Below are 54,469 nucleotides of genomic sequence, written 5' to 3' on the forward strand. Positions count from 1 at the left end.
GACGCCGCCGCCCCCGAGTCCGGAGGGGACGTTGGCGAACAGGCCGTCGACCAGTTCCTCCTCGCGACCCCGCAGGTCGTCGTAGGTGAGGTTCGTCCGCATCATTCGGACGCCACAGTTGATGTCGTACCCCACCGCTCCCGGCGAGATGCAGCCGTCCTCGGCGTCGATACCGGCCACGCCGCCGACCGGGAAGCCGTACCCCTGGTGGCCGTCCGGCATGCAGACGCCGTACTTCTGGACGCCCGGCAGGTGCGTCGCGTTCTTCAACTGCTGGAGCGTCTTGTCTTCCGATATCTCGTCGAGGAGGGCCTCGCTGGCGAACACCCGCGCGGGGGCGTTCATCCCGCCCTCCTGCGGGATCTCCCAGACGTACTCCGCGACCTTCTCCAGCGTGATGTCTCCGGCGGTGTACGTGTCCATGTGCCTGAGTTCGACGCCGAACCCGAAGGCGTTTCGGGTCGACGTCAGGAGTGAGGGGGGAGACTAGCAATTTCGGGGTCGGTGGCTCTGTGGAGACCTTCAACAGCTGACAACACCGGCGTGCAAGATACAGCCGTTCCATGCAGCACGGCGGCTTCGTTTCTTTCGTGCCGGAGCCGTTGAACCAGCTGCTCACTGAGCCTGTGAATCGAGTGTTTCGGGTCACCGAGGAGTCCGAACACTGCCCCGCCGTCGGTTCCGTTTCTGGAGAGAGAGTGTTCCAACGATTACCGCACCGACGATCGGGAGAGTGAACATCCCAACAACGGCTCTTCTGACAGAGGTTGTTGAGAGCCTCGAGAACGTTGTGGGAGTTGGTTTGAGTCGACGTGTGGCTCCACTTGAGACCGAGTACCCCCGGGAGATGAGAGTCTGATGTGGCGGTCGGTGCGTAGTTAAGCGGCGGGGGTCGTGAGCTGCGCCGTCAGGACTCGCGCCACTTGTGGCCGCACTCGACGCAGGTGAACAGCCGAACCTCGTAGGAGCCGCCCGGCTTCGGCATCATCTCGTATTCGGCCCGGTCGCTGTCGCAGTCGTCCGCCGGACAGGGCTCCTGCATCGTCTCGGTGGAGCCCTGGGTCGCGTCGGCCACGGCGGGTGCCCCGTCGTCCCGCTGTCCATCCTGGGTCGTCATCGCCGCTTCTGCTTGCGAGTCCCGCGGCTCCTCGTTCTCACAGGAGCGACACACCCACGTGTCGCCCTCCGTGTGCATCAACGAACCACACTCGTCACAGAACTGCATTTATAGTAGGAATTCACGGTCGTCGGATATATGTGTTAACTTCCGGTCCGTCATGGATTTCAGGCAACTGCTCATGCTAACTGTACTGAGTTGTCGAAGAGGCAACAGGCAACGTTTGATCTTGCCCGTTGTTTAGCACGCCCTCGTCAAACTGTCACCGAGTGAGAGTTTCAACAGGCCGCGGCGGTGACGGAGACCTCGAAAGCCCCGAGTGCTCGACTTCCTGCGCTCGCTGCGCCCCTCACCGCCCCGGCGGTTGCGGTGCTTGCGTCGTCCGCCGTCGGCGTGCGATTAGGGGCTTCCGGGACAGTCACAGCGAGCTATATTGCCTCGAATCTGTAGGGGACCGTTCTCGCGACCATGGTCACGACTTGCGAAGGAGTACGGACTCCATCACGCACCGGGCACGGCGTTGGTCACGTCGAACGTCTCCAGGAACATCCAGGCGATGAAGAGGAAGTAGACGACGAGCAGGCTCCAGGATTCGGCCTTCGACAGTTCGAGTTCGGTGCGCAGGAACCCGAAGACGATGACGGTCGCGAGCGTCAGGAATCCCATCATCGGAACGGCGACGGCGAAGTCGATCTCCGCCTGCCCGGCGACGAGCACGCCCGCCGGCACCGCGACCAGCAGGTCGAAGACGTTGCTCCCGAGGACGTTCGCGAGGCTGGTGACGCCCTCGTCGGCGCGCGCGGCGCGCACGCTCACGATGGTGTCCGGGAGGCTGGTGCCCGCGGCGAGGACGGTCAGCCCCCACAGGAAGTCGGACGTGCCGAAGAAGTCGCCGAACCCGAGTGCGGCCCTGATCAGCCCCTCGACGGCGACGGCGATGAGGGCGAGACTGGCCGCCAGCCGCGCCCAGTCGCGGAGCGGGTCGGCGTCGCTCGCGGCCTCGGTGGCGTCGTAGTCCATCGTGTCCTGGTACTGGGTGAAGACGTAGACGCCGTAGAACGCCACCGGGATGATGGCCAGCGGTCGCGTGACGATGCCGGTCAGTTGGCGGGTGCCGTCCGCGACCGACCCGGCCGGATTGTAGATGACCGCCAGCGCGAACGTGATGACGATGACGGAGACGGCGATCATGTAGAACTGCGCCTCCTTGTAGACGAGCGTCCGGTCGGCGTCGACGCCCTCCGCGAAGATACCCGACAGCGCCGGGATGACCAGCAGGTTGAAGATGGCCGACCCGACGATGGCGCTCACGCCGAGGTTGAACTCGCCGTGGACGACCGTCGAGATGACCGTGCTCGACAGCTCCGGGAAGCTCGACCCGACCGCGACGACGACGGCTCCCTGCACGACCGCGGGTAGACCGTAGTACGCCGAGAGACGCTCGCTGGCCCCCTCCAGCATGGTGCTCCCCTTCCAGACGACGGCCGTGGCGGCGACCATCAGTGCGACGTACCACGCGAGTTGCGCCAGCATCTCCCGGCGCATTGTCGCGCGGTCATCTTAAAATAGGCTGACACGGCCGCGCGACCGGCGTGGTGAGCGGTCGGTTCCCCTCTGCCGACCGCGCTACTCCAGTCGCTCCGCGGCGTCCCGCTCGAGGAGCGGTTCCGCGTTCGCGGCCGGGAGGGTGACGACGTCCTCCTCGGCGAGGTCGTACGACCGCTGGTCGACGCCGAGTATCTCGCCCACGTCGCTGGTTATCCGGACCGTCGTCCGGTCGGACAGGCCCGCGAGCGGGTCGTCGTCGACGTCGTCCGCGTCGTCCGCCTCGTCAGTCCCGTTCGCGTCGTCGGCCCCGTCTGCCTCGCTCCCCTCGTCTCCCGCCTCGGCAGGCGACGCGTCCGAGTCACTGGCGATGGCCGCCGCCTCGGCGTTCGGGCGCGCCGAACCGTCGGCAGCGTCGCTCGCCGGAGCGTCGTCGACGGACGAAGTGTCGGTCGCCGACTCGGCGGCGGCGTCCCCCGACGAGGCGTCGCTTGCGTCGGTCTCGCCGGCAAGGACGTCGAGCACCGTCGACTTGTTCGACTCGATGCGGTCGACGAGGTCGGCGAACAGTTCCTGCTCCTCGGCCGTCAGGCCCTCCTCGTCGGCCGGCATGTCTGCGGCCGCGAGGCTGGCGCGCTTGACGACCTTGCCGACCCGGCGTTCGTAGATGGCCTCGACGACCTCCTCGGCGGTCTTGATCTCGTCGGTGAGTCGGTTGACCTCCTCCGAGTCGAACGGGTCGGATGCCCGTTCGGCGGCCCGCTCGCGCTCCTCGCGCAGGTCGCAGATGTACTCGCCGACGTCCGCGTAGAAGGACTCCCGAAGGTGCTGTAAGCTGTCCTTCGAGCGCTCCTTGCTCTGGACGCTGCGGAGTTCGTCGAGGTTCATTCTTTCCCCTTCTCGGCCCGGCCACGAGCCATGAGGAAGTTGGCTACGTATTCGGGGACCGATACGTTATCGGCTGGGAGCGTAAAAGTTTCGCCGCGCAGTTCGACCGTCACCGGCTCGTCCAGTTCGACCGTCACGTCGTGGCCGACGAACGTCTCGGGGACGGCGTCGACCAGCGGGTCGAACTGGTCGAGTTCGTCCCGCGAAATCCGGGTGACGGCCAGCGCGCTGCCGCCGTGGAGGCTCCCCGGCAGGCGGATGAGCCGGTGGGTGTCGGTCGTCACCGGTTCGTCCACGGCGGCGGTCTGCTCGGCGAACACCTCCTCGGCGAGTATCTTCGCCAGCTGGTAGAACGCCGGGTGGACGTCGACGTTGCCCGCCGCGATCTCGCGGCGGTTGTTCTCCGCCGCGGTGAGCGCCCCCGTCGCCTTCCCGCTGCCGATGCCGTCGAACTCCTGCAGGCGCTCCAGGGCGTCGTCCTCGCCCATCGCCAGCAGGTCGTCGACGAACGCTTCGAGGTGAGCGTGGACCCGCCGCCCCCACCCGCCGTCGGTCGGAAGCGTGCGCTTCTCGGTCGGGTTCTTCAGGCCGATGCCGGCGACCGTCTCCGTCTCGACGAGCGCGTCGAAGTCGAGGTCGGCCGCGCGGACGTAGTCGACCACCTCGCGGCGCTGGTCGCGGTCGAGGTGCTGGACGCCCGCGTCGCGGACGTGGACGTGGTACCCGCGCCCGCCGGAGAACACGACCGTCATGTCCTCGAACCCGAAGTCGCGTTCGAGCAGGTCCAGCAGGTCCAGCAGTTCGTCCTTGCACGCCGCGAGCATCTCGGCGTAGGAGTCCGCCTCGGGTTCGACCCCGGGCAGGTGGTCGGCGTCGAGGTCGAAGACGAGGTCCGAGCGCTGCCACTCCTTGTCGTCCATCGACCCCGCGCCGGGGTCCGCGTAGCGACCGGCCGAGAAGTAGACGTGGCGCGGTCGCTCGCGGTGGAGGAAGTCCCCCAGGTCACCGAGGTCGAGCAGCGAGTTGTGCCGGACCATCGTCGTCCCCGGGCCGGCCGTCCAGGGGATGTACCCCCACTCGCGCTCGTCCGCGCCCGGCGGCAGCGACGGCTCCACCCGCCGATAGTGGTCGCTGAACCGACCGCGGAGATACGCTCGCGTTCGCTCCTCCATCGTGATTGTCTGTGCAGTCACCCCTCTAAAAACCCGCTATCTTCTTCGGTGCTGTTTTCGACCGCCACCGTCTCACTGCGCGCATGGCCGACAAATTCGTCCGCGTCGTCGCCCGCGGCGTCGTCCGGCGGAACGGGACCGACCGCGACCCGGCGCTGAGCGAGAACGGGACGGAACTCCTCGTCGCGCGCGAGCGGGACGCCGGTGGCGAGCCGTTCTACTGTCCGCTCGGCGGCGGCGTCGAGTTCGGCGAGCACAGCGCGGACGCCCTCCGCCGGGAGTTCGAGGAGGAACTCGGCGTGTCGCTGGCCGACGCGACCTACCGAGAGACGTACGAGTCGGTGTTCACCCACGACGGCGGACGGCATCACGAGCTCTGGCGGACGTACGACGTCGTCGTCGCGGCGTCCTGGCCGTACGAACGCGACGCGTTCCCGGCCTACGAGCCCGAACTGGACGAACAGATGCGCTGCGAGTGGAAGCCCGTCGACGCGTTCGTCGACGGAAACGAGACGCTGTACCCGGCGGCCCTGCTCGACGGGCTGTGACTACTCCGCCCAGTACGCCTCGCCGGGCGTCGTGCGGAAGACGGCGCGCTGGAGCACCTCGACGGCCTTCTCCAGGCCCTCGCGAGAGCTCGTCAGCGAGTCCTCGTGCTCGATGGAGAGCGCGCCGTCGTAATCGACCATGCGGAGCGCGCTGACGACGTCCTTCCAGTGCTGCTCGCCGTGGCCGTACCCGACCGAGCGGAACAGCCACGACCGGTCCGCCTCGTCGGTGTACGGCGTCGTGTCGAGCACGCCCTTGTAGCGGGCGTTGGCCTCGTACACCTTCGTGTCCTTGGCGTGGAAGTGGTGGATGGCGTCGTGTTCGCCGAGCAGGCGGATGGCCTCGGGCACGTCGATGCCCTGCCAGTAGAGGTGGCTGGGGTCGAAGTTCGCACCGATGCGCTCGTTCGCCGCTTCGCGGAGTTCGAGCATGCCCGCGGGCTCGTGGACGAGCATGTTCGGGTGCATCTCGATGGCGACGTCGACGCCGTGGTCGTCGGCGTGCTCGGCCACCTCGCGCCAGTAGGGTTTCGCGACCTCCTCCCACTGGTACTCCAGCGCGTCGGCGTGTTCGCCCGGCCACGGCGCGGTGATCCAGTTCGGCACCTCGTCGTCGGGACCGCCGGCGGGCAGGCCCGAGAAGCAGGTCACGGCGTCGACGTCGAGCTGGTCGGCCAGCCGGACGGCCTCGCGGAGTTCCGCGTCGGCTTCGTCGGCGGTGTCGTCGTCGGGATGCAGCGGGTTGTTGTGCGTCGCCAGCGCGGAGATGCGCATGTCGTGCTCGTCCAGCAGGTCGTGGAGGTCGCTCTGGGCCTCGTCGTCGTCCAGGTACTGCGACCGCGGCAGGTGGTCGTCGCCGGGGTGGCCGCCGCAGCCGAGTTCGACGGCGTCGACGCCGATGCCGTCGAGGTACGCGAGCGCGTCGTCCAGCGATTCGCCGCCCAGCGGAACGGTGAGAACGCCGATGTCCATGGGCGACCCACCACCCGATTCGGGAAAAGCGTTTTCGCGCCGCGTTCGTGCAGGGTGGTTCCCCGTCTGGCGGTTAGTCCAGTCTGACCGCGCTGCCCTGTTCGGACGAGCGGTAGATGGCGTCGATGACGCGCTGGACGGACAGCGACTGCTCGACGGTGTTCCGACCGGGGGCGACGTCCTCCTGGACCGCCTCGAAGAAGACGCGCTGTTCGGCCTTGTGGGGGTCCTCCTGCCGGGTCGCGACCTCGCTGTCGGAGAAGTGGTCCGCGCCGACCATGCTGGTCTCGTAGAGCGTCAGCGAGTCGTCGCGCTTGTCGAAGCGCGCGCCGGCCTCCGTCCCCCGGACGTGGTACTGCTTGTTCGGTTCGCGGTTGGCGGCCCACGCGACCTCCAGGGAGATGGTCTTGTCGTCGGCGCAGCGCACGAACGCCGTCACGGAGTCGTCGACGGTGAACCGCCCGGATTCGGTGTCCTCGCCCCACATCTCGAGGTACGTGTAGTCCTCGCGGCCGCCGAACTGCGAACGGACGGTACCGCTGACCTCGACGACCTCCGGGAAGTCGTGGAAGTACAGCGAGAGGTCGATGGCGTGGACGCCGATGTCGATGAGCGCGCCGCCGCCGGCGACGTCGCGGTTGGTGAACCACGACCCCCGTCCCGGAATGCCGCGCCGACGGATGAAGTTCGCCTCGACGTGGCGGGTCTTGCCGAACCGGCCCTCCTCCTGGTACCCCTTGATGACCTCGACGGGGTTGCGGAACCGGTTGTGGAACCCGACCATACAGAACCCGTCGGCGTTCCGGCTGGCCTCCGCGATGCGCTCGGCGCTCTCGAGGGTGTGCGCGAGGGGCTTCTCCAGCAGCACGTCGAGTCCGGCGTCGAGCGCCGCGACGGCGTACTCCTCGTGGAACTTGTTCGGCGTCGTGACGATGACGGCGTCCACGTCGGAGTCGTACAGCTCCTGGTAGCTCTCGAACGAGCGGGTGTCGTACTTCTCCGCGAACCGTGCGCGAGCGTCGGGGTTGATGTCGACGCCCCCGACGATCTCGTGCGGGAGGTCGGTGATCCGGTCGGCGTGGTAGTGGCCGATGTTGCCCAGACCGACGATGCCGACCCGGACCGGCTCACTGGAACTCATTATCTCCGCTCAACAGTGCGGCAGGGTTATTCTTTCCCGTTCCGGGGTCTCTGTCCGTGAGACTGGTATGTATCGCGACGTTACCTGACAGTACGTCCATATGACGGCTGGCGGTCCGGCGACGCGTCCGTTCGCGGACGCGATCGAGAGGGAGACGGAGAGTCACGTCACTACATCTGACGGTCCGCGTCAGTAAAGCTGCTGTTTCTGTTCTTCCTTCTCGCGCTCGGCCTCCTCCTGCTGGCGCTGCTCGCGTCTGGCCGCCAGCAACCCTCTCACCCCAGGGATTATCTTGTTCTTCAGGTCGAGGACGAACGAGACGACGCCGTAGGCCCAGAAGAAAAAGAGGAGGGTCCCCGCGCCGAGGTAGAGCCAGCCGAGCTCGGTGACCATCTCAGTCGTCCCCCTCCGCTTCCGTCCCGGTCGCCTCGGGCCCCGACACCGGGAACTCGAGGGTGTGCGCGATGGCGTCGCCCGTCGCCGTGTCGAACAGGTGGACGCGGTCCCGGTCGAGGACGACCTGGACGTCTTCGTCGATGTCGACGTCGGAGTCCGGGTCGACGCTCATCAGCAACTGGTGGGCGTCCTCCGCTTCGGTCTCCATCCCGCCGCCGCCCGCCCGCTCCCGCTCGCCCGTGAGGAGGTAGACGAATATCTCGTCGCCCATCGGTTCCAGCACGTCCGTCCGGGCGTCGATCGGCTCGGTCGGGTTGGCGATCGAGTCGGCGTCCTCGCGGAGGTGGACGTCCTCGGGTCTTACCCCCAGCGTCAGGGTGTCGCCCGGCGCGACGTCGGGAAGATTCCCTGGTTCGAACTTGACGTGGTAGTCCGGCGTCGCCAGCCCGGTCTCGTCGACGTTGCCCTCGGCGAAGTTCATGCTCGGCGACCCGATGAACCCCGCGACGAACAGGTTGGCGGGCTCGTTGTAGCACGTGAGCGGCGGCGCGAACTGCTGAAGTTCGCCCTTGTTGATGACCGCGATGCGACTCGACATCGTCATCGCCTCCGCCTGGTCGTGGGTGACGTAGACGATGGTCGCGTCGAGTTCCTTGTGGAGTCGCTGGAGCTCCGTCCGCATGTGGACGCGCAGCTTCGCGTCGAGGTTCGCCAGCGGCTCGTCCATCAGGAACACCTCCGGTTCCCGGACGATGGCGCGCGCGATGGCGACGCGCTGGCGCTGGCCGCCGGACATCTCGTCTGGCATCCGGTCGAGCATCCCCTCCAGCTGGACGATCTCGGCCGCGCGCTCGACCCGTCGGTCGACCTCCTCCGTCTCGTAGTCGCGCAGGCGAAGGCCGAAGCTGATGTTGTCGTACACGTCCATGTGCGGGAACAGCGCGATGTTCTGGAACACCATCGCTATCCCGCGGTCCTTCGGCGGCAGGTCGGTCACCTCCCGTTCGGCGATGGTTATCGTCCCCTCTGTGGGTTTCGTGAGACCGGCGATGGTCTCCAGCGTGGTCGACTTCCCGCAGCCCGAGGGGCCGACGAGCGTGACGAACTCGCCGTCCTCGATGTGCAGGTTCATGTCTTCGACTGCCGTTACGTCCTGGTATCGTTTCGAGACGTCTTCGAGTATGACTTCACCCATTGTGTATCACTCCTTGAGCGCTCCCGCGGTGAGTCCGCTGACGATCTTCTCCTGGGCGATGACGACGAGGATGGCGATGGGCAACACCCCCACGATGCTCGCCGCCGCCATGAGGTTGTACGACGACGCGTACTGACCCTGGTAGCCCAGGATGCCCCAGACGAGCGGGGCCCAGTTCTGTGCCTCGCCGTTGGTCATCAGGAACGAGAAGAAGAACTCGTTGTACACGTTGATAAATGTGAGCACGCCTGCCGTCGCCACGCCCGGCGCCGACAGCGGGATGATGACCCGGAACAGCGCGCCGAGCCGCGTCGTCCCCTCGATCCGGGCGGCGTCCTCCAGGCCGTCCGGGATCTGGCTGTAGAACGTCGTCAGGATGAAGATGGAGAGGGGCAGGAACAGCGCGCTGAACGGCAGGACCATCGCCCCGGGCGTGTTGTACAGCATCGGGCTGTTGAGGCCGAATATCTCGATGTTCCCGGTGAACAGCCGGAACAGCGGCAGCAGGAACGCCGCCGGCGGGAAGTACGAGATGATGAGGACGAGCAGCATCAGCGTCCCTCGGCCCGGGAAGTCGAGGCGGCCGAACACGTAGCCTGCCAGGCTTGCCAGCACGAGCACGATGGCCGTCGTCAACAGCGCGAGCACGAAGCTGTTGAACATGTAGACGTGGAACGGCAGGCGCTCGAAGACCGTGACGAAGGCCCCGGGATTGAACCCCTTCGGCAGCAGGCCCATGTCGACGATGGCGTTGCTCGGCGTGAGCGCCAGCACCAGCAGCCAGTAGAACGGGAACAGCGTGGTGAGGAGGAAGAACACCGTCACCAGGTAGAACATCCCCCGGTAGGTGCTCTCGGGGTCCTCCATGGAGTCTTTCGCCCACTGCTGGATGCGCCCGCGCTTCTCGTCTGCCTGCGCCATGTCAGAACTCCCCCTGTGAGGAGCCGCGGAACTTCACGATGTACACCGACACCACGATTCCGATGATGGCCGCCGTCACGAAGGCGACGGCCGCGGCCGTCCCGTACCGGCGCACGCTGAACGTCGTGACGACGAGACAGGACAGCGACGGCACCGTCGTACAGCCGGACATCGTCTCGATGAGGCCGTAGATGCGCATCGCGGCGACGGTGCGGAACAGCATCGCGACCATCACGGTCGGGAGGATGATCGGCATCGTGATCATCTTGAACTGCTGCCACTTCGACGCGCCGGCGACCTTCGCCACGTCGTAGAGGCTCCGGTCGACGCTCTGGAGGCCCGCGAGGATGAGCAGGGCCATGAACGCCGTCGCCTTCCAGACGTCGGCGACGATGATGAGCGTCAGGGCTTCCGGGCTGTTGACCAGCGGCGTCTGCGAGAAGCCCAGCCAGTTGTTGACGAAGTCGGCGCCGAAGCCGATGCCGGGCTGGAACAGCAGGTAGAAGATCATCCCCTGGATGACGATGGGCACCGCCCACGGGAGGATGATAGCCACCCGGACCCAGCGCCGGCCCCGGAAGTCCTGGTCCAGCACCAGCGCCTGTCCGAAGCCGATGAGCGTCTCGAGCGCCACGCTCACGATCGTGAAGATGAACGTGACGAACAATGCGCTCTTGAACGGCGTGCTCACGTCGATAAACGGCTGTGGGAGGGCGACCACGTCGAGTTTCCCGGTCAACAGGTCGACGTAGTTGCTGAAGCCGACGAACTCGCCGATCTGCGCCGCACCCCGGATGCTGTCCGCGTGCAGCGACATCTGGAACGTTCGCAGGAGCGGCCAGAACGCGATGACGCCCAGCAGCAACAGGGCAGGGAACAGGAGGAGGTACGCGAACTGCGTCTCGCTCAGGTTCTCCATCCACCGGACCGTCCCGGCGTACACGCCCGACTTCTCCCGCGTAAGTCCTGACTCGCTTTCAGTTGCCATTGTTACTCGTTAGCATTGTAGTTTTCGATCTGGCGGATCTGGTCTTTCAACGTGTTCATCGCCCTCTCCGGCGGCGTGTCCCCGGAGTAGGCTGCGTGAACGCTCTGTGCGATCTTGTTCGACTGCTGCGGCCAGACCGCCGTCACGGGCCTGGGAACCGCGTTCTTGCCGGCTACTCGTAGCTGGTCGACGTACCGACCGATGATATCGACCTGTCGCGCTTGTTCGGACTCCAACAGGCTGGGACGTGGTGGCGTCCATCCGATGACGCCCATCATCTCGAGCTGGAAGGACGGCTGCATCATCGCGCGCAGCACCTCGATGCACTGCTCGCGCTTGGGCGAGTTCGGATTGATGGTGTTGTGCCAGCCGCCGAGCGCGGCGGCGGGACCGCCAGTCCCCTCGTACTCCGCCTCCTTCTGGGAGACGCCGTACGGGATTGGCATCACGCCGAGGTCCCGCCCGAACACGTCCTCGGCACCGTTGATGATGATGGAGTACGGCCAGTTGCGGTGCATGACGACGTTCCCGTTCGTGAACGGCGCTCGCGACGGCTCCTCCGTCCACGACAGCACTGCTCGCGGCGATATGCCGCCGGCGTACCCGTCCAGCGTGTTCGACGCGTTCGACCCGTGGATGAACGTCCGGATCATCCGGACGGAGTCGATGACTGGCTTCTCGGCGACGGTAACCGGACGCTCGCCGATGGGGCCGAACAGGTTGTCGTGGGAGCCGAAGTACGCGCCGCCCCACGAGGTCATGAACTCGTTGAAGTCACAGCAGGACAGCCCCGCGTAGAGGTCCCCCTGGAAGCTGAACCCGTAGGCGACGTCGTCGTTCTGCTCTTTGACCTCCTTGGTCACCTTCGAGAACTTCTTCCAGTGCATCGACTCCGTCGCCCAGTCGTTCTTCTCGGGCTGGAAACCGGCCTCCTTCACGAGGTCCTTTCGGTACTGCATCGTCGGGAAGTCCACGAACACGGGGATGCCGTACAGGTCTCCCGTCCCCGACTTTGCGGTGGCGACGCTGGCGTCGAAGAAGTTCTGTCGCACCGACTTCACCATGTCCTGTGGCAGGGCGTCGCTGAGGTTCAGCACCTGGCGGCGGGCGATGAAGGTGAGCGCCCAGCCGCTGTCCATCAACATCAGGTCGGGCTCCTCGAGGTTCGCCGAGAGCCACCGCTGGTACTGGGACTGACGAACTCCGGTCTGTCGGGACCCTGCAAGCACCTCGACGGAGATGTCCTTCGATAGTCCGGCCCTGTGCAACGCGTCGTTGATAGCCTGCGCGTTGTCTGCAGCGTCGGAGTCCGCGGCCCACTTGACCGTATTGGGGTCGGCGCTCTGCCCGCGAGACGTACATCCCGCTAGCCCCGCAGCCGCTCCCGAAGCTCCGACGGCCTTCACGAAGCTTCTGCGTGACACACCTTCACGCGACCTGGCCCCTACCATGACACCATTGAACGGAATCGAATCATTTATAACTTTGGCACGATTGAGTACGGAAATTGTAAGTTTCCCGACCAACTGGGGGTTCTTGCCGCAGACGAGAAGTCATCCGATGGCGAAAGGACCGGCGGTAGAATCACGTCACCCGGCGACGAGTACGAGCCCGTTTCGTTCACGGACAGCCTCATGAAATATGTCGGGTTGGATTATGTGATACGTTCCATCTCCACGCAACCAGGGGCGTTCACGGGGGCACTGACGGAGTCCAGCGTTCGACGGCGCTCGCCCGGTCAGTCTATCCGTCCCGACGCCGTCGGTGAGATCGATCGCGCACTCTCGTCCGGCAGAATGCCCTCTCCCCGGACAGTCCACCCACCACAGGCACTCTGGCAGTTCCCGTGCGCACGCGTAGAATTTCTACAGCAGTGCAGTAGTCTACGGCAGTGCAGTTTCAGCAGGTCGGCAGTCGTCATCTGCTACCCCACCGCTCCGCTCGTACGTGCTGCGCTCGGGAACGAGAGCAGCGGAACGGGAACAGATCGTCGGGACCGCCGTCGTCCGGCGGGTCACTCCTCGCTCGGTGCGAACTCGACGAGCGTCAGGTCGCGGTCGAGCATGCAGTAGTCGTGTGGCGGGTCGCCGAGCACCTCGGTGATGCGGTACTCCTCGTCGAAGTCGACGCCGGCGGGCTCGCAGAACTCGTGGCTCGGACACCCGGTGTGGGGGCAGGACCCGACGAGTTTCGACTTGCTGCCGGCGTAGGCGTTCCGGGCGGCGACGTTCGCCCTGAGGGGCGCGGGCTCGACCTCCACGGCGGTGACGCCGTCGTCGTGGACGCCGCAGGGGAGGGTCTGGGCACCCTCGCGGACGTCCGTGACCTGGTACTTCACCCCCTCCGTGAGGTTGAGACACTGGTTCCGGTAGGGACACCCCTCGCAAGCGCTGGCCTCGCCCTGGTAGACGAACTCCTGCCCGACCTCGGCGAGGCGACTCCCGACGAGCGTGATGGTCGACATGAGCGCGGATACGGCGTCGTGGCGGTTAAGGCTCTCGTTCAGGCGAGGACCGTGCGGGCGCTCAGTCGTCCGCGCCGCGCCCGGTCAGCTCGTCGAGGCGGTCGAGGTACTCCTCGCGCGGAACCTGGTAGGCGTCGCGGTAGTCTACCGTCCCCCCGGCGAACTCGCTGGCGAGGTCGACCGCGCCCGCGACGGCCGCGTCGCGCGTCTCGAACCGCCGCTGGCCGGGCAGCGTGACCTCCGGTTCGAGGTAGAACGTGACGTACCACGCGGCCTCGGGCGACCGCTCCCCCGGCGGGCGCCGCGGCGACCCGCGCGTCAGCGAGATGGTCGGCAGACACGGCGCGGGGAACGCCTTCGTGTCGAACACGTCCGGCCGGTAGGCGAGGACCAGACGCCCCTCGGGTTCGTCGTTCCAGACGGTCCACGACTCCGGCAGGTCGGACAGCGACATGCGCCAGCGTTCGCGTCGGAGGCGGGTAAGGGGTGCGGTTTCCCGACCCCAGAACTTTGCCGAACGAAGCCGAACCCGCGCGCATGGAGTTCCGAGTGGTCCAGGGCGACATCGCGGCACAGAGCGCGGACGTACTCGTGAACGCGGCGGGCACGAGCCTGCAGATGGGCAGCGGCGTCGCGGGCGCGCTCCGGCGGGGCGCGAACGGCCCGATCAACGAGGAGGCGACCGAGAAAGGGCCGGTCGACCTCGGCGGGGTAGCGGTGACGGACGCCTACGACCTCGACGCCGACCACGTCGTCCACGCGGCGGCGATGCCCCACTACGGCGACGGGCAGGCGACCGCCGACAGCATCCGCGGCGCGACCCGGAACGCCCTCGAACGCGCCGACGACCTCGGCGCGGCGTCGGCGGTGCTCCCGGCGCTCGGCTGCGGCGTCGCGGGGTTCGACCTCGAGGCGGGCGCGCGCATCATCTGCGAGACCGTCGCGGGGTACGAGCCGGAAACGCTGTCCGACGTGCGCCTCATCGCCTACAGCGACGAGGAGTACGAGACGATTGCGCGGGTGGCCTCAGCGGTACAGGCGTAGCGAGCCGTAGCGGTCGACGCGACGATAAAAGGGTCGAGTCGAAACGAGACCTTACAGCAGGTCCTCGATGTTGTCGGCGACCTCCTCGGGGGTGTCGCCGACGGGGACGCCCGCGTCGTTGAGCGCGTCGATCTTGCTCTCGGCGGTGCCGGTGCCGCTGCCGGAGACGATGGCGCCGGCGTGGCCCATGCGCTTGCCCGGCGGGGCGGTGCGACCCGCGATGAAGCCGGCGACGGGCGTGTCCATGTGTTCGTCGATGTACGCCGCGGCTTCCTCCTCGTCCTCGCCGCCGATCTCGCCGCACATGACGACCGCCTCGGTGTCGGGGTCGTCCTCGAACAGCGAGAGGGCGTCGATGAAGTCGGTGCCGATGATGGGGTCGCCGCCGATGCCGATGGCGGTCGTCTGGCCGAGCCCGCGGTCGGTCAGGTTGTCGACGACCTGGTAGGTGAGCGTTCCGGAGCGGGAGACGAGGCCGACGTTCCCCGACGTGAAGATGTTGCCGGGCAGGATGCCGAGCTTCGCCTCGCCGGGGGTGATGATGCCGGGACAGTTCGGCCCGATGAGCCGGGTGTCGACCTCCGAGAGGCGCTTGTACACCTTGCTCATGTCCTGGGTCGGGATGCCCTCGGTGATGGCGACGACGAGGTCGAGCGGCGCGTCGAGCGCCTCGAACAGCGCGTCGCCGGCGAAGGCGGGCGGGACGAACACGACGGACGCGTCGGCGTCCTCCTCGCGAGCGGCGCGCTCGACGGTGTCGTAGACGGGCACGCCGGCGACCTCCTGGCCGCCCTTGCCCGGCACCGCGCCGGCCACGATGTTCGTGCCGTACTCCATCATCTGTTCGGTGTGGAACTTGCCCTCCCCACCGGTGATTCCCTGCACGATAACCCGGGTGTCGTCGTCGACGAGTACACTCATGCTTCCACCTCCTTCGCGTTCTCCACGGTGCGCTGGACGGCGTCCTCCAGCGTCTCCTCGACCTGCACGAGGTCGGTGTTCAGGATCTCACGGCCCTCGGCGGCGTTGGTGCCGGCGAGGCGGACGACGACGGGCTTGGGAATCTCGTCGAGGGACTCCAGCGCCTCGTTGATGCCGCGCGCCACCTCGTCGCCGCGCGTGATGCCGCCGAAGATGTTGAAGACGACGGCGTCGACGTTCTCGTCGGAGAAGACCATGTCCAGCGCGTTCGTCACGCGCTCGGCCTTCGCGCCGCCGCCGATGTCGAGGAAGTTGGCGGGCGCGCCACCGTAGTAGTCGACGAGGTCGAGCGTCGTCATCACGAGACCGGCACCGTTGCCGATGATGCCGACGTTGCCGTCGAGGCGGACGTAGTCGAAGCCGTAGTCGTTGGCCTTGGCCTCGAGGTCGTCCTCGGCGGCCTCCTCCTCCATCTCTTCGAGGTCGGGGTGGCGGAACAGCGCGTCGTCGTCGACGTTGAGGACGGCGTCCGCGGCGACGACCTCGTCGTCGCTGGTGACCATCAGCGGGTTGATCTCGGCGTCGCTGGCGTCCTTGTCCTCCCAGAGGTCGTAGAGGGTGGTAAGGACCTTGGCGACGTCGCCGGCGACGGCGGGGTCGATGCCGGCGTCGTAGACGGCCTTCCGGGCCTGGTAGGGGTGCATCCCGAAGGCGGGGTCGACGTGCTCGCGCGCGATGGCGTCGGGGTCCTCCTCGGCGACCTCCTCGATGTTGACGCCGCCCCTGGAGGAGACCATCGCGACGGGCTTGCCCTCGCCGCGGTCCATCGTCACGCCGACGTACAGTTCGTCCGTGAAGTCGACGGCCGCCTCGACCAGCACGCGGTCGACGTGGTAGCCCTTGAGGTCCATCCCGAGGATGGACTCGGCGGCTTCCTCGGCTTCCTCACGGCTCTCGACGAGCTCGATACCGCCGGCCTTGCCGCGGCCACCGACGTGTACCTGCGCCTTCACGGCGACGGGATAACCGATGTCCTCCGCCGCGTCGACGACCTCCTCTACGCTCTCCGCGAGCGTGGAGTCGGGCGTCGGGATCCCCGCGTCGGAGAACACCTCCTTCGCCTGGTACTCGTGCAGTCTCATGCAGTCGGAAGGGGGTTCGCACGCCGCTTAAATCCCGCCGGTTCCGGTCTCTTTTTCGACCGCGTCTACGGACCGAGCCACGCGAGCAGGGCGTCGCGTTTCAGGTAGCCGACCCCCGACAGCGCGAACAGGACGGCGACGATGACGCCCGCCTCGACGTACGCCGCGGCCGCGACCTGGGCCCCCGCCACGGTGACGACGATGAACCCCGGCAGTCGTCCGGTGACTGACGCGACGACCATCTTGCGGACGTCCAGTTTCGTGAGCCCGCCGGCGAAGCAGATGGCGTCGTCCGGTAGCCCCGGGAACAGGAAGACGACGAACAGCGCGAACAGGCCGCGTTCCTCGACCACCGCGTCGAACTCGTCGAGAACCTCGGGGGCGATGACCCGTTCGACGTACGGCCGGCCGAACCGCCGCGACAGCGAGAACGCGACGTAGCTCCCCAGCGCCGCGCCCATCACGCTGTAGAGAGTCCCGTACACCGGGCCGAAGAGGTAGCCGCCCGCGAACGCCAGCACCTGCCCCGGAATCGGGGCGATGACTATCTGGCTCGCGTGGAGGACGACGAACGCCGCCGGCGCGAACGCGCCGAACCCACGGACGTACCGCTGGAGGACGACCGGGTTCGACAGCCCCGGCAGGTGACGGTGGACGAGCACGGACCCGCCGAGCAGTGCGACGGCCCCGAGCAGGAGGTAAACGAGCGTGGTCCGACGGCTCCGCGCCGAGGTGAACACGTGCAGCGACCGCAGCGCGTCGAGCGGGTTCCGCGACGGTCGCACGGCTCACGCGCTCCCGTCGGTCCGTCCGAAGGGACCGGGCGGACGGGTAACTGCCTTCACTGTGACACTCATGGAGGCAGGATTTCACCGAACCCAGTTTAATCTACGCACTCGCTACCGGAGAACGAACACGGGCGGCCACTGGATGGAATCCACCCGAACCCTGAAGCGCGACGGCGTCGAAGCTGGCTCTCATGCTCCCCCGCGACCCCGAACACACGGGCGAGAACCGCTGTCGGCCGTGCACGGTCGTCAACGCCGCGCTGCTCGCGCTCGGGTGCGTCGCCGTCGCGCTGTGGCTCCCCGCGAAACGCCGCGTCCGCGCGCTGGCCGCCGTCGGGCTCGCGGTCGCCGGCGGCGTGACCATCGCGCTCCGGGGCTACCTGGTCCCCGCCACGCCGCGGTTCGCGCCGCGACTCGTCCGGGCGGTTCTCGTCGTCCGGGACCGGTTCGACCACGGCGGGCCCGCAGCGGGAGACAGTGCGAGGACGGCGGGTGGCGGTACGGGAGCGGCGGGTGGCGGGCCGGACGACCCCGGCAACACGGGGACGCTCGCGGACGAGGCCGACGCCGAGACGGGCGAGCGAGTCGCGGACGCGCTGCTCGACGCGGGCGTCCTCCACGCAGTCGGCGACGCGCTCCACCTCGACGAGGGATTCCGCGCGCGGTGGCGCGAGGAGATGGCGGTCGTGCACGAGGGCGACCTCGGCGGCGCGATCCGGGACGTCGCGCCCCGCGCCGGGCCGGTCGAGATCGTCGACGACGGCCGGTGGGTCGTCCTCGCCAGTGGCGACCCGGCCGCCGAGCGGTGGGTGCCGCGTCCGGTCGCGACCGCGGAGGTCGCGACGGTGCGCGTGCTCGCCGAGGCGGGTATCTCCCTCGACCTCCGGGTGCCGGCGGCGTCGGCGCTACGGACGTTCCTGCGGCGGTGCCCGGTCTGCGACGTCCCGCTGACGGAGACGACGACCGACGACTGCTGCGGGACGGGCGCGAACCCCGTGGCACCGCCGGAGCGGGTGCTCGCGTGTCCCGAGTGCGAGCAGAAGAGCACCAGTCTGGACCGGCCGTTCTAGTCGAACGCCGGGGGTTCGTCCGTTCCGACGCGGATCTCGTGCGCCTCGACGTCCTCGAGGGCCGCGACCTGGCCGCCGACGGTGACGACGCCCGAGTCGGTCTCGACGTTCATGCCGGCGACGCGCTCGCCCGCCTCGAACGAGAAGCCGACGACCTCGCCTTTCACGATGCGCGACTCGCCGGTCTCGATGTCGCGGCCCTCGACGCTCGCGTAGAAGTCGCCCTCCATCCCCTGTATCTCCTTGACGCACCGGCGGATGGAGGCGTACCGTCGGGGGAACGACCGCCGCTCGCCGTCGGCGAAGAGGGTCCGTTCGGTCGTCGTCCAGAGGACGGTGCCGAAGAAGCCGGAGACGAGGAAGCCCAGCGCGGAGCGGTTGAAGATGACGCCGTAGCGGTCGCGGTCGTCGCGGAGGGCGTCCTGGGTCGCGTACGTCGAGTAGCGGCCGTCGGCGACCGCGATGACGGGTGTCGTGATGCCGCGACGGGTGCGAGCGGTCGTGGCGACGGCCTCGTAGTCGAACGACTCGGGGTCGGGTGCCTCGGACGCCGGCGTCACGATGAGTTCGACGCTGACCCCCGCGTCGATGACGTCGCTCAGGGTGTCCTCGAACCGGGTCAGCAGGTCCGGCGTCAGCGAGAGGGCGAGTTCGTACTCGGCGGACTCGATGACGTCCTCCAGGTAGCGGAGGATGGTCGATCGTGACTTCACCAGCGAGACGGCCTCCGTGTCGCGCGCCGGCGTCGTGTACCGCGATTCGAGGCCGGTTATCATCTCCTCGAGCGACGACTGGACGTTCTCGAAGGCCTCCTCGGGGTCGATGGCGATGACCTTCATCGGCCGCGACTCGCGGAGTTCGACGAGGCCGCGGTCGCTGAGACTCCGGACGGTGTCGTACACCCGCGGCTGCGGGATGTCGGTCCGGTCGGCGATCTCGCTCGCGGTCAGTTCGCCGTGCTCGAGAACGGTGAGATAGGCGTCGATCTCGTACTCGCCGAGATTGAACCGCTCCCCGACGCGTTCGAGTGTCAGGTAGAGGTCGTCGGACGTCATTAGTAATGGCAAATAAATCGAGAACCTTATCTCCCACCGTTTCACTCCGCCGGGCGTGATTCTTTCGGCGCGCACTCGGCCACCGGGAACGACAGCACAGCGAAGAGGGTCGAAGAACGGAGCGGGGTTACTCGTAGAGCGGGTTGGCGTCGCAGAGCTGCTGGACGCGCTCGGCCGCTTCGGCCTTGACGTCTTCGTCGTCGACGTTGTCGACGACCTCTGCGATGAGGTCGGCGACCTCGCGCAGGTCGTCTTCGTCGAACCCGCGCGTGGTGAGCGCCGGCGTCCCGGCGCGGATACCGCTGCCGACGAACGGCGAACGCGTCTCGTTCGGGACGGTGTTGGCGTTCAGGACGATACCGACCTCTTCGAGCGCCTGCTCGGCCTCCTTGCCCGTCACGTCCGGGTGGGACCCGCGCAGGTCGACGAGCACGAGGTGGGTGTCGGTTCCGCCGGAGACGAGTTCGAACCCGTGCTCCTGGAGTCGCTCGCCGAGGACCGCCGCGTTCTCGACGGTCTGGGCGGCGTACTCCTCGAACTCCGGCTGGAGCGCCTCCTCGAACCCGACGGCCTTGCCGGCGACGTTGTGCAGCAGCGGGCCGCCCTGCATTCCCGGGATGACCGCGGTGTCGACGTCGTCGGCGTACTCCTCGTCGCACATGATGATGCCGCCGCGGCCGGCGCGGATGGTCTTGTGCGTCGACCCCGTGACGAAGTCCGCGATGCCGACCGGCGAGGGGTGCTCGCCCGCCGCGACGAGACCGGTGATGTGGGCGATGTCGGCGAGGTGGTAGGCGTCGGCGGCGTCGGCCGCCGCCTGGACGCGCTCCCACTCGACCTGCCGCGGGTAGGCAGAGTAGCCCGACACGACGATGTCGGGGTCGAACGCCTCCGCCTGCTCGCGGAGGGCGTCGTAGTCGATGCGGCCGGAGTCGGCGTCGACCTCGTAGTGTTCGACGTCGTAGAGCTGTCCGGCGAAGTTGACCTCGTGGCCGTGACTGAGGTGACCCCCGTGGGTCAGGTCGAGCGAGAGGATCTTGTCGCCGGGGTCGAGGACCGCGAGGTAGACCCCCATGTTCGCCTGCGACCCGCTGTGGGGCTGGACGTTGACGTGGTCGGCACCCCAGAGCTCCTTGGCGCGCTCGATGGCGAGCGATTCGATGGTGTCGACGTTCTCGCAGCCGCCGTAGTAGCGCTCGCCGGGGTAGCCCTCGGCGTACTTGTTCGTCAGCACACTCCCCTGCGCCTCGAGAACGGCCTCGCTGGCGAAGTTCTCGCTCGCGATCATCGCGAGCGTGTCGCGCTGGCGGTCGACCTCGGCCTCCAGCGCCGCCGCGACGTCGGGGTCTGCTTCCTGCACGCGGTCGTACTTCATGAGTCAACGGGGAACACGGCAGCGTATAAATTTACCTTTCGGGGAGGGTTTGACCCCGACAGAAATATAAGTTATCGGTGAGATAACGGTTTTACTGGCGGTATGATACAGTGGGAGAAAACGGAGGGCGGGATTAGAGCGTTCGACAGGACGAAAACCGGTATCTCCATCGGCGCGGCCGACTGGCAGACCGGCGGCGACGCGCTCGACCTCGACCGACCCATCGACGAGACCGTGACCGGTCGCGCCTCCGAACTCCGGTTTCCCCCCTGCTACGCGACGGTGACCGACCTGGCGACCGGGGAGCGGTACGAGCACGGTAGCGACACCGGGACCCTCTCGCTGCCCGGCGGCGACTACCTGGTCAACGTCCACGGCAACGTCAAGACGTACGTCCGCTTCTCCGGTCGAGCGACCGTCGGCAAGACCGAGGACTTCGGCGAGCTGATCCTCTCCTTTCCGGAACGGACCCGGGTGACGCTCGGCTTCCGCAGCCACCACGAGGAGCCGGTCGACACCATCGAGATTCCACCTTCTCCGCGCGGCCTGGCGACGGCGCTCACCTACGTCTCGTCCTCGCACAAGACGACCGGCCCGGACCGGTCGTTCCCGACGCTCCGCGGCCACCCGCCGCGGATATCCGTCGGGGACGGCCTCGAAGTGCCGGCCGCGGTGCGCGAGGAGAAGGAGAGCGTCGGCATCGAACTGCTCGTCCCGGACGACTTCGACTCCCTGTTCGTGGCCGCGCCGCTGGCCTACTACCTGCAGGCGGACGTGAAGGCCGAGCGCCGCGACGCTCCGGAGTTGCGTGCGCCGGCGGTCAACTACACCTACTCGTTCAGCCCCCAGCCGTCGTTCCAGCACGAGGTCGCCGACGTGCTCAGGCGGGTGTTCTTCCTCGACTGCCTGGTCCGGAACGCCGGCCCCCACCGGTGGGACCTCGCAGAGCAGCCGCTGCTCGACGAGGTCGAGATCGACGCCGACGAGACCTACGCGGCGTCGCCGGCCGAACAGCTCGTCACGTACATGCTGGCGCCGTTCGACCGCATCGACGCCGACCTCCCCGACTGGCACCTCTCCACGTACGTCGAGCCGGTCGTGGAGAACGTCTCGCCGCTCCCCTACCTCCTCTCGAACCTCTCGCTGGTCTACATGCCCGAGACGTCGGACCTGGACCGGAGCGAGCTCCTCGACGAGTCGCTGAACGACTTCTACCGCGGCGGTCGGCGTCCGTCGCCGCCGGCAGCCCCGACCTATCGCGGCACGGAGGTCGGCTCGGTGACCTCGGTTGACCGCGTGAAACCCGAGCTCCACCGCGGCCGGGTGCACGGCTGGCTCGCCGACGACGTCCCCATCGACGTGTTCAAGATCGAGCCGAGCGCGTACGAGAACCGGTTCGACTACCTCGACAGGGACGGCGACGACATCGAGGTGACGCTGGTGCTGAACGACGACGAGATGGGGACGGAGCACGAGACGGTGGCCGACATCTACCGCGACAGGGCCGAGGACCTGCCGATGGACGTGACGGTGCGCGAGCGGCTCCGGCGACACGAGCTCGCGACCGTGTTCGAGACGCCCCGGGACTTCGTCCACTACATCGGCCACTGCGAGCAGGACGGCCTCCGGTGCACCGACGGCAACCTGAAGATGGCGGACATCCGGGAGAGCAACGTCCAGACGTTCTTCCTGAACGCCTGCGGGTCGTACTACGAGGGGATGGACCTCGTCGAGAAGGGGAGCGTGGCGGGCGCGGTCACGTTCAACAAGGTGCTGAACAAGCAGGCTGCGAAGGTCGGCGTCTCCTTCGCGCGACTGCTGGTGAACGGCTTCAGCATCCAGGACGCCATGCAGTTCGCCCGGCGGCGGATCAGGACCGGGAAGGACTACGCCGTGGTCGGCGACGGAACTCACCAGCTCGCCCAGTCGGACATCACGCTCCCCATCGTCACCGAACTCGCCGACGAGGACGGGAAGTACACCATCACGTACAACCCGACCGTCGTCCGGATGGTCGGGAGCGGGTACCAGCCGTTCCTGGAGGAGAACGACGAGCTGTACATCTACGGCGACAGCGCCGACTTCACGCTCGACGAGACCGAACTGATGGCACTACTGGATCATGCCGAGATGCCGATAATATACGATGGGGAACTGTACTGGTCCGACGAGTTCAGGCTGACTGCCTGACTCAGGGGCCGATTGCGGGACCGGCGAGCGCGTTCGTTCCGATGCTGGCTGCGAAGGTGCATCCGAGCGCCAGCGCGAACGCCAGGTTCGTTGCTTTCGGGCTACGCGATAGCCATTCGCCGAGTTTGTCTCGCATGGCAGGTTTCTATACACCACACCTACACTTCATTGTTGTGGACCGTTCACTCGAATATAATTGGTAAGAAGACGTTACTTCCGCATCGTTGCCACGTTCGGTCCGGTAATGGACGATGGTGGCGGCCCGTCCTGGCCTGGTCTCCGTCGTCAACGGTCCTCTGGGGTTCGCTCGCAACTTTCTGTAAAAGCACGAACCACGACCCTCGGTCAAGGCGCGATTATACGAAGGAGCCGATTGTAATTAGGCCATTGACTAATTGTTCATCCAACATAACCTATGATTTCCGTTGGTTTCGAGCGTTAAAATTAAATAGATGAATCTCGTCCGCGTTCACATGGAAACAAAATCGAACCTTCTGAATCAAAGCGTCAACGAGATTCTACGGACGGTGATAGACGAGGCACCGGAAGTCCTGCACGTCGTCAACCCGTCCCGGGACGTCATCGAGCAGCTCATCGATGCCGCGACCGCGTACGAGGGCGACCTGCCGGAGATCAGGATGCTGGCCAACGAGTCCATCCTCAAGGACGTCATGGAGGACTTCATCATCGCCAGCAACGCGGCCGACCTCATCGACGCGGACGCGCTCCGGATGCGGACGACGGAGGAGCCGGCGGGCAACGAACTGCTCATCACTGACGACGTCGTCATGGCGCTCGTGACCGCGGGCGACAGCGTCGGCGGCCTGACGAGCGACGACGGCGAGTTCGTCGACGCGGCCAACGACGCCTACACGACGAACTGGGAGGAAGCGGACGAGTTCTCCCTGCGGACGCCGCCGCTCTCCCGCGTCCGGGACACGCTCCGCGAGGAGATCAGCGCGGACGCAGAGGACGACTTCAACAGCGTGCTCTCCTCGCTGGAGACCGCCCGCGGTGACGGCGACGGTCTCGACGAGGTGACCATCAGCCTGCTCGTCGCCGCGAAGAACGAGGCGCTGCTGTACGACATCAGCAAGTGGGGCGAGGACGTCGGCATCGCCAGCAAGGCGACGTTCTCCCGCACGAAGACGAAGCTCGAGGACATGGGCCTCATCGGTACCGAGAAGGTCCCCATCGACGTCGGCCGCCCGCGCCTGCGCCTGAAGTTGGCCCACGACGAGCTGGAGAGCGCCGACGCCGACCAGCTCGCCGGCGTCGCCCAGAGCATCCTGCACTGAATCTCGTTGCCGCTGTCGATTCTCGCCGTTTCTTCTCTCCGTAGCTATCCGCGTCGCTTTTGCCCCTGCCACGTCTCGGTCACCCCATGAGCGAACGGCAGTTCGGCGTCGTCGGCGACGGACCCGCCGCAGCGGCCGTCCGGGCCGGGCTCTCGGACGTCGACGGTGCGGTCGAGCAGTGTAGCGCGACGGAACTGGACGCGACGGCGTTCGGCGTCGTCGTCGGCCACGTCGGCGACGACGCGTTCGCACGGGCGAACCGGTCGGTCGACGGGACGCCGTGGCTGGCGGTCGAACTGGGCGGCGTCGGCGGCCACGCGCTCCCGGAGGTCGACGCCGCCGTCTCCGGGTTCGGTCCAGGGACGGCGTGTTACGACTGCCTGGCCGTTCGGGTCGCGTCGACCCTCGACGACGGGAACGCGAACGGCGACGGGGGGAGCGAAGCGGTCGACGACGCGACGGCGCGGTTCGCCGGGGCGCTCGCCGGGCGCGAGGCAGCCACGCTGCTGTCCGGCGGCGAGTCGCCGGTTCTCGGCGGCGTCGTCGAGGTCCCCCACGCGGAGCGGACGCTGCTCCCGGTGCCGGCCTGTGACGCCTGCGGCGGCCAGCGCGACCGCACACTGTCCGTCGAGCACGCGTCCGCGACGCTCGACGAGTCGGTCGCGCGCGCCGAGCGCGCCCTGGACGACCGCGTCGGCGTCGTCCGGAACCTGGGCGAGGTGGCGTCGTTCCCGGTGCCGTACTACCTCGCGGAGAACGCCGACACGACGGGGTTCAGCGACGCGCGCGCGGCGGGCAAGGCCGCGGGTGTGGCCGCCGACTGGAACCGCGCGATGATGAAGGCGCTCGGCGAGGCGCTGGAGCGCTACTGCGCCGGCGTCTACGACGCCGCCGAGTTCGGGCGCGCACCCGCCGACGCGCTGGACGACGCCGTCGACCCGCGCGCGTTCGTCCGCCCGGACGACTGGGGCGACGCCGACGGCGCGGACGTCCCCTGGGTGTCGGGGCGTGACCTCGCCACCGGCGCGCTCGTCAACCTCCCCGCGGAGTTCGTCCACTTCCCGCCGCCGGAGTCGCGGTTCAAACCGCCCATCACGACGGGGCTGGGACTGGGGAACTCGACGGTCGAGGCGCTGCTGTCCGGCCTGTACGAGGTGGTCGAACGCGACGCGACGATGCTGTCGTGGTACTCGACGTTCGACCCGCTCGGCCTCGCTGTCGACGACGACGGGTTCCGGACGCTGGAGAAGCGTGCGCGCGCGGAAGACCTCTCGGTGACCCCCTTGCTCGTGACCCAGGACGTCGACGTTCCGGTGGTCGCGGTGGCGGTGCACCGCGAGGGCGACTGGCCCCGGTTCGCGGTGGGGTCCGGCGCGGACCTCGCCCCCGACGCCGCGGCGCGGTCGGCGCTCGCGGAGGCGCTGCAGAACTGGCTCGAACTGGAGATGATGGGGCGCGAGGAGGCGGCCGACGCGGAGGGTGCCATCGCGCGGTACGCCGACTTCCCCGCGGCGGCCCGCGAGTTCGTCTCGCCGGCGACGACGGTGCCGAGCGACAGCGTGGGTCCCGACGTGGTCCCCGACGGCGAGGCGGAACTCGACGCGGTCGTCGCCCGGGCGAGCGACGCGTTCGACGTCTACGCCGCCCGCCTCACCACGCGCGACGTCGCCCAGCTCGGCTTTGAGGCCGTCCGCGTGCTCGCGCCCGCCGCCCAGCCGCTGTTCACCGGCGACCCCTTCTTCGGCGACCGCGCGCGGTCCGTCCCGGCGGAGCTCGGGTTCGAACCCCGACCGGACCGCGAACTCCACCCCTACCCCTGACGCGGAGGAGTCGCGATGGCTCGGCACGGCCCGCCGACCGCGCGAATTATTTCCATGTCAAAGACACCCAGAGACTTATGTCACGACGGCACGTACCTCGTACGTGACCGTGCACAGAACGACAACCACGAATCGCTTCCGTCACCGGTCCGGTGGAACCTCATGACGACCGAGTTCGAACTGGACTGTACGAACTGTGGGACGCGACTCGCCCGACGGACCGTCCAGGGGGAACAGGTCGGACTTCCCGAGACCGCGGACCTCGAAATCGCGGAGTGTCCGAACTGCGGCGGTCGCTACTTCCCGGAGTCGACGCTCGAGCGCCTCGACTAGACGCCGAACGTCGCCCTGAGCATGTCCCGGCTTCCCGGACCGAGGCCGACCGCGAGTATCGCGATGAGTAGCAGTATCGCGTAGCGGGGGCTCTCGTCGAATATCTGCTCGTCGAACACCCAGACGACGGCGACGGCCGCGAGTATCTTGACGAACAGGAACGGCCACGCCGTGCCGACGACGGCGGTCACCGACTCGGGGAGGACGGTCGATGTGGCCGAGACGATGGCGCGGTTGACCGGGTGCTTCGCGCCGTACTGGCCCGCGAGACCGAGCGCCCCTGCCCAGTCCAGCACCGCAACGTTGGCGACCCCGTCGACGGCGTGGCCCCAGATGACGACCGCGCCGATGGTGCCCGTCCCCCGGTTGATATCCGGGGCGAACTCGCCGATGGCCCACCACGTCGCCGCCGTCACCAGCGTCGCGCCGACGAGCACGACGACCAGGACGAGCGGGTGGAAGCCGACGGCCTCGGTGCCGACCGCCAGCGACGCGAGGTACCCGAGCGTGGCGACCAGCGCGACGGTCCCGGCTCCGAAGAGTGGGGACTCGTAGCGCTCGACGACGCCGCGGCGAGCGAGGGCGACGCTGCCGACGAGCGCAGCGAGCGTCACGAAGAAGACGGTGAAGTAGATGATCGGGCTGATGATGAGCGTGTTCCACGGGTACCTGATGGCGATGTCGACGCCGGTCAGTCCCGTGTCGAGTGCGTCCTCCACGACGCGGAGGGCGCCGCCGAACAGCATGAACGGGAACAGCGCGAAGAAGAGACTCCGCTCGCGACCGACGTCCAGTCGGCGCAGCAGGAAGACCAGTCCGACCAGCGCGACGATGAGCGTGACCGCGTAGCCGACCTCCGAGACCAGCGTGTACCCCGGGACCGCGACCGGTTCGGGTGCGGTGGCGCAGGCGCCGGCGTCGTAGACGAACTCCGTGCCGCCGTCGGCGCGGACCGCACACTCGGCTCCCTTGGCGTCGGCGACGACCGGCCCCCAGAAGTAGTGCCAGATGAAGCCGTCGTACACCTGTTTCGGGAACGCGAGGACGCCGCCGACGAGGGCGACGAGGGCGGCGGCGACGACGCCGATCCACGCGCGCTCGGTGTCGATGCGCTCGCTTGCCGTATCCATGTCCGTGTCACCGAAGCGAGCGGGTTTCAGCGTTCCGGTCTCTCAATCCCCGGCCGGTTCCGGTGGTTCAGTTCTCGGCCGCCGCGTCGAGCGGGAGCTCCTCGCTCTCGAACGGCGTCCCGAGCACGACCATCGTCTGCGAGCGAGAGAACCCGTCCATCTGGGCGATGTTCTCGAACATCAGCTCACGGAGTTCGTCGGCGTCCTCGGCGTAGAGCCGCATCAGCACGTCCCACGACCCGGTCGTGAGGTGGACCTCCTGGACGCCGTCGATGCTCTCCAGGCGTTCGAGCGTGTCCTTCTCGCGGCCCTGCTCGACGCGGAGGCCGACGAACGCCGAGATGCCGAGCCCGACCTCCTTGGGGTCGACCTTCGCGTGGTAGCCGGTGATGACGCCCGCCTCCTCCATCCGGTTGACGCGGTCGTGGACCGTCGCACTGGACATGTCTATCTGGCGAGCGATCTCGCTGAACGGCGTCCGTGCGTCCGACTGGAGCGCCTCGAGGATGGCGCGGTCCGTGTCATCCAGCTTCATAGGCTACCGTGTCGACCCAGCGATAAATACTCTTACACATACGGCGGCGCTCGACGCACGTCCACGCCGCGCAAACGACCGCTACGACTCGGCCTCGCGCGCAGCGGCGAGGACCGCCTCGTGCGCGCGACCGTTCGAGGCCACGAGCCCCCGGCTGCCGACCGTCCACCGGTCGCCGTGGACGTCCGTCACCGTCCCACCCGCCTGCCGGACCAGGTGGACGCCGGCGACGCTGTCCCAGGGGTGCGGGGCGACGTTGGTCACCGCGCCCTCCAGCGCGCCGCTGGCGACCATCGAGAGGGTGAGCTGCGCGCAGCCGAGGCGGCGCATGTCGTCGAAGCGCTCGACGATGCCCCGTGCCGTGGCGGCGTACTCCTCGCGCCGGTCGAACCCCCACCACATGGTCGGGGCGACCGAGAACGTCTCCGGGTCCGCCCGCTCGCTGACCGACAGCGGCTCGCCGTTCAGGAACGCGCCGTCCTGGCGAGCGACGTACGCGTCGCCGAGCGCGGGCGCGACGTTCGCCGCCGCCACCGGTTCGCCGTCCCGGACGGCGGCGACGCTCGTCAACCACAGCGGCGTCCCGCGGACGAAGTTGGCCGTCCCGTCGATGGGGTCGACGACCCACGCGTCCCCCGTCTCGGGCACCGTCTTCAGTTCGTCCTCCTCCTCGCCGACGACGGCGTCGTCGGGGTACTCCTCGCGGAGGAGTTCGACGACCCGTCGCTGGGTCGCGCGGTCGGCCTCCGTCACGACGTCGGTCTTCCCGTCCTTCGTCTCCACGTCGATTCCCGAACGGAACTCCGCGACGGCGACCTCGCTCCCCGCCGTCGCCGCCCGCTTCGCGAGGGCCACGCGCGCGTCGATGTCGTTCACGTGCGTTGTCGTCGCGGAGCGACAGAAAAGGAGTGTCGGTTTCGCGGTCGGTAACGGGGCCTGGAAAGGAACCCACAGCGGCGTCCGCCGCTCGACGCCGGATCGGCCGTCGGTGCTGCGCGGCGGACGTCGGGACCCGTCGCAGCGGTCGCGTCCGTCATCCAGCAGTCGCGACGAAACCGCCCGTTGCGGCGCGAAACCGATGGTTACGCGGCCGCCATCGGGCCTTGCGAGCCTCTCGCTCGACAGAGAATCGCATATAGCGACCGAGTCGAAATACTTTTTCACATCCGAGTTAAAATCCTGGGTAAGCAGTCGTCCCCCGCCACCCCCGCGCGGGGAACTGCACTGGAAGTGATCAATAATGTGGCAAGACTTCGTGTTCCTCGGTGGAAGCGTCATCATAATGCTCTCGCTCGTCCCCACCCTCCGGGACGAGAACGCAAGCGTCCCGTTGCGGACCAGTCTCCCCTCCGTGGTCGTCCTGTTCGCACAGACCATCGCGTTCGCGACCATCGGACTGACGGCGTCGGCACTCGGCACGGGGATGGGCGTCGTCCTCTGGTCGCTCATCGCCAAGTGGAAGTCGCCGAACCACGAGCGCATCTTCGACCGCTCGTTCGGCCGCTACGTCTCGACCATCATCCCCCGGTAATCACCCGCTTTTCCTGCGCCGTACGGACGATACACGCCGACGAGTGACCGACAGTCCGCCGTGCGTGCCGACCCATTCCGCAGGGCGTTTATACGACGGACGAGCATACTCGAAACGCGACAGTGCAACCCGTGCGAGGGTAGCCAAGCCTGGAAACGGCGGCGGACTCAAGATCCGCTCCCGTAGGGGTCCAAGGGTTCAAATCCCTTCCCTCGCACGTCTGCGCGTGAACGAACGTGAACGCGCGGCTGCACACGAAGGGGTTCGAACGAGGCCAGACACCCCGTCTGGACGTTGTTCAAATCCCTTCCCTCGCACTGGTGGCCCTCGCGGGCCGCGACAGTGCGGCAAGACGGAGCGTCTTGCCCTCGCAAAACTTCTCACGACGTCGATCCGAGAGTCGCGCGACCGTCAGAACGGGTCGACAAAGACGTCGACGGCCGCACCGGGGGAGCCGACGGTGACGACCGCACCGTCGAAGGCGTCGCCGCTGGTCGTGTAGGTGACGTCACGAACGCCGCCACCGACCCGGCCGAACGACAGCCTCGGCGGGCGCGCGTACGGCTTGTCGAACCGTACCGCGGCCGTTCCCGACGCGTCGGCGACGAGACCGCGGTGGACGTCGAACGGCGGAACGTGGTCGGTGACGACCGACCCGGGATGGTCGATGCGCCACGGGGACCGGCCGCGCGCCCAGTTGCTGCCGTAGCGGTTGCGCTCCCCACCGGGGCCTTCGAGGATGGCCGGGCCGCCGCGCTGGAAGATCCGATTCCCCCGGACGACGTTCCCGGCGGTTCGAACCAGCACGCCCGGTGCGCCGTTCGCCGTACCGTACCCGCGAATCTCGTTGTCGCTGATCTCGTGGTTCGACGGCGTGCGACCGCTGGCGGTGGCGACGACGCCAGCGCGCGCGACGTCTCGCACGCGGTTGCCACGGACGACGACGAACCGGGCGTCGTCGAGTTCGATGCCTGCGCGGCCGGCCCGCTCGACGACGTTGTTCTCGACCGTCCCGTCGGTCGCACCCGCGACCCGGACGCCGACGGAGTCCGGCCGGTCGATCCGGTTCCCGGCGACGGTGAACCCGGAGACGCCGCGCTCGACGTTGACTCCCCGCCCCCCGTAGCCGGAGAGGTCGTTGTCGACGACCGAGACGTTCGTCACCCGGTCCGCGTTCACCGAGACGCCGGCGTTGTCGAGCACCCCGTCCTGGACGCTGACGTTCCCCTCGACGCGGACGTTCCGGACGCTCCCGTCGAAACCCACGTGGAAGAACGACTTGTGACGGCCGAAACCGACGTTGTTCGCCACGAGCACGTACCCGCGGTCGGCCTGGACTGCGGTGCCGCCGACGCCGGTCAGACTCCCCTCGACGTTGTCCCCCAGAACGTTCCCGACGACGGCGACGTTGCGGGCCTGCTGGTGAGAGCCGTCGCGCCAGACGTCACAGGAGATAGAGCGGTCGAAACCGTCGGTGACGACGTTGCCGGCGACGAGTGCGCGCTCGCTGGCGACCTGTATCCCCCGGTCGCCCGCGTCCCAGACGCGGTTCCCGACGACGCGGACGTCCCGACTCTCCCGGTCGGCGCTGACGCCGCTCCCCCCGCTACCGTGTTCGTGGTACGGGTGCGTTCGCGTGACGAGGTTGCCGCTCAGGCTGACGTCGGCGGCGTCGCGAACGAGGATACCGTGACACCGCTTCGCGCTCCGGCGCTGGCCTTCGGGGTTGCCGTGGAAGCCGACGCCGCGGATCGCGACGTTCTCGCAGTGGTCGTGGTGGCCGATGCGAATCCCGCCGACGTTCGCGCCGTCCGCCGGTTTAACGAGGGAAGCGACACCCGGCCCCACGACCGTCACGCCGTCCGCGTCGACGTCGAGCCACCGCGTCGTGCGGTACGGCGCGTTCGCCGCCGAGATAGCGACCGTCTCGCCCGGCGACAGCGCGTCGAACGCCGCTTCGAGTTCCGCCGTCGACGAGACGACGCGGTCCGCGACGGCTCCCCGTGCTCCCGGGTCGTTACCGCCGCCGGGACGGCGGGCGACCCCGAGCGCCAGTCCGAGCGCTCCCGCCAGTATCCGACGGCGTGACAGTTCGACCATCCTCCCGCTGACGAAAGACGAGCAGAAAACACTGCCTTGTGGCCGACCGCCGAGACGGCAGGGTCCCGGCCGGGCGGTCGGCAGGGTCCCGGCCGGGCGGTCGGCCGGCGCGACGGCGACGCTACTCGCCCAGCTTCCGGCTGGTCGCCGCCAGGCCGGCCTCGACGTCGACGTCCGCGCCGAACTCGCGGAGAGCGTCGCCGAGCGCGCTCACGAGGTACGACACCGTCTCGGGGCGCGCGGAGTAGCCCATGCAGCCGATGCGGAATATCTCGCCGTCGAGGTCGCCCAGCCCCGTCGCTATCTCCAGGTCGTACTGGTCGAGCAGGTAGGCGGTCACGTCCGTGTCCTCGACCCCGTCGGGGACGCGGACGGCGTTGAGGCTCGGGAGCCAGTACTCCTCGGGCGCGTTCATCTCGAGGCCCATCGCCTCGACGCCGCTCTTCAGCGCGCCGGCCATCTCGCGGTGGCGGTCCCAGCGCGCCTCGATGCCCTCCTCGGCGACCAGGCGCAGCGCCTCGCGCAGCGCGTACACGTTCGTGATGGGCGCGGTGTGGTGGTAGGCGCGCTCGTCGCCCCAGTACCCCTCCAGCAGCGAGAGGTCGAGGTACCACGACCGTGCGGGCTCCTCGCGGTCGAGCACCTTCGCCATCGCGCGGTCGTTCAGCGTGAGCGGACTCGCGCCCGGCGGGCAGGAGAGACACTTCTGCGGGCCGGCGTAGGCGACGTCGACGTCCCACTCGTCGACCCGCATCTCGACGCCGCCAAGCGAGGTGACGGTGTCCGCGACGACGTAGGCGTCGTGCTCGTGGGCGATGGCCGTCAGTTCGGCCACGTCCGGCTGGAGGACGCCCGTGCTCGTCTCGGCGTGGACGAACCCGAACACGTCGGGCTGGTGTTCGTCGAAGGCGGCCGCCACGTCGGCGGGGTCGAGCGGTTCGCCCCACGGCGCGTCGACGTGGACGACCTCGCCGCCCGCGCGCTCGGCCATCGACGCCATGCGCCCGCCGAAGTAACCGTTCGTGGGGACGAGCATCGTGTCGCCGGGTTCGACCAGATTGCCGATGGCGGTCTCCATCGACGCGGACCCGGTCCCCGAGACGGGGATGGTCCACTGGTTGTCGGTGCGGAAGGTGTATCGCAGGAGGTCCTGCACCTCGTCCATTATCTCCACGAACGAGGGGTCGAGGTGGCCGACCAGCGGCGTGCTCATCGCGCGCAGCACGCGCGGGTGGACCTCGCTCGGTCCTGGTCCCATCAGCGTTCTGTCCGGCGGCGTCAGTTCACCGACGTCGGGCTTGTCCATGGCAGTCCATTTCACGGCCCCCCACAAAAACCTCGTCTTCGCGGCACTCGATTCCAACGCCAGACTAAATCGGCAAACCCGGCGTTTCGTCACGAAAACTGTCGAAACGGTCGCGCCGCTTTATCCACCGCAGTGGCGTACGACGGTGTACCCAGCTAGCGCTGGGTGAGAAACGCATGACACGCCGGGGGTCGACGCGACAGCTGGGGGACGGCGGGGAATCGCAGCCGAACCCGCACCGATACGGGCCACGACAGCGCGAGCAGCGCGGGGAACGAGCGCCCGTCGGGGGGACGGTGATCGGGTTCGAGCAGCGGTTGCCGGAGGAGTTGCGGAACGCGCTCGCGGCGTTCGAACGCGCCGCGAACGTCAGCGAGTGGTGTGCGAATCAGGGCCTGGACGACGGGCCGCAGTTGGCCCGCGTCGTCCAGCTCTGCGGGGACGTCGCGGACGTCGCGACGCTGAACGCACGCCTCATCGCCCGCGACTCCGAGTTCGGCCCCCAATTCGCGGAGCTGTTCGCTCGCACCGCCGAAGAGTGCGCGGACGAGTGCCTGCGACACCCACAGCAGTACACCCAGGAGTGTGCTGCTGTGCTTTCCCGGGCCGTCGACACTACCTATCGCATGCTCGACGCACTACGGTCGCGTCGAGCGGGTCGAACAGGGTCCGTGCGGGCGTAACTCGTCCACGTCACTCGAACGGACGGTGAAAACGAGCGGCGATTCCGACGGCGTCAGTCGAGCAGATTGCGCGCGATGACCTTCTTCTGGATCTCGCTGGTACCCTCGTAGATGGTCGTGATCTTCGAGTCGCGGTAGAACCGCTCGACGTCGAAGTCGGTGGTGTAGCCGTATCCGCCGTGGATCTGGACGGCCTCGTTGGTCACGTCCACGGCCGACTCGCTGGCGAAGTACTTCGCCATGCTGGCGGCCATCTCGGGCGTCTCGCCGCGGTCCTCGGTCCGGGCCGCGTCGCGGGTGAGCAGCCGCGCCGCCTGCACCTTCGTCTGCATGTCGGCGAGCTTGTGCCGGATGGTCTGGATGTCTGCGAGCGGTTTGCCGAACTGCTCGCGGTCCTGCGCGTACGCCACCGCCTCGTCCAGTGCGGCCTGCGCCAGCCCCACGGACTGGCTGGCGATGCCGATGCGGCCGCCGGTGAGGATGTGGAACGCGGCCGACAGGCCCCGCCCCTCCTCGGTGAGTCGGTTCGCGGCGGGAACCCGCACGTCGTCGAAGACGAGCGTCGTCGTGTCGCTGGCCCGCAGACCGAGCTTGTCCTCCTTCTTGCCCACTTCGAGACCGTCGGCGTCCTTCGGGACGACGAACTGCGTGACGCTCCGGGGGTCGTCGCGGTCCGTCTTGGCGAACAGGACGACGACGCCCGCGCGCTTGCCGTTGGTGATCCACTGCTTCTTCCCGTCGATGACGTACTCGTCACCCTCGCGGCGCGCCTCCGTCGTCATCTCCGCGGGGTTCGACCCGGCCTGCGGTTCCGAGAGTGCGAACGCGCCGACGGGGCGGCCGTCTACCATCTCGGGGAGCCATCGCTCCTTCTGGTCGTCGTCGCCGAACTCGGCGATGCAGGAGGTTGCGAGCGAGTGGACCGACAGCGCGGTCGCCACCGAAAGCATGCCGTAGGCGACCTCCTCGTTGACGAGGCTGTAGGTCAGGCGGTCGACGTCGAGCCCACCGTACTCCTCGGGGACCGTCATGCCCGTCAGTCCGAGTTCCGCCATCTCGTCCCAGACGTCCTCGGGAAACTCCTGGTCTTCGTCGCAGTCGGCCGCCACGGGGCGGATCTCCTCGACGGCGAACTCCCGCACCGTGTCCCGGATCTGGCGCTGTTCCTCGGAGAGGTTCATACTCCCGCTTCCGGGCCGCAAAGGAAAAACTTGCCCGTTCTGCGCAGCCGGCACAACGATTAGTACCCACCAGACGCGAGGTAGGCCCATGAGCGACGACACGACGGAGTCGCCGACGGTGCTCGTGCTCCGGCGCGGCACCCACGGCGTTCCGGTCGCCGAGTACGCCGACGAACTGCGCGACCGCCTCCCCGGCGTCGAGGTGCGCCACGCCCGGACGCCGGCCGAGGAGCGCGAACTGATCGCCGACGCGGAGATCGTGACCGGCATGTCCATCGACGAGGACCTGCTCGCCCACGCCGAGAAGCTCGAACTCTTCGCGTGCGCGTACGCGGGGACCGGCCACCTGCCGCTCGACGCGCTCGAATCGCGGGGCGTCGCGGTGACGAACGCCTCGGGCGTCCACGGTCCGAACATCGGCGAGCACGTCGTCGGGGCCATCCTCGCGTTCGTCCGCGGGTTCCCGCGGGCGTGGCGGCAGGGCGAACGCCGCGAGTGGCGCCACTTCCGCGCCCGCGAACTGCAGGACAGCACCGTCACCGTCGTCGGTCTGGGCGCAATCGGGCAGGCCGTCGTCGAGCGCCTGCAGGGGTTCGACGTCGAGACCGTCGGCGTCCGCTACACGCCGGAGAAGGGCGGGCCGACGGACGAGGTGCTGGGGTTCGACGCGCTGCACGACGCGCTGGCGCGTACCGACTACCTCGTGCTGGCCTGCCCGCTGACCGACGAGACGCGCGGCCTGATAGACGAGGCCGCCCTCGTCACCCTACCGCCGGACGCCGTGCTGGTGAACATCGCACGCGGAAAGGTCGTCGCTACCGACGATCTGGTGGCCGCGCTCCGCCGGGACCGCATCGGCGGCGCGGCGCTCGACGTGACCGACCCCGAACCGCTGCCGGAGGACCACCCGCTGTGGAACTTCGAGAACGTGATGATAACGCCGCACAACGCCGGCCACACGCCGGAGTACTACGCCCGACTGGCGGACATCGTCGCCGGGAACGTCGAACGGGTCGCCGAGACGGGCGCGTACGGGAGGCTCGACAACCGGGTCGCGTAACGGTCGGTTACCTGTCACCTGGTGGAGGTGACGACCGCGTTGCACAGGTTTATAAGTGAGAAGGCGCAACTCACTGATGCCGACGAACGACGCTTTTCTCGTCGTGTGTCGGCATTGGACTGTGCCCCTCGTCGCAGTGGACCCTGGTCGGGAGGTCCACACTGCTCCCGGGAGCACCCTTCCATCCGTCTCCTCTCGTCCTCGTCCTTTGGCGCACTCACCGGGAGTCGCGACGCTGTTCGGAAGCGTGCCAGGGTCGCCACTGGCGGAGCGTCGCGACCGCAAAGAACGATACGTCGGTTCTTCGGCGTCGAGTGCAGGTGGCGGGGACGGGACGACTAGTCGTCGCCGCTCGTCTTGATGTCGGCCGAGAGACCCTGTGCCATCTCGATCTCCTTGCTGTTGTTCATCGTCCAGGCGGTGCGCTCGGTGACGGCCTCGATGGCCTCGCGGGCGCTTGGGTAGCCGTTGCCGGACTTCTTGACGCCGCCGAACGGCAGTTGGACCTCCGCGCCGATGCAGGGCAGGTTGGCGTACGCGAGGCCCAGTTCGGCGTGGTCGCGGAAGTAGTTGATCTGGCGGTAGTCCTCGCTGATGACAGCGCCGGCCAGCCCGTACGGCGTGTCGTTGTGGATGTCGACTGCCTCCTCGATGTCGCCCGAGTACTTCAGCAGGGCGACGTGCGGGCCGAACACCTCCTCCTTGATGCAGCGGAGGTCGGTGTCGTAGTCGATCTCGTAGACGAACGGCCCGACCCAGTAGCCGTCCTCGTGGCCGTCCGGAATCTCGCTGTCGTCGAGTTCCTCGCGGTCGACGAGCACGTTCGCGCCCTCCTGGCGGGCGAGGTCGTTGTACTTGCCGAACTTCTCGACCTGCTCCTCGTTGACCATCGGGCCCATGAACGTCGACTCGTCGAGCGGGTCGCCGACGGCGACGTCCTCCGCGAGGTCGACGAAGCGCTCCTTGAACTCGTCGTAGACGTCCTCGTGGACGATGAGGCGCTCGCTGGAGACGCAGCGCTGGCCCGTCGTCTTGAACGACGACATCACGGCCGAGTGGACCGCCACGTCGAGGTCCGCTTCCTCGGTGATGACGATGCCGTTCTTGCCGCCCATCTCGCAGGCGGCCAGCTTACCGGGCTCGCCGCCGACCTTGCCGGCGATCTTGTGCCCAACCTCGGAGGAGCCGGTGAACAGGACGGTGTCGACGCGCTCGTCCTCGACGATGGCGTTGCCGGCGTCGCCGAAGCCCTGCACCATGTTGAAGACGCCGTCCGGGACGCCGGCGTCCTCCAGCATCTCGGCGACGATCTGGCCGCACCACGGCGTCTGCTCGGCGGGCTTCCAGACGACGGTGTTGCCCTCGACGAGCGCGAGCGCCATGTGCCAGAACGGGATGGCGACCGGGAAGTTCCACGGCGTGATGCAGCCGACGACGCCGCGCGGCTTCCGGCGCATGTAGGCGTCCTTGCTCGGGATCTCGCTCGGCACCACGTCGCCGTGGGGGTGGCGGGCGTTGCCCGCGGCCCACTCGACCATGTGCGCGGCCTCGACGACGTCGGCCCTGCCCTCGCTGATCTCCTTGCCGCACTCCTTCGTGATGACCTCGCCGAGTTCGTCGGTGCGGTCTTTCAGTTCGTGGTAGACGTCCCAGAGGTACTCCGCGCGGTCGATGTACGAGAGGTTTCGCCACTCCTCCTCGGCCTCCTTCGCGGCCGCGAGCGCGGCGTCGACGTCCGCCTCGGTTCCGCGGTGGAACTCGGCGAGCGTCTCCTTGTTCGACGGGTCGACGCTCTCGAACGTCTCGTCGCCCGCGCCGTCGCGCCACTCGCCGCCGATGTAATGGCCGTACACCTGCTCGCTGGCTTGCTGGCTCATAGGTACGCATCGAACTCCGACCGGAGCGGTGAAAAAGTCTCCCACTTCCGTCAGCGAGCGTCCAGAGCAGCGAGGAACGGGAACGAGGCCGGCGGCTCGAACGGCGTCGGTGACTAGCGGACCTCGCGCTGTTCGGTGTCCGCCATCTTCTCGATCTCGCCCTTGACCCTGGCCGCGTCGAAGTCGTGGTCGGGGCGGATGTTCACGAAGTCGAGGAACTCCCGGGCAGCGAGCAGTTCGTCGGCGGCGTAGTGGTCGCGCGCGGCCACCACCGCGTCCCGGGCGCCCACGAGGGGCGCGAGCGCTGCGAGTGCGCACGCGAGGTCGTACGAGCGGACCTCCTCCATGCGGTCCTGGTCGACGCCCGTCGCGTCGATGAAGTAGACCTCGCCGTCGTGGACGAGGACGTTCTCCCCGCGCAGGTCGCCGTGGGCGAGCTGGTGGTCGTGCATGACCGACAGCGACCCGTACAGGTCCGGAGCGTGCTCGCGGACCGCGTCAGGGTCCAGCTCGTCGAAGGTCTCGAACTCCGGGATGTACGCCATCACGAGCACGCCCAGGCCGTCGAACTCGAACGCTTCGACCGGACGGGGCGCGTTCAGCCCGATGTCGCGCATCCGACGCGTCGCCTCCAGTTCGTGCTCGGCCATCTCCACCGGGTCGGCGAAGTGCTCGAAGAACCCTTCGGTACCGCTGGAGAACGCTCCGAGGTTGCGCGCGCTGGTGAACAGGGCGTGGACGAGCGAGTTCTGGTCCGTGATCACCTTGACGAACCACTCGTCGTCGACGACGCAGGGAGTCGAGAGCCAGTTGTCCGCGTCGATGAACTCGACGTGCACCTCGTCGCGGTCGTACCGTCGAGCGAGTTCGCTGGCCACCCCTTCGAGGCGGTCCCACTCGACGCTCCCACGCACCAGCCGACGGAATACCATCGTAGATTCCCTATGGCCGCCCCGGTGATAAATACTCCCGCCGGTCTCCGGACCCCGGCGTCGAGACGACGGTTCCCCCCTGCCGTCCCGCCGTCGCGGCCGCACCCGAACCGAACTCATTCTCTATCCCGACATGTAGTTTACGCACCGGATTTTGTTCAAAGATTGGGTGTTGTTGATATGGTTGTGGTTCGAACAGGTCGACATGGGTCGCGCCCAGGAACTGGCCGACTACCTCGCGAACGCTGATTCGCTCGCCGTCGTCTGTCACGACAATCCCGATCCGGACTGCATCGCAAGTGCGCTGGGGCTGGTCGCCATCGCGGACTCCGTCGGCGTGTCGACCTCGGACGTGCTGTACGGCGGCGCCATCTCCCACCAGCAGAACCGGGCGTTCGTCAACCGACTCGACGTCCCGATGAATCGGCTCTCGGAGGTGGACCTGGGAGACTACGACCTGCTGGCGTTCGTCGACCACGCTGTCCCCGGCCAGCACACCGAGCTCGAACCGGACGTCACCCCGGACGTCGTCGTCGACCACCACCCGCTCGACGAGCGGCTGGATGCGACGTTCGTCGACGTTCGGGAGTCGGTCGGCGCGACGGCGACGATAATCGTCGAGTACCTGCAGGAGCTCGGCATCGAGCGCGACGCCCGCCTCGGGTCGGCGCTGCTGTTCGCGCTCCACCGCGAGCGGATCGACTACCTGCGCCATCCGACGCTCAACGAGTACGAGGCCGCCCTCTCCGTGTGTCCGGACGCCGACATCGACCTCCTCGACCAGCTCTACGGCGCCTCGTTCACCCCGGCGACGGCGGACGCCATCGCCGAGGCCATCCAGAACCGGGTCCAGCGAGGGGCGAGTCTGGCCAGTTGCGTCGGACGGACGTCGGAGCGCGACGCGCTCGTGCAGGCGGCCGACTACCTGCAGAACATCGAAGGGGTCGACACCGTACTCGTCTTCGGCATCGTCGACGGCGCCGTGGAGATGAGCGCCCGCTCCATCGACCCCCGGGTCGACCTCGGCGACGTCCTCGAGGAGGCCTTCGACGACGTTGGGAGCGCCGGTGGACACGCCGACATGGCCGGCGCGGAAATCAAGCTGGGGCTCTTCGCCGACGTCGACGGCGCCAACGGCGACGAACTGGTCGACTTCGTCGCCAGTCGCGTCTCCCGTCGGTTCTTCGACGCTCTGCGGCTCGAGGAGGAGTAGTTCTACCCTCCTCGGACCGTTCTGGAGTGGGGCGGCGGTAGCAACACTTCGGTCGCCGGCCGACCCGGCTGCCACGCCGCCCAGGTGTCGACCTTCGACGGTCGAATCCGGAGTTCGTCGCCGGTTCGTGGTCCACAGGTGGCCTCCGCGAGTAGCTCCCCGTCGCTTCGTCTACCAGCACGAGGTTGCCGCTCGTCCGGACCGACGCTCCGGCGTCGCCTGCGTGCTGCTGTTCACTGACGGCGTCGTCCAGCTCTACCTGTTCCGGTTCGGCGGACTGTCGACGCTCGCTGCGCTCGGCTAGTGGTGTTCGGATTCGAGGTGGTCGAGTCGGGTCTCGATCTCTTCGAGGCGACGGGCGAGCTGGCGGTCGAGCGCGCTTCGTTCCTCCGGGTCGTCGCTCCAGATCCACGGACACCCCCGGACGTGGGCGTTGAGCCGCTCGTACGATATGTCGCCGTGACACCCCGGACAGACTGGCATAGGTGGACTACCACGTCGACGGTCGTCTTCCTTTCGGCCACGGACGTCGGCTCTACTGCAGTCGCGAGAGCGCGTGACGTCGCGCCGTTGTCCTCTGCTATCACACCACTTATTCTGGTCCGCGCCGTCGTAGTGGGCATGGTCGGAATGGGGATCATCGGACTCGGAGGGCTCGGCCACGTGATACTCGACGCCTACGCGGACGTCGGCGACGTCGACATCGTCGCCGGCGCGGACGTGTCGCCGGAAGCGCGCGACGCGTTCGAGACGACGTACGGCGCACCGGCGTACGACGACTACGCGACGATGCTCGCCGAGCACGACCTCGACGCGGCCACCATCGTCACGCCGCACACCCTTCACTACGAGCAGGCGATGGCCTGCCTCGACGACGGTCTCGACGTCCTGCTGGAGAAACCGATGGTGACCGACACCGAGGACGCCGTCGACCTCGTGACCACCGCCGACGAGCGCGACCGCGTCCTGCAGGTGGGCTACCAGCGGCACTTCCACCCGGCGTTCCAGGAACTGCGGCGCGTCGCCCGGGGCGACCGCATCGGTGACGTCCACACGGTCAGCTGTTATCTCGGCCAGGAGTGGATCGACGCCCAGCAGGGAACGTGGCGGACGAACCCCGCTCTCTCCGGCGGTGGACAGCTCTACGACACCGGGTCGCACCTGCTCGACGCGCTGCTGTGGACGACCGGTGGGACGCCGACCGACGTCGTCGCCGAGATGGACTACGCGACCCCTGGGGTCGACGTCAACAGCGCGCTCGCCGTCACCCTGGACGTCGACGGACGGACCGTAACGGCGAGCGTGGGCGTCAGCGGCGACGGCGTCGAGGTCTCGCCGACGGAGGGGTACGCGATGTGGGGGACCGACGGACGCGTCGGGTACGCCGAGGACTACCTGACGGTCACGGAGACGGGGCGGACCACCTCCGGGACCACCATCACCGCGGACACCGAACTGGGGTCGCTCACCCACGCGAAGCTACGGAACTTCGCCGACTCTGTCCGCGGCGACGCGGAGCCGGCGGTCCCCGGCGAGCACGGCCTGCGGGTGACCGCGCTCACGGAGGCCGCCTACCAGGCCGACGAGACGGGCGAACGCGTCGACGTCGCCGCGACCCTGGACGCCGCGCGCGAGGAGGTCGAGTGACGGAAACCAGTAGCTTGAACTACGGTACGACCCCAAGCACCTGTATGAGCCTCGAGATCGAACACGAGTGCCCCCAGTGTGGCGGCACCGAGACGTTCTACCGCAGCGCCAGCACGACGCTCCACCTCGGCGAGAAGACCAAGTGGCGCTGTACCGAGTGCGGCTACGGCTTCGTCACTATCGACGGCGACATCGACTCCACCGCTACGGCGTAGTGGGACGCCGAGCCGGTCGACCTCTTCTCCTGCCTCGAACGCACCGTTCCGACCCGCTCGTCCTCGACGGACGGCTCCGTCCTACCCGTCGATAAACCGTATGCCGGGATACTGAATCCCCGGTCGTTGGACGACAGCGGTTCGGGGCGTGCCACGTCGAGAAGCCCGCGGGCCGAGCGCGTCAGAACATCAACCGTTCGAGCAGTTTACGTGCGAGTCCCGGGCGACCCGACTCGCGGGGATAGACGGTGACGGTCGTACAGCCCGGGCTCAAAAGCACGGGCCGGTCGTCGAACAGTCCGCTTCGAAGCCTGTGGTCTGCGCCTCGACGCACCAGCAGGTCCGGACGCGGAAGCTGTCCGCCGTCCGTCCGGACGGACTGTGCCCGGACCGGCACGGAGAGCAACTCCGAGAGGTCGGACTGGTAGTCGCCGATCGTGCGCCGTTGCTGGTCGGTGCTATCGCCGTCGGCGGGATGCCAGAGCGAGATGCTCCCGTCGTTCGACGCGGCGATGGCCTCCGCGACGTTCACCGTGAGGGACGCGTACGGTCCACCGTCCCCGGAGAGTGCGATCCGTTCGGGAGCGTCGTAGCCGAGGTTGTCCACGAGCAACACGTCGCACGGTGCGTGTCGGACGATCCAGTCGACCGGATCACCGAGCAGTCGCGAGCGGAGGCGGAGCGGTTCGTGCTCGGCGAGTATCGCGTCGACCTCGTGGTCGTCGGCGAAGTTGACGACGGCGTGTTTCGTATCGTGGCTGACGACCTCGTCGGCCGTCAGGTCGACGTCCAGGTCGGCTGCGAGGTCGGCCATCCGGGTTTCGAACGAGACGTCCGACGGCGACTGGACGGTGGCGTCCTCGGTGAGCGGCGCCTGGTCGGGGATCTCCTCGAACCGGACGACCACGACCCGGCCGTCGTCCGGACGGACGAGGTCCGCGGCCAGGGCGACCAGCGATCGCTCGCGTTGTCCGCCCACGTCCTTCGTGAGCGCGACGAGTACCTCGTGTGTCGCGTCCGACGAGGCGGACTCGACGTCGGTGAGCGCGTCCTCACCGATCTGCCGCCGGAGCGCGTCGGCGGCCGCACCCTCCCGGCGGACTCGCGGGCGGACGTAGACGAAGTACCAGAGGACGCTCCCGAACGCGATGAGGAGCGCGCCGACGAGCGCGATTGTTCCCATCTGCGTGAGCAGGAGTACGCCGGTGACGGCGCCGAAGACCTGCATCCAGGGGTACAGCGGCGACGTGAACTCCGGATCGTACTCCGTTCCTCCCTCACGGAAGGCGACGACGGCCAGGTTGATCAGCGCGAACACCATGATCTGGAAGGCGCTCGCGAGCTTTGCGATCTCCAGAATCGGAACGAAGGCGATCAGCGCGAGCAGTACGGCACCCGTGAGCGTGATGGACGCGACCGGCGTCCCGAACCGGTCGCTGACCGTCGACAGCGACGGCGGGGCGAGCCTGTCCCGGCTCATCGCAAACGGGTAGCGCGACGAGGAGAGGATGCCGGCGTTGGCGGTCGAGACGAGAGCCAGGATGGCCGCAACGATGACGGCGATGACGCCAGCCTGTCCGAGCGTGACCTCCGCGGCGACCGCGACGGGCGTCCGTGAGCCGGCGACGCTTCCGGGGTCGGTTATCCCGACCAGTACCGCGACGATACCCACGTACAGTGCCGTCGTGAACGCGAGCGATCCGAGGATTCCGCGGGGGATGTTCCGCCCGGGTTTCTCGACCTCCTCGGCGACGCTCGCCACCTTGGTGACGCCGGCGTACGAGACGAACACCAGCCCGGTCGCGGCCAGGAGCCCGCCGACGCCGTCGTCGAAGAAGTCGACGTAGTTCGCCGACCGGATTCCGGGCGCGCTCCCGGCGGCGAACCAGCCGAGCGCCGCCAGCATGACGACGACGATAGCGAGCTGGAGCCGTCCCGTCTGTTTCGCACCGAACAGGTTCACCAGGATAAGGACCGTCGCCAGCCCCAGCGCGACCGGCTTCAGTGGCAGATCGAACAGCAGGAGCAGGTAGGGAACGCCGCCGACGAGCGCGAGCGCGCCCTTGAACGAGAGGGAGAACCACGTCCCGACGCCAGCGATAGTACCCAGCAAGGGACCCATGCCACGCTCTATGTAGATGTACGTTCCCCCGGCCTCGGGCATCGCGGTGGCCATCTCCGACTTCGAGAGCGCCGCCGGCACCACGAGCACGCCAGCCAGGAGGTAGGCGAGTATCACGGCGGGACCGGCGACTTCGAGCGCCAGCGCCGGGAGGATGAAGATGCCACTGCCGATCATCGCACCGATGCTGATGGCGAGTACTGACGGAAGGCCGAGGTCTCGTTCTAGCTCTTTCATATTTTGTCGACTATTTCGGTGGACAGCGCGGTCGTCGCACAGACGGGTTCGTGTCCGGCTGCGGTGAGAAGTTCGCACCGGTCGGGAACGCTCGCCAGCACGACGGCCCTGGAGACGTCGAAGTGCGTCCTGGCGAGCTGTGCGACGAGCAGGTTCCGGCTGTCGCACGGCGTCGCCACGACGACCGTCGAGGCGCTCGACACGCCGGCCTCGCCCAGCGTTCGCGCGTCGGCCGGGTTACCCTGCTGTACAGGGATATCGGACGGCTCGTGCACCTCGTCGACCAGGGCGACGTCGTGACCGTGCGCACGGAGACGGCGGGCCACGGCCGCACCGACGTGTTCGCCGCCGAGGACGAACAGCTCCGCCGCTTCTCTGCCGGGTTGCTCGCTCCTCGTGGAGAGGTTCGGTTTCAGTTTCATGGTTCAGTGAACGACCCCGTTCGCGACGGTCCGACTCGGGTGTCGGACGCGGTCACCAGGACGTAAATCACAGAGCGACATAAGCTAGCCGGTTTAATCCCCGGTTCGTCAATATAGTTTCTCTAAATATGCACTTCCGTCATCGGAACCGAGGTCAGGACCGGACGGCACGCCCGCACGTCCCGGCGTCGCCGCGCACGGGAGGACACGGCGGCCGTCACAGTGCCTGTTCGAGTCGGGGGACGAACGGACGGACCGTCCCTCCCGGTCAACCGGCGTCGGTCCGGCCGCAGAGCAAGACTGAATAGTACCCTCGATGACGAAACAGATAGCAGATGAAAGATGGTGAACTAGACTCGGTCGATAGACACATTCTCTACTACCTCCAGCAGGACGCTCGACGAACGTCGTCCAGTGACATCGCGGAGAAGCTGGACCTGTCTCCGAGCACCGTCCGGACGCGCATCGGTAAGCTCGAGGCAAGCGGCGTCATCCGCGGCTACCACCTGGACATCGACTACGACCTGGCAGGCTACCCGCTCTACACCAAGATCATCTGTACGGCACCTATCACGGAGCGCGACAGGCTCGCCAACGAGGCCCGCAAGGTACGCGGCGTGACGGCCGTCCGCGAGATAATGACTGGCAAGCGAAACGTGTACGTCAACGCCATCGGGGAGGACCACGACGATCTCAACCGTATCGGGGAAGAACTCGACAGGGTCGGGCTCGACGTCGTCGACGAACAGCTCATCCGCGACGAGTACGTCTGTCCGTACCACGGCTTCCTCGACCAGGAAGCCGATGCACAGCCTGTCGAGGGCGACACCGAATCGTAGCGCCGTACACCGAACGGACTCGTTCTCCGTCTTCGACCCCGAGAGCGGTCGACCCGCGGCGCATTCTCGAACGCCGCGGCGTCGGACGGACGACCGAAAGCCCGGAGCCGTCTGCGACCCGGGACGACTGCACCGCCATCCGTCGGCGGACTGCCGTCCGCACGTCGTCGAGAGAAGGGGGTCGCGCCGAACGGCCTACTCGTCGAGCGACTGCCATGACAGCCGCAGGTTCCGGGCGGCGTCGGCCTGGTCGATGCGCTTCGCGGTCGTGCGCTGGGGCGCGTCCGCGAGTGCGTCCTCATCCTCGCGTGCGACCGCGTTGAACGCCTCGGCGAGCTGGTCGAGCGTCTCGCGGTTCTCCACCTCGGTCGGCTCGGTCATCAGCGCCTCCGGGACGATCTCGGGCCACTTCGTCGTCGGCGGGTGGACGCCGTAGTCGAGCATCCGCTTCGCCACGTCGGCGGCGTCCTGGTCGCCCGCGCTGGCGACGAACTCGTGGTGGAACGGCCCGTGGGGCACCTCGTAGTCGATCTGCTCGGCGAGGTAGTTGGCGTTGAGGACGGCCTTCGCGCTGGCGTCGGCGAGGCCGGCGTCGCCGAGGCGGGCGATGTAGGCGTAGGTCTTCACCAGCACGAGCCAGTTACCCGCGAACCCGTGGACCTTGCCGATGGTGTTCTCGGGGTCGAACCGCTCGTAGCCGTTCTCCGTCTCCCGCACGCGCGGCGCGGGGAGGAACTCGGCGAGGTCCGAGACGACGCCCACCGGGCCGGCACCCGGGCCGCCGCCGCCGTGCGGCGTGGCGAACGTCTTGTGGACGTTGTAGTGCATGATGTCGAAGCCCATGTCGCCGGGACGGGCCTGCCCGAGCAGCGCGTTGAGGTTCGCGCCGTCGTAGTAGAGCAGGCCGCCGACGTCGTGGACGACGTCCGCGATCTCCTCGATGTCGCGCTCGAACAGCCCGAGCGTGTTCGGGTTCGTCAGCATGAACAGCGCGGTGTCCTCGCCGGCGGCAGCCTCGAGAGCGTCGAGGTCGACGCGGCCGTCGTCGCCCGACGGCAGTTCGACCACGTCGTAGCCGCCCATCGCCGCGCTGGCGAAGTTCGTGCCGTGGGCGCTGTCCGGGACGATGATCTCGTCGCGGTGGCCCTCGCCGTTGGCCTCGTGGTACGCCTTGGCGACGAGGATGCCGGTGAACTCGCCGGCCGCGCCCGCCGGCGGCTGGAGGCTGACCGCGTCCATGCCGCCGATGCGCGCCAGGTAGTCCTGGAGGCCGTGCATGAGTTCGAGGGTGCCCTGGACGCTCTCGGCCGAACGGTCGGGGTGGACCTGCGCGCCGGGGAGCGCCGCCACGTCCTCGGTGAACTTCGGGTTGTACTTCATCGTACAGCTCCCGAGCGGGTAGGGTCCGCTGTCGACGCCGTAGTTCATCTGGGAGAGGCGGGTGTAGTGGCGCGCGAGCTCCGGCTCCGAAATCTCGGGAAGGTCGAGGCTGTCGCGGGTCAGGTCGTCGGGCAGTGGCGCGTCGTCGACGTCGACGCGCTCGCCGTCCTTCTCCGAGAGCAGCGGTTCGTAGCGGTCCTCGTCCTCGCGCTGCCAGCGTGCCTGGTCGTACTTCATCGGGACACCTCCTCGAAGCTGGCGACGAACTCGTCGACGGCGTGCTCGTTGGTGTCGGTCACGCACACCTGGACCTCGTGTTCGCCGACCTGGTGGACCGCGAAGCCCTCCCGTTCGAGGTCGTCGACGATGGGGGCGGCCGGCTGGTCGGTGTGAGCGACGAACTCGCGGAAGTGGTGGCGGTCGTGGACGGGCGCCTTGACGCCCGTAATCGCGTCGAGGCGCTCGGCGAGGTCGCGCGCCAGCGTGACACAGTCCTCGGCGAGGTCGACGAGGCCGGACGGCCCGAGGTAGGCGGCGTGGATGGCGGCCCGCAGCGCCACCCAGGCCTGGTTCGTGCAGATGTTGCTCGTCGCGCGCTCGCGGCGGATGTGCTGTTCGCGCGTCTGGAGCGTCAGGGTGTAGGTCCGGTTGCCGTCCGCGTCCTCGGCAGCGCCGACGAGGCGGCCCGGCACCTGCCGGACGAACTCCTCGCGCGTGGCGAACAGGCCGAGGCCCATGCCGTAACTCGTCGGCAGGCCCAGCGTCGCGGCGTCGCCGACGACGACGTCGGCGCCGACGCTCGCGGGTTCCTGCAGCAACGAGAGCGCGACCGGGTCCGAGCCGAGACAGAACAGCGCGTCGTGGTCGTCAGCGAGTCGGCCGACCGTCGCGAGGTTCTCCTCGACGGTCCCGAGCGTCGTCGGGTTCTCTGCGTACACCATGACGGCGTCCTCGTCGAGGGCGTCCGCCAGCGCGTCGACGTCGACGTTGCCGTCGTCGGTCGCGTACGTCTCGACGGCGAGTCCGGGGCCGTCGGCGTAGTTCGCCAGCACGCTCCGGCGGTTCTCGAGGAGATAGTCGGGGACGAGCACCCGGTTCCCGCTGGTCGCGCGGACGCGCGAGGCGAGCAGCGCCGCCTCGGCCAGCGCCGTCGCGTGGTCGTACATCGAGGCGTTGACGATGTCCAGCCCCGTGAGTTCGACCAGCATCGACTGGTACTCGAAGAGCGCCTGCAGGAACCCCTGGGTGATCTCGGGCTGGTACTGCGTGTAGGAGGTGAGAAACTCCGAGCGCAGCGAGAGGTGGTCGACCAGCGAGGGGACGTAGTGGTCGTAGTGACCGCGCCCGAGGAACTCCGTCAGGTCGCGGTTGCTCCCCAGCATCCGACGGAGTTCGCGGCGGACCGCGGCCTCGCTCTGCTCGTCGATGCCGAACTCGCCGTCGAAGCGCACTGACTCGGGCACGTCGAAGAGGTCGTCGAGCGAGTCCGCACCGACGGCGTCGAGCATCGCCGCGGTCTCCGCGTCCGTGTGCGGGGCGTACGGACTGCCCGCACTCGTGTCTCGTCCGCTCATTCGATCTGCTCGCGGTACTCCGCCGCCGACAGCAGGTCGTCCGTCTCGCCGGAGACCTCCACCTCGAGCATCCAGCCCTCGCCGAACGGGTCGTCGTTGACGAGTTCGGGCTCGTTCGTCAGCGCGTCGTTGACCGCCGTCACTGTGCCGGAGACGGGCGAGTAGAGGTCCGAGACGGCCTTGATGGACTCGACGACGCCGAACTCCTCGCCCGCCTCGACGTCGTCGCCCTCGGCGGGCAGTTCGACGAAGACGATGTCGCCCAGTTCGTCCTGTGCGAAGTCGCTGATGCCGATTCGAGCGGTGTCGTCGCTCTCTTCTACCCACTCGTGCGATTCAAGGTACTTTCGGTTCTCGGGTACTTCGAAGCTCATTGTTTGTCTTTGAGGAAGGGTGTACTCTCAATCTTTGCCTTTTTCGACTGTCCGCGAACGACGACCCTGACGACCGTCCCGGGGTCGGCGTACTCGACCGGGACGTACCCCAGCGCGATGGGGTCGCCCAGCGTCGGGCTCATCGTCCCGCTGGTCACCTCGCCGATGATACGGTCGTCGGTGTTCGTGACGTCGTACCCGTGACGCGGGACGCCCCGGTCGACCAGTCGGAGGCCGACGAACGCCTCTTCGACGCCCGCCGCTTTGGCGGTTTCGAGAGCGTCCCGTCCGACGAACTCCGTGTCGAGGTCGACCGCGAACGCCACGTCCGCCTCGTAGGGGTTGCGCGGGTCGTTCTCCGGGTCGAAGTCCTGGCCGGAGAGCAGGAATCCCATCTCCATGCGGAGCGTGTCGCGTGCGCCGAGTCCGCAGGGCTGTGCCTCGATGGCGTCCCAGACGGTCTCGGCCTCGTCCGCCGGCAGGATGAGTTCGAACCCGTCCTCGCCGGTGTACCCCGTGCGGGCGACCCAGCAGCTGACGCCGGCGACGGAGGCGTACCGTCCCTGGAACTTCGAGATGTCGTCGACCGACCCGTCGGCCGCGTCGGCGACGGCCTCGACGGCCGCCGGACCCTGGACGGCGAACATCGCGTACTCGTCGGTGACGTCGTGGACCTCGGCGTCCAGTCCCCACTCGTCGCGGAACGACGTCCAGCGCTCGTGCATCTGTTCGTCGTGGCCCGCGTTGGGGATGAACAGGAAGTCCGCGTCCCCGTCGGACGGCGTGGGTGCGATCGACTCGTCCACGTCGTCCTCGTCGGGGATGCGGTAGACCATCGTGTCGTCGAGGATGACCCCGTCTTCGTCGGTGATCATCGCGTACTGCGAGTCGCCGACCGACAGGTCGGTCACGTCGTTGCTCGTCAACCGCTGCATCAACTCCTCGGCGTCGGGACCCCCAACCGTTATCTCGCCCATGTGAGAGACGTCGAAGATGCCGACGTCCTCCCGGACGCTCCGGTGTTCCTCCTTGATGGAGTCGAACTCCACGGGCATGTCCCACCCGCCGAACTCGGTGAAGGTCGCGCCCCGTTCGTCGTGCGTACCGCGCAAGGGCGGTTTCCGAAGGGCCATATCGTACCTCCGAAGCGCGGCAAGTAATGTCTTGTTTTCTCGGCGAACCGGGTCAGGCAGGTTCGACGATTATCTCGCCGTCGCGCTTCTTGAACACGAGTCGGTCGCCCTCCTCGACCGTCTCCCCGGCCTCGGCGAACTCCTCGCGGACGGCCTTGATGAGACTGATGCGCCACCGCTGGGTGACGGTCGTCGTGCCGAGTATCTGCTCGTCCGTCATGTGCGCAACCCTTCCCAATCGGCACTGTTATGCATTTGTAGCTAAATAGACGATATAGTCACGAATGACTACTGTGGCCGAACTGGCGTCGGAACTGCACGCTGGCGAGGCGACTGCCGTGCTCGTTCGCGGCCGGTCGCCGCCGCCGGTCGGGACCTGCGGGTCGGTCGTCGCCGTCGACGTCGGAGCCGCCGCGACGCACCCCGGCGACCGCTGGCACTTCTCGCTGTCCGTCGTCGCACGGCGTGCCGGCGGCGGGACGGACCGCGAGCGGTTCGACGCCGAAGCCGTCGACGACGCCGTCGCGCGTGCGGCGACGCTCGCGCACGAACGGCGGCCGGACGGCCTCTGGCTGAACTGCCACGCGAACCTGGCGACGTACCGCTCGTCCGCGACGGTCGGCGAGTGCGAGGCGCGACTCGCGGACGCGGCGCAGACGGCGGACGCGACGCTCGTCACCTGGAGCGACGACCGCACGCCGGCCAACGACGCCGTCTACGACCGCGTCGTCGAGACGTAGGCCAGCAACGTCGCCGGGTCGACGCCGACGTCGGTGCTGTCGCACGCCGAACACTGCACCGCGAGCGACCACGACGTCTCACGCGGATGGTCGCCGGTGGCGGCCCGCTCCCACCGAGCGTCGCTGCCGGCCGCCTCCTCCGGTGAGTCGCTATCGGCGACCGACCGGGTTCCGTCCGGTTGGCGGGTCGCGTCGGGTGGACGGGCGGCGCCCGGTGGCAGTGCGTCCGTCAGTCGGTGTGACGACCGTTGACCGGCGGCTGGCGACGGGGTCGCGACGCGCGTGGCGAGTTCGACGAGCAGGACGAACGAGTCGGCGTGTCCGCAGTTGTTGCATCGCATGGCTGGTCGGGCCGACGACTGCGTTCGAGGAGTCGGCCGTGTCGGAGTGGTCCCGTCCCGGTACTTGAACGTTCGGCTCGGTCGTCGTCCGCCGACGACGTCGCGTCCAGTCCGTCCGGGAACTCGCTCGCGCGCGTGCGCCAGAACTCCACGTTCCCCTCGCGGTCGGGGTCCTCGGTGACCGTGCTCTCGCCGCGAACAGCAGCGAGAGCAGGAGCGGGTAGTCGAAGGCGTAGCTCCCCGGCCACCCCAGCAGGAGGATGGCGACGACGAGCCCCGGGACGGCCAGCGCCAGCACCGGCCCGAGGTTCTCGCGGAACCGTTCGAGGTCCGTGGTCGCCGTCCCTTCGAACAACAGCGGCGGCAGCAACACGAGCAGGATGAGGTCGTGCGTCAGCGTGATCCGGATGGTGACGTCGCGGATGGAGACCGCGAGTCCGGCCAGCAGGAGCGCGATGGTGTAGGGGAATCGACCTTGGCGACGAAGATACCCACGCCAGCGGCGACGATGAAGACCTCGATGAGGTTGATGAGTCCCGTCGTGATGCCCGCCGGTGCAGCCATACCTGGAGTGCGGGCGGGAAACCACAAAAACGCGTCCGTGACGTGAACCGATGGCACTCGCCTCGACGGTCAGTAGAAACGACGCACAGTCGGGCAAAACGAGAAGGGAGTCAGTAGCTACGGACCTTCGGCTCGTACTCCTTCTCCTCGCCTTCCAGGATGACCGGCTTGTACCAGAGCTCGGGCGAGCCCTCGTTCCACGACAGGAGCGTGTGCTTGAGCCACTCGTCGTCCTTGCGCTCCTGGTGCTCCTGGCGCCAGTGAGCGCCACGGAACTCCTCGCGCGCGAGCGCGCCGAGCGTGATTGCCTCGCCGAGGTCGATGAGGTTCTGCATCTCGATGGTGTGGATGAGGTCCGTGTTGAACGTGCGCGAGGGGTCGTTGACGTAGACGTCCTGGTACTCCTCGCGGACCTCACGGATGTCCTCGAGCGCCTGCTTCAGGCCCTCCTCGTTCCGGAAGACGTTGACGTTCTCGGTCATCGTCTTCTGGAGTTTCTCGCGGATCTCGGCCTGCTGGACGCCCTCGTCCTTCTCGAGCAGGTGCTCGACGCGGGTGCGCTCGGCCTCGACCGCCCGCTGGACGGTCTCGTCGGGGTCGGCGAGGGTCGCACCGCTGCCGTCCGCGATGGCGTCCTCGTCCGTCTCGACGGCGCCGGGGGCGACGGGCGTCTCCACCTCGCCCGGTTCGATGTCCTCGGTCTTGCCGGTCGTGATCTCGGCCTCGCCGACGTCGCCGCCGGCGGCGTGGCGGCCGGCCCGCGCGCCGAAGACGATGAGTTCGGGCAGCGCGTTGCCGCCGAGGCGGTTCGAACCGTGGACGGAGACGCAGGCGCACTCGCCGGCGGCGTAGAGGCCGCCGATGCACGTCTCGCCGTTCTCGTCCGTCTCGATGCCGCCCATCGCGTAGTGCTGGCCGGGCTTGACCGGCATCGGCTCCTCCAGGGGGTTGACGCCCTCGAAGTCCTCCGCGAGGTGGATGATGTTCTCCAGGCGGTCGACGATGCGCTCCTCGCCGAGGTGGCGCATGTCGAGGTGGACGTACTCGTCCTCGACGCCGCGGCCCTCGTTGACCTCGGTGAGTTCGGCGCGCGCGACCACGTCACGGGAGGCGAGTTCGCCCTCGTTGTTGGCGTACCCGTGTTCGAACATGAACCGCTCGCCCTCGCTGTTGTAGAGGATGCCGCCCTCCCCGCGGACGCCCTCGGAGATGAGGACGCCGGTCGAGGGGAGCGACGTCGGGTGGAACTGGATGAACTCCATGTCCTCCAGCGGGACGCCGGCCCGGTAGGCCATCGCGGCCCCGTCGCCGGTGTTGGCGACGGCGTTCGTCGTGTGGTCGTACACCTGGCCGAGACCGCCGGTCGCGAGGATGACGCCGTCGCGGGCGGCGAAACCCTCCACGTTGCCGGACTTGATGTCGTAGGCGACGACGCCGTGACAGTCGCGCTCCTCGGGGTCGTCCTCGTCGGTCACGGCGAGCCGGGAGACGTACCACTCGTCGTACACCTGGATGCCGCGCTTGACCAGCTGCTCGTACATCGTGTGCAGCAGGTGGTGGCCCGTCTCCGCGCCGGCGTACGTCGTCCGCGGGAAGGACAGGCCGCCGAACGGTCGCTGCGACACCCGGCCGTCCTCCTCGCGGGAGAACGGCATCCCCCAGTGTTCGAGCTGGATGGTCTCCTCGGGACTGTCCTGGGCCAGCGTCTCGACGGCTGGCGCGTCCCCGAGGTAGTCCGACCCTTTCATCGTGTCGTAGGCGTGTTTCTCCCAGGAGTCGCCCTCCTGGAGCGCCGCGTTGATACCGCCTTCTGCCGCGCCGGTGTGGCTGCGCACGGGGTGGAGCTTCGTCACGATGGCCACGTCGGCCCCTTCCTCGTTGGCCGCGATGGCCGCGCGAAGTCCCGCACCGCCTGCACCGACGACGATAACGTCGTGTTCGTGCATGGTTGTAGTTCGGGTTACCAGAACTTCAGGTTGTTCTTCACCGCTTCACGCTTGAGCTCCTGGATGTGCTCGGTCAGCGGGATGTCCTTCGGACAGACGTTCGTGCAGGAGAACTGCGTCTGGCAGCGCCACACGCCGTGGGTCTGGTCGAGGTGTTCGAGGCGCTGCTCGCGCATCTGTTCGCCCTCGCGGTCGTCCATGGAGAACCGGAACGCCTTGTTGAGCGCCGCCGGGCCGAGGTACTCGTTGTCCCCGGCCGCGATGTTGCACGAGGACATGCAGGCACCACACCAGATGCAGCGCGTGGACATCTTGATCTTCTCGCGGTTCGCGCGGCTCTGACGCTGTTCCTCCATGTCGTCGCTCGGCGTCTCGTCCGTCTGGAAGTACGGCTCGACCGCCTCCATCTGGTCGTAGAAGTGCTCCATGTCGACGACGAGGTCCTTCACGACCTCGGCGTGAGGGAGCGGTTCGACGCGGACCGGCTGTTCGAGGTCCGATATCTGGGTCTTGCAGCCGAGTCGCTGGCTGCCGTTGATGAACAGCGCGTCGCTGCCACAGATGGCCTGCCGGCAGGAGTGGCGGAAGGTGAGGGTCGTGTCGAACCGGTCCCGCGCCTGCATCAGCGCGTCCAGCACCGTCATGCCCTTCTCGAACGGGACGTGGAAGTCGTCGAACCGCGGTTCGTTTTTCCCCTCGATCTCGGGGTCGTAGCGGAACACCTTCAGGTGGACCGTCTCCTCGGCGGTCGTGACCGCGTCCTGCGCCCCGGACTGCTCGCGCGCCTTCTCGGCCCGCCGCCTGTCGCCGGGGGACTCGCTGCCCTGTGCTTCGGTCTCCGCTTCTTCGGTCGTTTGCGTGCTCATTTATATCAGTCCGTTCATGACGAGGGCGACGTTGATACCCTGGACCGCCAGCAGCGTGCCGGCCACGATCAGCACCCACTTCACCGCCGTCTTGCGGGTGCCGGTCAGGCCCTGGTTCAGCAGTGCGGCGTAGACGCC

Annotated in this window: 56 protein-coding genes, 1 tRNA gene and 1 pseudogene (2 of these 58 only partly in view); 17 read left to right on the top strand and 41 right to left on the bottom strand. The window is 68.0% G+C overall.

Annotated features, from left to right (window positions below):
• From NKT36_RS03845 to priS, 5 genes are all read right to left on the bottom strand, one after another.
• Positions 1-423: the 5' end (the start) of an RtcB family protein gene (locus NKT36_RS03845; protein WP_327052631.1), read on the bottom strand. Its footprint begins 1,035 nt before the window's first position; only the first 423 of its 1,458 coding nucleotides appear in the window; its start codon is at positions 421-423; the stop codon falls past the left edge of the window.
• 484 nt (positions 424-907) lie between these two features.
• Complete coding sequence (locus tag NKT36_RS03850; protein ID WP_327052632.1) at positions 908-1,225, bottom strand: RPA12/RPB9/RPC11 RNA polymerase family protein; 318 nt, start codon at positions 1,223-1,225, stop codon at positions 908-910.
• Positions 1,226-1,618: 393 nt separating this feature from the next.
• The gene (locus tag NKT36_RS03855) at positions 1,619-2,650 is read right to left on the bottom strand and encodes a sodium:calcium antiporter (protein ID WP_327052633.1); all 1,032 of its coding nucleotides are present in this window, start codon (positions 2,648-2,650) and stop codon (positions 1,619-1,621) included.
• A gap of 93 nt (positions 2,651-2,743) precedes the next feature.
• Complete coding sequence (locus NKT36_RS03860; RefSeq protein ID WP_327052634.1) at positions 2,744-3,550, bottom strand: DNA replication complex subunit Gins51; 807 nt, start codon at positions 3,548-3,550, stop codon at positions 2,744-2,746.
• Positions 3,547-4,722, bottom strand: a complete 1,176-nt coding sequence (gene priS, locus NKT36_RS03865; RefSeq protein WP_327052635.1) for a DNA primase small subunit PriS — start codon at positions 4,720-4,722, stop codon at positions 3,547-3,549. Before priS ends, NKT36_RS03860 begins: the two co-directional genes overlap by 4 nt.
• Before the next feature lie 83 nt (positions 4,723-4,805).
• Between priS and NKT36_RS03870 the strand changes: the two genes are divergently transcribed.
• Positions 4,806-5,270 (top strand): NUDIX domain-containing protein, encoded by a 465-nt coding sequence (locus NKT36_RS03870; protein WP_327052636.1) that lies wholly within the window; start codon positions 4,806-4,808, stop codon positions 5,268-5,270.
• Here NKT36_RS03870 and NKT36_RS03875 read toward each other — a convergent pair whose 3' ends face one another.
• The 9 genes from NKT36_RS03875 to NKT36_RS03915 all read right to left on the bottom strand — a co-directional run bounded on the left by NKT36_RS03875 (position 5,271) and on the right by NKT36_RS03915 (position 13,801).
• Positions 5,271-6,242 (bottom strand): sugar phosphate isomerase/epimerase family protein, encoded by a 972-nt coding sequence (locus NKT36_RS03875; protein ID WP_327052637.1) that lies wholly within the window; start codon positions 6,240-6,242, stop codon positions 5,271-5,273.
• A gap of 73 nt (positions 6,243-6,315) precedes the next feature.
• Entirely contained in the window at positions 6,316-7,383 is a 1,068-nt protein-coding gene (locus NKT36_RS03880) for a Gfo/Idh/MocA family protein (protein ID WP_327052638.1), read from the bottom strand.
• Between the two features lie 189 nt (positions 7,384-7,572).
• Positions 7,573-7,776 (bottom strand): hypothetical protein, encoded by a 204-nt coding sequence (locus tag NKT36_RS03885; protein WP_327052639.1) that lies wholly within the window; start codon positions 7,774-7,776, stop codon positions 7,573-7,575.
• A 1-nt stretch (position 7,777) separates the two neighbouring features.
• Positions 7,778-8,974, bottom strand: coding sequence for an ABC transporter ATP-binding protein (locus tag NKT36_RS03890; protein ID WP_327052640.1), 1,197 nt, complete (start codon positions 8,972-8,974; stop codon positions 7,778-7,780).
• A gap of 6 nt (positions 8,975-8,980) precedes the next feature.
• Entirely contained in the window at positions 8,981-9,895 is a 915-nt protein-coding gene (locus tag NKT36_RS03895) for a carbohydrate ABC transporter permease (RefSeq protein ID WP_327052641.1), read from the bottom strand.
• A 1-nt stretch (position 9,896) separates the two neighbouring features.
• A complete protein-coding gene (locus NKT36_RS03900) occupies positions 9,897-10,883 on the bottom strand; it encodes a carbohydrate ABC transporter permease (RefSeq protein WP_327052642.1) in 987 nt (328 codons plus the stop codon).
• Between the two features lie 2 nt (positions 10,884-10,885).
• Complete coding sequence (locus NKT36_RS03905) at positions 10,886-12,334, bottom strand: extracellular solute-binding protein (protein ID WP_407652200.1); 1,449 nt, start codon at positions 12,332-12,334, stop codon at positions 10,886-10,888.
• Positions 12,335-12,897: 563 nt separating this feature from the next.
• Positions 12,898-13,347 carry a UPF0179 family protein gene (locus NKT36_RS03910; protein WP_327052644.1) on the bottom strand — a complete coding sequence of 150 codons (450 nt, stop codon included), beginning with the start codon at positions 13,345-13,347 and terminating at the stop codon, positions 12,898-12,900.
• Positions 13,348-13,408: 61 nt separating this feature from the next.
• The gene (locus tag NKT36_RS03915; RefSeq protein WP_327052645.1) at positions 13,409-13,801 is read right to left on the bottom strand and encodes a DUF5820 family protein; all 393 of its coding nucleotides are present in this window, start codon (positions 13,799-13,801) and stop codon (positions 13,409-13,411) included.
• 83 nt (positions 13,802-13,884) lie between these two features.
• Between NKT36_RS03915 and NKT36_RS03920 the strand changes: the two genes are divergently transcribed.
• The gene (locus NKT36_RS03920; RefSeq protein WP_327052646.1) at positions 13,885-14,391 is read left to right on the top strand and encodes a macro domain-containing protein; all 507 of its coding nucleotides are present in this window, start codon (positions 13,885-13,887) and stop codon (positions 14,389-14,391) included.
• 51 nt (positions 14,392-14,442) lie between these two features.
• Here the strand turns inward: NKT36_RS03920 and sucD are convergent, their stop codons facing one another.
• The 3 genes from sucD to NKT36_RS03935 form a co-directional block, all read right to left on the bottom strand.
• Positions 14,443-15,312 (bottom strand): succinate--CoA ligase subunit alpha, encoded by an 870-nt coding sequence (gene sucD / locus NKT36_RS03925; protein ID WP_327052647.1) that lies wholly within the window; start codon positions 15,310-15,312, stop codon positions 14,443-14,445.
• Positions 15,309-16,454 carry an ADP-forming succinate--CoA ligase subunit beta gene (gene sucC, locus NKT36_RS03930; protein WP_327052648.1) on the bottom strand — a complete coding sequence of 382 codons (1,146 nt, stop codon included), beginning with the start codon at positions 16,452-16,454 and terminating at the stop codon, positions 15,309-15,311. The genes sucD and sucC overlap by 4 nt, the downstream gene beginning before the upstream one ends.
• Before the next feature lie 65 nt (positions 16,455-16,519).
• Complete coding sequence (locus NKT36_RS03935; RefSeq protein WP_327052649.1) at positions 16,520-17,239, bottom strand: TVP38/TMEM64 family protein; 720 nt, start codon at positions 17,237-17,239, stop codon at positions 16,520-16,522.
• Between the two features lie 194 nt (positions 17,240-17,433).
• Between NKT36_RS03935 and NKT36_RS03940 the strand changes: the two genes are divergently transcribed.
• Complete coding sequence (locus NKT36_RS03940) at positions 17,434-18,312, top strand: hypothetical protein (protein WP_327052650.1); 879 nt, start codon at positions 17,434-17,436, stop codon at positions 18,310-18,312.
• Here the strand turns inward: NKT36_RS03940 and trmB are convergent.
• Positions 18,309-19,367, bottom strand: coding sequence for an HTH-type sugar sensing transcriptional regulator TrmB (trmB, locus tag NKT36_RS03945; RefSeq protein WP_327052651.1), 1,059 nt, complete (start codon positions 19,365-19,367; stop codon positions 18,309-18,311). The genes NKT36_RS03940 and trmB overlap by 4 nt on opposite strands.
• 127 nt (positions 19,368-19,494) lie before the next feature.
• A complete protein-coding gene (gene glyA / locus NKT36_RS03950) occupies positions 19,495-20,742 on the bottom strand; it encodes a serine hydroxymethyltransferase (protein ID WP_327052652.1) in 1,248 nt (415 codons plus the stop codon).
• 102 nt (positions 20,743-20,844) lie between these two features.
• Here glyA and NKT36_RS03955 point away from each other — a divergent pair, with 102 nt between their 5' ends.
• Positions 20,845-22,932, top strand: coding sequence for a hypothetical protein (locus tag NKT36_RS03955; RefSeq protein WP_327052653.1), 2,088 nt, complete (start codon positions 20,845-20,847; stop codon positions 22,930-22,932).
• Position 22,933: 1 nt separating this feature from the next.
• Here NKT36_RS03955 and NKT36_RS03960 read toward each other — a convergent pair whose 3' ends face one another.
• The gene (locus tag NKT36_RS03960; protein WP_327052654.1) at positions 22,934-23,068 is read right to left on the bottom strand and encodes a hypothetical protein; all 135 of its coding nucleotides are present in this window, start codon (positions 23,066-23,068) and stop codon (positions 22,934-22,936) included.
• Positions 23,069-23,405: 337 nt separating this feature from the next.
• Between NKT36_RS03960 and tbsP the strand changes: the two genes are divergently transcribed.
• The 3 genes from tbsP (at position 23,406) to NKT36_RS03975 (ending at position 26,383) form a co-directional block, all read left to right on the top strand.
• Entirely contained in the window at positions 23,406-24,230 is an 825-nt protein-coding gene (tbsP, locus tag NKT36_RS03965; protein WP_407652201.1) for a transcriptional regulator TbsP, read from the top strand.
• An 86-nt stretch (positions 24,231-24,316) separates the two neighbouring features.
• Positions 24,317-26,050: a YcaO-like family protein gene (locus tag NKT36_RS03970; RefSeq protein WP_327052656.1), complete on the top strand. Its 1,734-nt coding sequence runs from the start codon at positions 24,317-24,319 to the stop codon at positions 26,048-26,050.
• A 162-nt stretch (positions 26,051-26,212) separates the two neighbouring features.
• Positions 26,213-26,383, top strand: coding sequence for a zf-TFIIB domain-containing protein (locus NKT36_RS03975; protein WP_327052657.1), 171 nt, complete (start codon positions 26,213-26,215; stop codon positions 26,381-26,383).
• Here NKT36_RS03975 and NKT36_RS03980 read toward each other — a convergent pair.
• The 3 genes from NKT36_RS03980 to NKT36_RS03990 form a co-directional block, all read right to left on the bottom strand.
• Complete coding sequence (locus tag NKT36_RS03980) at positions 26,380-27,513, bottom strand: DUF63 family protein (RefSeq protein WP_327052658.1); 1,134 nt, start codon at positions 27,511-27,513, stop codon at positions 26,380-26,382. The two genes, NKT36_RS03975 and NKT36_RS03980, sit on opposite strands and share 4 nt — an antisense overlap.
• A gap of 67 nt (positions 27,514-27,580) precedes the next feature.
• Entirely contained in the window at positions 27,581-28,048 is a 468-nt protein-coding gene (locus tag NKT36_RS03985) for an Lrp/AsnC family transcriptional regulator (protein WP_327052659.1), read from the bottom strand.
• 81 nt (positions 28,049-28,129) lie between these two features.
• Positions 28,130-28,924: an inositol monophosphatase family protein gene (locus NKT36_RS03990; protein ID WP_327052660.1), complete on the bottom strand. Its 795-nt coding sequence runs from the start codon at positions 28,922-28,924 to the stop codon at positions 28,130-28,132.
• A gap of 364 nt (positions 28,925-29,288) precedes the next feature.
• Between NKT36_RS03990 and NKT36_RS03995 the strand changes: the two genes are divergently transcribed.
• Both NKT36_RS03995 and NKT36_RS04000 read left to right on the top strand, forming a co-directional pair.
• A complete protein-coding gene (locus NKT36_RS03995) occupies positions 29,289-29,579 on the top strand; it encodes a hypothetical protein (protein ID WP_327052661.1) in 291 nt (96 codons plus the stop codon).
• A 133-nt stretch (positions 29,580-29,712) separates the two neighbouring features.
• Positions 29,713-29,796: transfer RNA gene (locus NKT36_RS04000), tRNA-Leu, on the top strand.
• Between the two features lie 194 nt (positions 29,797-29,990).
• On the opposite strand, the gene NKT36_RS04005 is transcribed toward NKT36_RS04000, so the two are convergent.
• On the bottom strand, positions 29,991-31,679 hold the full coding sequence (locus NKT36_RS04005; RefSeq protein WP_327052662.1) for a right-handed parallel beta-helix repeat-containing protein: 1,689 nt from the start codon (positions 31,677-31,679) through the stop codon (positions 29,991-29,993).
• A gap of 121 nt (positions 31,680-31,800) precedes the next feature.
• On the bottom strand, positions 31,801-32,985 hold the full coding sequence (locus tag NKT36_RS04010) for a pyridoxal-phosphate-dependent aminotransferase family protein (RefSeq protein WP_327052663.1): 1,185 nt from the start codon (positions 32,983-32,985) through the stop codon (positions 31,801-31,803).
• Between the two features lie 176 nt (positions 32,986-33,161).
• Between NKT36_RS04010 and NKT36_RS04015 the strand changes: the two genes are divergently transcribed.
• Positions 33,162-33,668 carry a four-helix bundle copper-binding protein gene (locus NKT36_RS04015; RefSeq protein WP_327052664.1) on the top strand — a complete coding sequence of 169 codons (507 nt, stop codon included), beginning with the start codon at positions 33,162-33,164 and terminating at the stop codon, positions 33,666-33,668.
• 53 nt (positions 33,669-33,721) lie between these two features.
• Here the strand turns inward: NKT36_RS04015 and NKT36_RS04020 are convergent, their stop codons facing one another.
• Positions 33,722-34,849, bottom strand: coding sequence for an acyl-CoA dehydrogenase family protein (locus NKT36_RS04020; RefSeq protein WP_327052665.1), 1,128 nt, complete (start codon positions 34,847-34,849; stop codon positions 33,722-33,724).
• 88 nt (positions 34,850-34,937) lie between these two features.
• On the opposite strand from NKT36_RS04020, the gene NKT36_RS04025 reads away from it, so the two are divergent.
• On the top strand, positions 34,938-35,909 hold the full coding sequence (locus NKT36_RS04025; RefSeq protein WP_327052666.1) for a D-2-hydroxyacid dehydrogenase: 972 nt from the start codon (positions 34,938-34,940) through the stop codon (positions 35,907-35,909).
• A 338-nt stretch (positions 35,910-36,247) separates the two neighbouring features.
• Here NKT36_RS04025 and NKT36_RS04030 read toward each other — a convergent pair whose 3' ends face one another.
• The gene (locus NKT36_RS04030) at positions 36,248-37,786 is read right to left on the bottom strand and encodes an aldehyde dehydrogenase family protein (RefSeq protein ID WP_327052667.1); all 1,539 of its coding nucleotides are present in this window, start codon (positions 37,784-37,786) and stop codon (positions 36,248-36,250) included.
• A gap of 113 nt (positions 37,787-37,899) precedes the next feature.
• Positions 37,900-38,718: an RIO1 family regulatory kinase/ATPase domain-containing protein gene (locus tag NKT36_RS04035; protein WP_327052668.1), complete on the bottom strand. Its 819-nt coding sequence runs from the start codon at positions 38,716-38,718 to the stop codon at positions 37,900-37,902.
• A gap of 205 nt (positions 38,719-38,923) precedes the next feature.
• Between NKT36_RS04035 and NKT36_RS04040 the strand changes: the two genes are divergently transcribed.
• The gene (locus NKT36_RS04040; protein WP_327052669.1) at positions 38,924-39,931 is read left to right on the top strand and encodes a DHH family phosphoesterase; all 1,008 of its coding nucleotides are present in this window, start codon (positions 38,924-38,926) and stop codon (positions 39,929-39,931) included.
• 127 nt (positions 39,932-40,058) lie between these two features.
• Positions 40,059-40,235: a hypothetical protein gene (locus NKT36_RS04045; RefSeq protein WP_327052670.1), complete on the top strand. Its 177-nt coding sequence runs from the start codon at positions 40,059-40,061 to the stop codon at positions 40,233-40,235.
• Here NKT36_RS04045 and NKT36_RS04050 read toward each other — a convergent pair.
• Positions 40,232-40,414, bottom strand: a complete 183-nt coding sequence (locus NKT36_RS04050; protein WP_327052671.1) for a hypothetical protein — start codon at positions 40,412-40,414, stop codon at positions 40,232-40,234. The two genes, NKT36_RS04045 and NKT36_RS04050, sit on opposite strands and share 4 nt — an antisense overlap.
• Positions 40,415-40,552: 138 nt before the next feature.
• Here NKT36_RS04050 and NKT36_RS04055 point away from each other — a divergent pair, with 138 nt between their 5' ends.
• Both NKT36_RS04055 and NKT36_RS04060 read left to right on the top strand, forming a co-directional pair.
• Positions 40,553-41,578: a Gfo/Idh/MocA family protein gene (locus tag NKT36_RS04055; protein WP_327052672.1), complete on the top strand. Its 1,026-nt coding sequence runs from the start codon at positions 40,553-40,555 to the stop codon at positions 41,576-41,578.
• 44 nt (positions 41,579-41,622) lie between these two features.
• Positions 41,623-41,793, top strand: coding sequence for a DUF7838 family putative zinc beta-ribbon protein (locus NKT36_RS04060; protein WP_327052673.1), 171 nt, complete (start codon positions 41,623-41,625; stop codon positions 41,791-41,793).
• A 181-nt stretch (positions 41,794-41,974) separates the two neighbouring features.
• Here NKT36_RS04060 and NKT36_RS04065 read toward each other — a convergent pair whose 3' ends face one another.
• A complete protein-coding gene (locus tag NKT36_RS04065; protein ID WP_327052674.1) occupies positions 41,975-44,152 on the bottom strand; it encodes an amino acid permease in 2,178 nt (725 codons plus the stop codon).
• Positions 44,149-44,574: an NAD(P)-binding protein gene (locus tag NKT36_RS04070; protein ID WP_327052675.1), complete on the bottom strand. Its 426-nt coding sequence runs from the start codon at positions 44,572-44,574 to the stop codon at positions 44,149-44,151. Before NKT36_RS04070 ends, NKT36_RS04065 begins: the two co-directional genes overlap by 4 nt.
• A 335-nt stretch (positions 44,575-44,909) precedes the next feature.
• On the opposite strand from NKT36_RS04070, the gene NKT36_RS04075 reads away from it, so the two are divergent.
• A complete protein-coding gene (locus NKT36_RS04075; protein WP_327052676.1) occupies positions 44,910-45,413 on the top strand; it encodes an Lrp/AsnC family transcriptional regulator in 504 nt (167 codons plus the stop codon).
• Positions 45,414-45,608: 195 nt separating this feature from the next.
• On the opposite strand, the gene gcvPB is transcribed toward NKT36_RS04075, so the two are convergent.
• The 5 genes from gcvPB to NKT36_RS04100 are packed head-to-tail and all read right to left on the bottom strand — an operon-like array spanning position 45,609 to position 50,094.
• Positions 45,609-47,030 carry an aminomethyl-transferring glycine dehydrogenase subunit GcvPB gene (gene gcvPB / locus NKT36_RS04080; RefSeq protein WP_327052677.1) on the bottom strand — a complete coding sequence of 474 codons (1,422 nt, stop codon included), beginning with the start codon at positions 47,028-47,030 and terminating at the stop codon, positions 45,609-45,611.
• On the bottom strand, positions 47,027-48,367 hold the full coding sequence (gcvPA, locus tag NKT36_RS04085; RefSeq protein ID WP_327052678.1) for an aminomethyl-transferring glycine dehydrogenase subunit GcvPA: 1,341 nt from the start codon (positions 48,365-48,367) through the stop codon (positions 47,027-47,029). Before gcvPA ends, gcvPB begins: the two co-directional genes overlap by 4 nt.
• Positions 48,364-48,741: a glycine cleavage system protein GcvH gene (gene gcvH, locus NKT36_RS04090; protein WP_327052679.1), complete on the bottom strand. Its 378-nt coding sequence runs from the start codon at positions 48,739-48,741 to the stop codon at positions 48,364-48,366. The genes gcvPA and gcvH overlap by 4 nt, the downstream gene beginning before the upstream one ends.
• Positions 48,738-49,874 carry a glycine cleavage system aminomethyltransferase GcvT gene (gcvT, locus tag NKT36_RS04095; RefSeq protein ID WP_327052680.1) on the bottom strand — a complete coding sequence of 379 codons (1,137 nt, stop codon included), beginning with the start codon at positions 49,872-49,874 and terminating at the stop codon, positions 48,738-48,740. The genes gcvH and gcvT overlap by 4 nt, the downstream gene beginning before the upstream one ends.
• Positions 49,875-49,926: 52 nt before the next feature.
• Positions 49,927-50,094, bottom strand: coding sequence for a hypothetical protein (locus NKT36_RS04100; protein ID WP_327052681.1), 168 nt, complete (start codon positions 50,092-50,094; stop codon positions 49,927-49,929).
• A 64-nt stretch (positions 50,095-50,158) separates the two neighbouring features.
• Here NKT36_RS04100 and NKT36_RS04105 point away from each other — a divergent pair, with 64 nt between their 5' ends.
• Complete coding sequence (locus tag NKT36_RS04105) at positions 50,159-50,614, top strand: hypothetical protein (RefSeq protein WP_327052682.1); 456 nt, start codon at positions 50,159-50,161, stop codon at positions 50,612-50,614.
• Here the strand turns inward: NKT36_RS04105 and NKT36_RS04110 are convergent.
• From NKT36_RS04110 to NKT36_RS04135, 5 genes and pseudogenes are all read right to left on the bottom strand, one after another.
• The gene (locus NKT36_RS04110) at positions 50,590-50,955 is read right to left on the bottom strand and encodes a hypothetical protein (RefSeq protein WP_327053424.1); all 366 of its coding nucleotides are present in this window, start codon (positions 50,953-50,955) and stop codon (positions 50,590-50,592) included. The genes NKT36_RS04105 and NKT36_RS04110 overlap by 25 nt on opposite strands.
• 190 nt (positions 50,956-51,145) lie before the next feature.
• Positions 51,146-51,519 (bottom strand): annotated as a pseudogene (locus NKT36_RS19235) (cation:proton antiporter domain-containing protein); the annotation flags it as partial.
• A gap of 110 nt (positions 51,520-51,629) precedes the next feature.
• A complete protein-coding gene (locus NKT36_RS04125; RefSeq protein ID WP_327052683.1) occupies positions 51,630-53,465 on the bottom strand; it encodes an FAD-binding protein in 1,836 nt (611 codons plus the stop codon).
• Between the two features lie 14 nt (positions 53,466-53,479).
• Complete coding sequence (locus NKT36_RS04130; RefSeq protein ID WP_327052684.1) at positions 53,480-54,331, bottom strand: succinate dehydrogenase/fumarate reductase iron-sulfur subunit; 852 nt, start codon at positions 54,329-54,331, stop codon at positions 53,480-53,482.
• Positions 54,332-54,469 carry the end of a succinate dehydrogenase gene (locus NKT36_RS04135; RefSeq protein ID WP_327052685.1) on the bottom strand. 228 nt of this gene lie beyond the right edge of the window, so the window shows 138 of its 366 coding nt (coding positions 229-366); the start codon falls outside the window, past its right edge; the stop codon is at positions 54,332-54,334.

The organism is Halomicrococcus gelatinilyticus (assembly GCA_024227995.1).
GTDB classification, from domain to species: domain Archaea; phylum Halobacteriota; class Halobacteria; order Halobacteriales; family Haladaptataceae; genus Halomicrococcus; species Halomicrococcus gelatinilyticus.

Bases quoted from the DNA above. Each gene is read 5' to 3' on its own strand.
- NKT36_RS03850 (WP_327052632.1), bottom strand. From the start codon at position 1,225: ATGCAGTTCTGTGACGAGTGTGGTTCGTTGATGCACACGGAGGGCGAC.
- NKT36_RS03855 (WP_327052633.1), bottom strand. From the start codon at position 2,650: ATGCTGGCGCAACTCGCGTGGTACGTCGCACTGATGGTCGCCGCCACG.
- NKT36_RS03860 (WP_327052634.1), bottom strand. From the start codon at position 3,550: ATGAACCTCGACGAACTCCGCAGCGTCCAGAGCAAGGAGCGCTCGAAG.
- priS (WP_327052635.1), bottom strand. From the start codon at position 4,722: ATGGAGGAGCGAACGCGAGCGTATCTCCGCGGTCGGTTCAGCGACCAC.
- NKT36_RS03870 (WP_327052636.1), top strand. From the start codon at position 4,806: ATGGCCGACAAATTCGTCCGCGTCGTCGCCCGCGGCGTCGTCCGGCGG.
- NKT36_RS03875 (WP_327052637.1), bottom strand. From the start codon at position 6,242: ATGGACATCGGCGTTCTCACCGTTCCGCTGGGCGGCGAATCGCTGGAC.
- NKT36_RS03880 (WP_327052638.1), bottom strand. From the start codon at position 7,383: ATGAGTTCCAGTGAGCCGGTCCGGGTCGGCATCGTCGGTCTGGGCAAC.
- NKT36_RS03885 (WP_327052639.1), bottom strand. From the start codon at position 7,776: ATGGTCACCGAGCTCGGCTGGCTCTACCTCGGCGCGGGGACCCTCCTC.
- NKT36_RS03890 (WP_327052640.1), bottom strand. From the start codon at position 8,974: ATGGGTGAAGTCATACTCGAAGACGTCTCGAAACGATACCAGGACGTA.
- NKT36_RS03895 (WP_327052641.1), bottom strand. From the start codon at position 9,895: ATGGCGCAGGCAGACGAGAAGCGCGGGCGCATCCAGCAGTGGGCGAAA.
- NKT36_RS03900 (WP_327052642.1), bottom strand. From the start codon at position 10,883: ATGGCAACTGAAAGCGAGTCAGGACTTACGCGGGAGAAGTCGGGCGTG.
- NKT36_RS03905 (WP_407652200.1), bottom strand. From the start codon at position 12,334: ATGGTAGGGGCCAGGTCGCGTGAAGGTGTGTCACGCAGAAGCTTCGTG.
- NKT36_RS03910 (WP_327052644.1), bottom strand. From the start codon at position 13,347: ATGTCGACCATCACGCTCGTCGGGAGTCGCCTCGCCGAGGTCGGGCAG.
- NKT36_RS03915 (WP_327052645.1), bottom strand. From the start codon at position 13,801: ATGTCGCTGTCCGACCTGCCGGAGTCGTGGACCGTCTGGAACGACGAA.
- NKT36_RS03920 (WP_327052646.1), top strand. From the start codon at position 13,885: ATGGAGTTCCGAGTGGTCCAGGGCGACATCGCGGCACAGAGCGCGGAC.
- sucD (WP_327052647.1), bottom strand. From the start codon at position 15,312: ATGAGTGTACTCGTCGACGACGACACCCGGGTTATCGTGCAGGGAATC.
- sucC (WP_327052648.1), bottom strand. From the start codon at position 16,454: ATGAGACTGCACGAGTACCAGGCGAAGGAGGTGTTCTCCGACGCGGGG.
- NKT36_RS03940 (WP_327052650.1), top strand. From the start codon at position 17,434: ATGCTCCCCCGCGACCCCGAACACACGGGCGAGAACCGCTGTCGGCCG.
- trmB (WP_327052651.1), bottom strand. From the start codon at position 19,367: ATGACGTCCGACGACCTCTACCTGACACTCGAACGCGTCGGGGAGCGG.
- glyA (WP_327052652.1), bottom strand. From the start codon at position 20,742: ATGAAGTACGACCGCGTGCAGGAAGCAGACCCCGACGTCGCGGCGGCG.
- NKT36_RS03955 (WP_327052653.1), top strand. From the start codon at position 20,845: ATGATACAGTGGGAGAAAACGGAGGGCGGGATTAGAGCGTTCGACAGG.
- NKT36_RS03960 (WP_327052654.1), bottom strand. From the start codon at position 23,068: ATGCGAGACAAACTCGGCGAATGGCTATCGCGTAGCCCGAAAGCAACG.
- tbsP (WP_407652201.1), top strand. From the start codon at position 23,406: ATGGAAACAAAATCGAACCTTCTGAATCAAAGCGTCAACGAGATTCTA.
- NKT36_RS03970 (WP_327052656.1), top strand. From the start codon at position 24,317: ATGAGCGAACGGCAGTTCGGCGTCGTCGGCGACGGACCCGCCGCAGCG.
- NKT36_RS03975 (WP_327052657.1), top strand. From the start codon at position 26,213: ATGACGACCGAGTTCGAACTGGACTGTACGAACTGTGGGACGCGACTC.
- NKT36_RS03980 (WP_327052658.1), bottom strand. From the start codon at position 27,513: ATGGATACGGCAAGCGAGCGCATCGACACCGAGCGCGCGTGGATCGGC.
- NKT36_RS03985 (WP_327052659.1), bottom strand. From the start codon at position 28,048: ATGAAGCTGGATGACACGGACCGCGCCATCCTCGAGGCGCTCCAGTCG.
- NKT36_RS03995 (WP_327052661.1), top strand. From the start codon at position 29,289: ATGTGGCAAGACTTCGTGTTCCTCGGTGGAAGCGTCATCATAATGCTC.
- NKT36_RS04005 (WP_327052662.1), bottom strand. From the start codon at position 31,679: ATGGTCGAACTGTCACGCCGTCGGATACTGGCGGGAGCGCTCGGACTG.
- NKT36_RS04010 (WP_327052663.1), bottom strand. From the start codon at position 32,985: ATGGACAAGCCCGACGTCGGTGAACTGACGCCGCCGGACAGAACGCTG.
- NKT36_RS04015 (WP_327052664.1), top strand. From the start codon at position 33,162: ATGACACGCCGGGGGTCGACGCGACAGCTGGGGGACGGCGGGGAATCG.
- NKT36_RS04020 (WP_327052665.1), bottom strand. From the start codon at position 34,849: ATGAACCTCTCCGAGGAACAGCGCCAGATCCGGGACACGGTGCGGGAG.
- NKT36_RS04025 (WP_327052666.1), top strand. From the start codon at position 34,938: ATGAGCGACGACACGACGGAGTCGCCGACGGTGCTCGTGCTCCGGCGC.
- NKT36_RS04030 (WP_327052667.1), bottom strand. From the start codon at position 37,786: ATGAGCCAGCAAGCCAGCGAGCAGGTGTACGGCCATTACATCGGCGGC.
- NKT36_RS04035 (WP_327052668.1), bottom strand. From the start codon at position 38,718: ATGGTATTCCGTCGGCTGGTGCGTGGGAGCGTCGAGTGGGACCGCCTC.
- NKT36_RS04040 (WP_327052669.1), top strand. From the start codon at position 38,924: ATGGGTCGCGCCCAGGAACTGGCCGACTACCTCGCGAACGCTGATTCG.
- NKT36_RS04050 (WP_327052671.1), bottom strand. From the start codon at position 40,414: ATGCCAGTCTGTCCGGGGTGTCACGGCGACATATCGTACGAGCGGCTC.
- NKT36_RS04055 (WP_327052672.1), top strand. From the start codon at position 40,553: ATGGTCGGAATGGGGATCATCGGACTCGGAGGGCTCGGCCACGTGATA.
- NKT36_RS04060 (WP_327052673.1), top strand. From the start codon at position 41,623: ATGAGCCTCGAGATCGAACACGAGTGCCCCCAGTGTGGCGGCACCGAG.
- NKT36_RS04065 (WP_327052674.1), bottom strand. From the start codon at position 44,152: ATGAAAGAGCTAGAACGAGACCTCGGCCTTCCGTCAGTACTCGCCATC.
- NKT36_RS04070 (WP_327052675.1), bottom strand. From the start codon at position 44,574: ATGAAACTGAAACCGAACCTCTCCACGAGGAGCGAGCAACCCGGCAGA.
- NKT36_RS04075 (WP_327052676.1), top strand. From the start codon at position 44,910: ATGAAAGATGGTGAACTAGACTCGGTCGATAGACACATTCTCTACTAC.
- gcvPB (WP_327052677.1), bottom strand. From the start codon at position 47,030: ATGAAGTACGACCAGGCACGCTGGCAGCGCGAGGACGAGGACCGCTAC.
- gcvPA (WP_327052678.1), bottom strand. From the start codon at position 48,367: ATGAGCGGACGAGACACGAGTGCGGGCAGTCCGTACGCCCCGCACACG.
- gcvH (WP_327052679.1), bottom strand. From the start codon at position 48,741: ATGAGCTTCGAAGTACCCGAGAACCGAAAGTACCTTGAATCGCACGAG.
- gcvT (WP_327052680.1), bottom strand. From the start codon at position 49,874: ATGGCCCTTCGGAAACCGCCCTTGCGCGGTACGCACGACGAACGGGGC.
- NKT36_RS04100 (WP_327052681.1), bottom strand. From the start codon at position 50,094: ATGACGGACGAGCAGATACTCGGCACGACGACCGTCACCCAGCGGTGG.
- NKT36_RS04105 (WP_327052682.1), top strand. From the start codon at position 50,159: ATGACTACTGTGGCCGAACTGGCGTCGGAACTGCACGCTGGCGAGGCG.
- NKT36_RS04110 (WP_327053424.1), bottom strand. From the start codon at position 50,955: ATGCGATGCAACAACTGCGGACACGCCGACTCGTTCGTCCTGCTCGTC.
- NKT36_RS04125 (WP_327052683.1), bottom strand. From the start codon at position 53,465: ATGCACGAACACGACGTTATCGTCGTCGGTGCAGGCGGTGCGGGACTT.
- NKT36_RS04130 (WP_327052684.1), bottom strand. From the start codon at position 54,331: ATGAGCACGCAAACGACCGAAGAAGCGGAGACCGAAGCACAGGGCAGC.